This is a genomic window from Leptospira wolffii serovar Khorat str. Khorat-H2 (genome assembly GCF_000306115.2).
Taxonomy (GTDB): domain Bacteria; phylum Spirochaetota; class Leptospiria; order Leptospirales; family Leptospiraceae; genus Leptospira_B; species Leptospira_B wolffii.
Genome location: NZ_AKWX02000020.1, coordinates 633183 through 690853 on the forward strand (window position 1 = coordinate 633183; position 57671 = coordinate 690853).

55 protein-coding genes and 1 tRNA gene (1 of these 56 only partly in view) are annotated in these 57671 nt (G+C 45.0%); 26 read left to right on the forward strand and 30 right to left on the reverse strand.

Features of this window, described 5'->3' with window-relative positions:
• Positions 1-435: 435 nt before the first annotated feature.
• The 12 genes from LEP1GSC061_RS16220 to LEP1GSC061_RS16270 all read right to left on the reverse strand — a co-directional run bounded on the left by LEP1GSC061_RS16220 (position 436) and on the right by LEP1GSC061_RS16270 (position 11603).
• The gene (locus tag LEP1GSC061_RS16220; protein WP_016546177.1) at positions 436-2796 is read right to left on the reverse strand and encodes a PP2C family protein-serine/threonine phosphatase; all 2361 of its coding nucleotides are present in this window, start codon (positions 2794-2796) and stop codon (positions 436-438) included.
• Complete coding sequence (locus LEP1GSC061_RS16225) at positions 2793-4043, reverse strand: hypothetical protein (protein WP_052006570.1); 1251 nt, start codon at positions 4041-4043, stop codon at positions 2793-2795. The genes LEP1GSC061_RS16220 and LEP1GSC061_RS16225 overlap by 4 nt, the downstream gene beginning before the upstream one ends.
• 29 nt (positions 4044-4072) lie before the next feature.
• Positions 4073-5224, reverse strand: a complete 1152-nt coding sequence (gene argJ / locus LEP1GSC061_RS16230; RefSeq protein WP_016546437.1) for a bifunctional glutamate N-acetyltransferase/amino-acid acetyltransferase ArgJ — start codon at positions 5222-5224, stop codon at positions 4073-4075.
• 62 nt (positions 5225-5286) lie between these two features.
• The gene (locus LEP1GSC061_RS16235) at positions 5287-6678 is read right to left on the reverse strand and encodes a HAMP domain-containing sensor histidine kinase (protein WP_016546554.1); all 1392 of its coding nucleotides are present in this window, start codon (positions 6676-6678) and stop codon (positions 5287-5289) included.
• A complete protein-coding gene (locus tag LEP1GSC061_RS16240; protein ID WP_016546748.1) occupies positions 6668-7372 on the reverse strand; it encodes a response regulator in 705 nt (234 codons plus the stop codon). Before LEP1GSC061_RS16240 ends, LEP1GSC061_RS16235 begins: the two co-directional genes overlap by 11 nt.
• 245 nt (positions 7373-7617) lie before the next feature.
• Positions 7618-8028, reverse strand: coding sequence for a hypothetical protein (locus LEP1GSC061_RS16245; protein ID WP_016546313.1), 411 nt, complete (start codon positions 8026-8028; stop codon positions 7618-7620).
• A complete protein-coding gene (locus LEP1GSC061_RS16250; protein WP_016545988.1) occupies positions 8025-8393 on the reverse strand; it encodes a hypothetical protein in 369 nt (122 codons plus the stop codon). The genes LEP1GSC061_RS16245 and LEP1GSC061_RS16250 overlap by 4 nt, the downstream gene beginning before the upstream one ends.
• Entirely contained in the window at positions 8374-8961 is a 588-nt protein-coding gene (locus LEP1GSC061_RS16255; protein WP_016546281.1) for an RNA polymerase sigma factor, read from the reverse strand. The genes LEP1GSC061_RS16250 and LEP1GSC061_RS16255 overlap by 20 nt, the downstream gene beginning before the upstream one ends.
• A 47-nt stretch (positions 8962-9008) precedes the next feature.
• On the reverse strand, positions 9009-9410 hold the full coding sequence (locus LEP1GSC061_RS16260; RefSeq protein ID WP_016546117.1) for a hypothetical protein: 402 nt from the start codon (positions 9408-9410) through the stop codon (positions 9009-9011).
• Entirely contained in the window at positions 9407-9583 is a 177-nt protein-coding gene (locus LEP1GSC061_RS21730; protein ID WP_016546466.1) for an LIMLP_16695 family PerRB-regulated protein, read from the reverse strand. Before LEP1GSC061_RS21730 ends, LEP1GSC061_RS16260 begins: the two co-directional genes overlap by 4 nt.
• A gap of 216 nt (positions 9584-9799) precedes the next feature.
• A complete protein-coding gene (locus tag LEP1GSC061_RS16265) occupies positions 9800-10438 on the reverse strand; it encodes an NUDIX hydrolase (RefSeq protein ID WP_198014281.1) in 639 nt (212 codons plus the stop codon).
• Positions 10434-11603, reverse strand: a complete 1170-nt coding sequence (locus LEP1GSC061_RS16270; RefSeq protein WP_016546165.1) for a ribonuclease D — start codon at positions 11601-11603, stop codon at positions 10434-10436. The genes LEP1GSC061_RS16265 and LEP1GSC061_RS16270 overlap by 5 nt, the downstream gene beginning before the upstream one ends.
• A 40-nt stretch (positions 11604-11643) precedes the next feature.
• Here LEP1GSC061_RS16270 and purF point away from each other — a divergent pair, with 40 nt between their 5' ends.
• Positions 11644-13116, forward strand: a complete 1473-nt coding sequence (purF, locus tag LEP1GSC061_RS16275; RefSeq protein ID WP_016546032.1) for an amidophosphoribosyltransferase — start codon at positions 11644-11646, stop codon at positions 13114-13116.
• A gap of 21 nt (positions 13117-13137) precedes the next feature.
• Here the strand turns inward: purF and LEP1GSC061_RS16280 are convergent, their stop codons facing one another.
• Entirely contained in the window at positions 13138-14142 is a 1005-nt protein-coding gene (locus tag LEP1GSC061_RS16280) for a hypothetical protein (protein WP_016546372.1), read from the reverse strand.
• A 70-nt stretch (positions 14143-14212) separates the two neighbouring features.
• On the reverse strand, positions 14213-14683 hold the full coding sequence (locus tag LEP1GSC061_RS16285; RefSeq protein ID WP_016546231.1) for an LIC13259/LIC11441 family protein: 471 nt from the start codon (positions 14681-14683) through the stop codon (positions 14213-14215).
• 173 nt (positions 14684-14856) lie between these two features.
• Between LEP1GSC061_RS16285 and LEP1GSC061_RS16290 the strand changes: the two genes are divergently transcribed.
• From LEP1GSC061_RS16290 to LEP1GSC061_RS16340, 11 genes are all read left to right on the forward strand, one after another.
• The gene (locus LEP1GSC061_RS16290) at positions 14857-15177 is read left to right on the forward strand and encodes a (2Fe-2S) ferredoxin domain-containing protein (protein ID WP_016546581.1); all 321 of its coding nucleotides are present in this window, start codon (positions 14857-14859) and stop codon (positions 15175-15177) included.
• Positions 15178-15192: 15 nt separating this feature from the next.
• Positions 15193-16221: a zinc-binding dehydrogenase gene (locus LEP1GSC061_RS16295; RefSeq protein WP_016546702.1), complete on the forward strand. Its 1029-nt coding sequence runs from the start codon at positions 15193-15195 to the stop codon at positions 16219-16221.
• Positions 16222-16238: 17 nt separating this feature from the next.
• The gene (locus tag LEP1GSC061_RS16300) at positions 16239-16784 is read left to right on the forward strand and encodes an LEA/WHy family protein (RefSeq protein WP_016546060.1); all 546 of its coding nucleotides are present in this window, start codon (positions 16239-16241) and stop codon (positions 16782-16784) included.
• A gap of 44 nt (positions 16785-16828) precedes the next feature.
• The gene (locus LEP1GSC061_RS16305; RefSeq protein WP_198014282.1) at positions 16829-17083 is read left to right on the forward strand and encodes an LIC13255 family lipoprotein; all 255 of its coding nucleotides are present in this window, start codon (positions 16829-16831) and stop codon (positions 17081-17083) included.
• Complete coding sequence (locus LEP1GSC061_RS16310; protein ID WP_016546885.1) at positions 17084-17581, forward strand: hypothetical protein; 498 nt, start codon at positions 17084-17086, stop codon at positions 17579-17581.
• Between the two features lies 1 nt (position 17582).
• Positions 17583-17981, forward strand: a complete 399-nt coding sequence (locus tag LEP1GSC061_RS16315) for a DUF3293 domain-containing protein (protein ID WP_016546727.1) — start codon at positions 17583-17585, stop codon at positions 17979-17981.
• Between the two features lie 92 nt (positions 17982-18073).
• Positions 18074-19024 (forward strand): DUF1175 family protein, encoded by a 951-nt coding sequence (locus tag LEP1GSC061_RS16320; RefSeq protein WP_016546834.1) that lies wholly within the window; start codon positions 18074-18076, stop codon positions 19022-19024.
• Positions 19025-19033: 9 nt separating this feature from the next.
• On the forward strand, positions 19034-23647 hold the full coding sequence (locus LEP1GSC061_RS16325) for an alpha-2-macroglobulin family protein (RefSeq protein ID WP_040509314.1): 4614 nt from the start codon (positions 19034-19036) through the stop codon (positions 23645-23647).
• On the forward strand, positions 23628-24308 hold the full coding sequence (locus LEP1GSC061_RS16330) for a YfaP family protein (protein ID WP_040509019.1): 681 nt from the start codon (positions 23628-23630) through the stop codon (positions 24306-24308). Before LEP1GSC061_RS16325 ends, LEP1GSC061_RS16330 begins: the two co-directional genes overlap by 20 nt.
• 7 nt (positions 24309-24315) lie before the next feature.
• Entirely contained in the window at positions 24316-25389 is a 1074-nt protein-coding gene (locus tag LEP1GSC061_RS16335; RefSeq protein ID WP_016546022.1) for a penicillin-binding transpeptidase domain-containing protein, read from the forward strand.
• A gap of 18 nt (positions 25390-25407) precedes the next feature.
• Complete coding sequence (locus tag LEP1GSC061_RS16340) at positions 25408-27222, forward strand: hypothetical protein (RefSeq protein WP_016546502.1); 1815 nt, start codon at positions 25408-25410, stop codon at positions 27220-27222.
• Here the strand turns inward: LEP1GSC061_RS16340 and LEP1GSC061_RS16345 are convergent.
• From LEP1GSC061_RS16345 to murA, 4 genes are all read right to left on the reverse strand, one after another.
• Positions 27219-27953, reverse strand: a complete 735-nt coding sequence (locus LEP1GSC061_RS16345; RefSeq protein ID WP_016546419.1) for a hypothetical protein — start codon at positions 27951-27953, stop codon at positions 27219-27221. The two genes, LEP1GSC061_RS16340 and LEP1GSC061_RS16345, sit on opposite strands and share 4 nt — an antisense overlap.
• Positions 27950-29047 carry a SpoIID/LytB domain-containing protein gene (locus LEP1GSC061_RS16350; protein WP_232218494.1) on the reverse strand — a complete coding sequence of 366 codons (1098 nt, stop codon included), beginning with the start codon at positions 29045-29047 and terminating at the stop codon, positions 27950-27952. Before LEP1GSC061_RS16350 ends, LEP1GSC061_RS16345 begins: the two co-directional genes overlap by 4 nt.
• Before the next feature lie 80 nt (positions 29048-29127).
• A complete protein-coding gene (locus LEP1GSC061_RS16355) occupies positions 29128-29799 on the reverse strand; it encodes a 4Fe-4S dicluster domain-containing protein (protein ID WP_016546723.1) in 672 nt (223 codons plus the stop codon).
• Positions 29796-31094, reverse strand: coding sequence for a UDP-N-acetylglucosamine 1-carboxyvinyltransferase (murA, locus tag LEP1GSC061_RS16360; protein ID WP_040509316.1), 1299 nt, complete (start codon positions 31092-31094; stop codon positions 29796-29798). Before murA ends, LEP1GSC061_RS16355 begins: the two co-directional genes overlap by 4 nt.
• 190 nt (positions 31095-31284) lie before the next feature.
• Here murA and LEP1GSC061_RS16365 point away from each other — a divergent pair, with 190 nt between their 5' ends.
• On the forward strand, positions 31285-33063 hold the full coding sequence (locus tag LEP1GSC061_RS16365) for an apolipoprotein N-acyltransferase (protein WP_040509022.1): 1779 nt from the start codon (positions 31285-31287) through the stop codon (positions 33061-33063).
• A gap of 51 nt (positions 33064-33114) precedes the next feature.
• Here LEP1GSC061_RS16365 and LEP1GSC061_RS16370 read toward each other — a convergent pair whose 3' ends face one another.
• Together LEP1GSC061_RS16370 and LEP1GSC061_RS16375 are read right to left on the reverse strand one after the other, a co-directional pair.
• Complete coding sequence (locus tag LEP1GSC061_RS16370) at positions 33115-34263, reverse strand: hypothetical protein (RefSeq protein ID WP_016546550.1); 1149 nt, start codon at positions 34261-34263, stop codon at positions 33115-33117.
• A 132-nt stretch (positions 34264-34395) separates the two neighbouring features.
• On the reverse strand, positions 34396-34827 hold the full coding sequence (locus LEP1GSC061_RS16375) for an LIC_13246 family protein (RefSeq protein ID WP_016546519.1): 432 nt from the start codon (positions 34825-34827) through the stop codon (positions 34396-34398).
• A 282-nt stretch (positions 34828-35109) separates the two neighbouring features.
• On the opposite strand from LEP1GSC061_RS16375, the gene LEP1GSC061_RS16380 reads away from it, so the two are divergent.
• From LEP1GSC061_RS16380 to LEP1GSC061_RS16405, 6 genes are all read left to right on the forward strand, one after another.
• Positions 35110-35643, forward strand: coding sequence for an RNA polymerase sigma factor (locus LEP1GSC061_RS16380; protein WP_016546816.1), 534 nt, complete (start codon positions 35110-35112; stop codon positions 35641-35643).
• Between the two features lie 25 nt (positions 35644-35668).
• Positions 35669-35986: a hypothetical protein gene (locus LEP1GSC061_RS16385; protein ID WP_232218495.1), complete on the forward strand. Its 318-nt coding sequence runs from the start codon at positions 35669-35671 to the stop codon at positions 35984-35986.
• Positions 35987-35989: 3 nt separating this feature from the next.
• Positions 35990-36349: a VOC family protein gene (locus LEP1GSC061_RS16390; protein WP_016546098.1), complete on the forward strand. Its 360-nt coding sequence runs from the start codon at positions 35990-35992 to the stop codon at positions 36347-36349.
• Positions 36350-36470: 121 nt separating this feature from the next.
• Positions 36471-37046: a hypothetical protein gene (locus LEP1GSC061_RS16395; protein ID WP_040509025.1), complete on the forward strand. Its 576-nt coding sequence runs from the start codon at positions 36471-36473 to the stop codon at positions 37044-37046.
• Positions 37047-37112: 66 nt separating this feature from the next.
• Positions 37113-38312, forward strand: coding sequence for an NADP-dependent isocitrate dehydrogenase (locus LEP1GSC061_RS16400; RefSeq protein WP_016546815.1), 1200 nt, complete (start codon positions 37113-37115; stop codon positions 38310-38312).
• Positions 38313-38323: 11 nt separating this feature from the next.
• Positions 38324-38947, forward strand: coding sequence for a hypothetical protein (locus LEP1GSC061_RS16405; RefSeq protein WP_016545981.1), 624 nt, complete (start codon positions 38324-38326; stop codon positions 38945-38947).
• Between the two features lie 9 nt (positions 38948-38956).
• Here LEP1GSC061_RS16405 and LEP1GSC061_RS16410 read toward each other — a convergent pair whose 3' ends face one another.
• Both LEP1GSC061_RS16410 and mazG read right to left on the reverse strand, forming a co-directional pair.
• On the reverse strand, positions 38957-39781 hold the full coding sequence (locus tag LEP1GSC061_RS16410) for a response regulator (protein WP_016546386.1): 825 nt from the start codon (positions 39779-39781) through the stop codon (positions 38957-38959).
• A gap of 127 nt (positions 39782-39908) precedes the next feature.
• Entirely contained in the window at positions 39909-41111 is a 1203-nt protein-coding gene (mazG, locus tag LEP1GSC061_RS16415; protein ID WP_016546217.1) for a nucleoside triphosphate pyrophosphohydrolase, read from the reverse strand.
• A gap of 171 nt (positions 41112-41282) precedes the next feature.
• Here mazG and LEP1GSC061_RS16420 point away from each other — a divergent pair, with 171 nt between their 5' ends.
• Positions 41283-41801, forward strand: a complete 519-nt coding sequence (locus LEP1GSC061_RS16420) for a DUF6580 family putative transport protein (protein ID WP_040509319.1) — start codon at positions 41283-41285, stop codon at positions 41799-41801.
• Positions 41802-41848: 47 nt separating this feature from the next.
• On the opposite strand, the gene LEP1GSC061_RS16425 is transcribed toward LEP1GSC061_RS16420, so the two are convergent.
• Entirely contained in the window at positions 41849-43111 is a 1263-nt protein-coding gene (locus LEP1GSC061_RS16425) for an LA_2444/LA_4059 family outer membrane protein (protein ID WP_232218496.1), read from the reverse strand.
• A 183-nt stretch (positions 43112-43294) separates the two neighbouring features.
• On the opposite strand from LEP1GSC061_RS16425, the gene LEP1GSC061_RS16430 reads away from it, so the two are divergent.
• Together LEP1GSC061_RS16430 and LEP1GSC061_RS16435 are read left to right on the forward strand one after the other, a co-directional pair.
• On the forward strand, positions 43295-44218 hold the full coding sequence (locus LEP1GSC061_RS16430; protein WP_016546827.1) for a cation diffusion facilitator family transporter: 924 nt from the start codon (positions 43295-43297) through the stop codon (positions 44216-44218).
• A gap of 41 nt (positions 44219-44259) precedes the next feature.
• Positions 44260-44811, forward strand: a complete 552-nt coding sequence (locus LEP1GSC061_RS16435) for an LOG family protein (protein ID WP_016546041.1) — start codon at positions 44260-44262, stop codon at positions 44809-44811.
• A 1-nt stretch (position 44812) separates the two neighbouring features.
• On the opposite strand, the gene LEP1GSC061_RS16440 is transcribed toward LEP1GSC061_RS16435, so the two are convergent.
• The 5 genes from LEP1GSC061_RS16440 to LEP1GSC061_RS16460 all read right to left on the reverse strand — a co-directional run bounded on the left by LEP1GSC061_RS16440 (position 44813) and on the right by LEP1GSC061_RS16460 (position 48890).
• Positions 44813-45913, reverse strand: a complete 1101-nt coding sequence (locus LEP1GSC061_RS16440) for an ankyrin repeat domain-containing protein (RefSeq protein ID WP_016546515.1) — start codon at positions 45911-45913, stop codon at positions 44813-44815.
• Positions 45883-46890 carry an AEC family transporter gene (locus LEP1GSC061_RS16445; RefSeq protein ID WP_016546606.1) on the reverse strand — a complete coding sequence of 336 codons (1008 nt, stop codon included), beginning with the start codon at positions 46888-46890 and terminating at the stop codon, positions 45883-45885. The genes LEP1GSC061_RS16440 and LEP1GSC061_RS16445 overlap by 31 nt, the downstream gene beginning before the upstream one ends.
• A 34-nt stretch (positions 46891-46924) precedes the next feature.
• Complete coding sequence (locus LEP1GSC061_RS16450) at positions 46925-48112, reverse strand: M23 family metallopeptidase (protein ID WP_016546091.1); 1188 nt, start codon at positions 48110-48112, stop codon at positions 46925-46927.
• Positions 48113-48151: 39 nt separating this feature from the next.
• Positions 48152-48223: transfer RNA gene (locus LEP1GSC061_RS16455), tRNA-Thr, on the reverse strand.
• Between the two features lie 25 nt (positions 48224-48248).
• Positions 48249-48890, reverse strand: a complete 642-nt coding sequence (locus LEP1GSC061_RS16460) for a DUF2889 domain-containing protein (protein ID WP_016546202.1) — start codon at positions 48888-48890, stop codon at positions 48249-48251.
• 117 nt (positions 48891-49007) lie between these two features.
• Here LEP1GSC061_RS16460 and LEP1GSC061_RS16465 point away from each other — a divergent pair, with 117 nt between their 5' ends.
• Positions 49008-49805 carry an SDR family NAD(P)-dependent oxidoreductase gene (locus LEP1GSC061_RS16465; protein ID WP_016546101.1) on the forward strand — a complete coding sequence of 266 codons (798 nt, stop codon included), beginning with the start codon at positions 49008-49010 and terminating at the stop codon, positions 49803-49805.
• Positions 49806-49807: 2 nt separating this feature from the next.
• On the opposite strand, the gene LEP1GSC061_RS16470 is transcribed toward LEP1GSC061_RS16465, so the two are convergent.
• Together LEP1GSC061_RS16470 and LEP1GSC061_RS16475 are read right to left on the reverse strand one after the other, a co-directional pair.
• Positions 49808-51121, reverse strand: a complete 1314-nt coding sequence (locus LEP1GSC061_RS16470; RefSeq protein WP_016546140.1) for a formylglycine-generating enzyme family protein — start codon at positions 51119-51121, stop codon at positions 49808-49810.
• 59 nt (positions 51122-51180) lie between these two features.
• On the reverse strand, positions 51181-53760 hold the full coding sequence (locus LEP1GSC061_RS16475; RefSeq protein WP_040509326.1) for a response regulator: 2580 nt from the start codon (positions 53758-53760) through the stop codon (positions 51181-51183).
• A 235-nt stretch (positions 53761-53995) separates the two neighbouring features.
• On the opposite strand from LEP1GSC061_RS16475, the gene LEP1GSC061_RS16485 reads away from it, so the two are divergent.
• From LEP1GSC061_RS16485 to pheT, 3 genes are all read left to right on the forward strand, one after another.
• Entirely contained in the window at positions 53996-54703 is a 708-nt protein-coding gene (locus LEP1GSC061_RS16485) for a 7-carboxy-7-deazaguanine synthase QueE (RefSeq protein WP_040509032.1), read from the forward strand.
• A 2-nt stretch (positions 54704-54705) separates the two neighbouring features.
• Positions 54706-57543, forward strand: coding sequence for an SNF2-related protein (locus tag LEP1GSC061_RS16490; RefSeq protein WP_016546396.1), 2838 nt, complete (start codon positions 54706-54708; stop codon positions 57541-57543).
• A 93-nt stretch (positions 57544-57636) separates the two neighbouring features.
• A protein-coding gene (gene pheT, locus LEP1GSC061_RS16495) for a phenylalanine--tRNA ligase subunit beta (RefSeq protein ID WP_040509328.1) crosses the window boundary here: on the forward strand, positions 57637-57671 show its 5' portion. 2365 nt of this gene lie beyond the right edge of the window; only the first 35 of its 2400 coding nucleotides appear in the window; its start codon is at positions 57637-57639; the stop codon falls past the right edge of the window.

Below are 57671 nucleotides of genomic sequence, written 5' to 3' on the forward strand. Positions count from 1 at the left end.
TTTCTTTTAAAGAGTAACTTTAAGCTATGAAGTGTTGTTTTTTTACAACAGTGAGGCGTTCAAATAAGGGAAATTAAGAATTCAAAGGCTTAAAAATGAAAAAACCCGCTTCCAGGAAGCGGGTTTTAAGCTTCATTTCCTCTATATTGACTATAGAAGAGATGTTTGTTGAAGTTTGTTATTTCTTTTTCGCAACTTTCTTCTTAGCAGCTTTCTTCTTAGCTACTTTTTTCTTAGCTGCTTTCTTGACTGCTTTCTTTTTTGCAACCATTGACGTCCTCCATTGATTTGAACTTTAATGCCCTTCGTATAATACGAGAGATCAAGAAAGCTCTTGGATAGTGACATAATTAAGCAATTAACTTTTCATTGTAAAGTATTTTAATTAATTTTAGGAAAAAAATTTAAATAGGTTGATGCGAAGTGCTTTGATACTCAATCGGCAACTTCTAAACACACGAAAGAGATATCATCGCTAGGTTCTTTGTAATTTCTAAACTCTTCTAAGGTCTTTCTAACTATATCAGCCAATTCTTGGGCACCTTTATCGTGATTTATGGACAAAAGTCGGAGAAGATTTTCTTCTCCGAAGATTTCTTCCTTCTCATCGAAGGTCTCTGTGACTCCATCCGTAAATAAAATCAACTTATCTCCGGGATTCAAATGTATCGTTAAGAGTCTGTAATCCGTAGGAAGAACTCCTAAAACTCTCTGAGTTTCGTTTCGAACTTCGATTTTTCCTCCCTTTCGAATGCAAATAGGGGGCGTATGACCTGCATTTACGAAAGAAAAAGCTCCATCGCTAGCGTTATATACTCCTGCGATCGAAGTCATGAACTCGCTTCCTCTATATCTTTCGATTAGAAATAGATTAATCGCTCTAAATATATCTGGAAGATAAGGAGAATTGCCCAATTGATGGCGGATAATTCCTCTCACTGCGGATACTAGATAACCGGATCCTAAACCGTGACCGGAGACATCACCTAAGAATAATAACTGCTTTTGAGGAGAAATTCTAAGAATATCCAGATAGTCTCCGGAGATTCCCACGGCTGGAAGGGTGAAATATCCGACCGTAGTGCCTTTAACCGTCTCTAATTCAGGTAAATGTAGGGTTTTATCCAAGATAGAGGCCATATTTAGATCTCTAACGATCCTTTTTTTCTCCACCTCGTCCACGAGTAAGCTATAGTTTCTAAGTAATAGGGAAGCAAGACGAGTGCACTCCTTCAAGAATCTCAATTCTCCCAAAGTGAAATTCTTTCTATTCGTCTTTTCGCCCACTAAGAAGACGGCTATCACTTCCTTTCCTTTCTCAAAGTCGAATAAAGGATAAGCGAGCTGCACTCCCATCTGATTTAGAAATTTGAACAAAGATTCACGGATTCCTAAACCGTAGGCTAAATGAGAAGTCACCGTAACTTCCGTATGATTTTCGAAATAGTTCCAGATTTCGGAGCCGTCGGGTATTCTTACGAAATTTATATTTCGAAGATCCGTTCTGGGAAATTTATCCGCAGGAATAAGGATCTGCAATCGATTCACTTCTAGCGCATCCACCAATCTACGGATCAAACTATTGATCGTCGCCCTCATGGAGATCGGTGCGCCGATCAGTACGGATAATTCTTCCAATGCGGTATGGAGCTTCGGGTTATTTCGGAAACTCCAATAATCGATCCATTTGTACAATTTATTGTTCAGACTACTTAGGAAATACGCGGATATCACTACATAGAATAGATTCCATTCTCTTTGGTATTTTCCTAAGAATGAGGGATTCCAGCGCACGAAGAATTCCAGTCCAAACAGATAGCCGAAAGTCAAGAGTAGAATGGAATACACCGACGTTAACGAGGAACTGAAAGCGATCTGAACGGGAACCAAGGAGTATGTGTAAGTTCCGTAAACCAATAGAGCCGGAAAAACGAAGAAGGCCGCTATCAGATACGGGCGAATAAAGAGGTAGGTCTTTTGCGAACCTATCTCGGATAATAAATAAGGAAGGATCGTGATAAGGAAGAAAGCGAGTACGATGCTTAATTTCTTGGATACTTCCTGGATCGTACTAGGATTTCGAAAAGTGTGGAATACCAACTGTAATATGCAGAGCGCCGAGGCAAATACGTTGAAATAGATCCCGTTCGTCGCGAGAATCTGGAATAGATCGGGATTTCCTTTTTGGGATACACCTACAAAGCCGGCGACTAAGGAAAATATCACCTGAGGAGCGAACCATCGGGAAGGAATCTCCTTACCTCTCAGTCGAAAAGAAATATCGAATATTAGAAATCCGGTAAAGTATAGAAAGAAGAAGAACGGAAAAAGGAAATCGTGAAACGCCAGTAGAAAGAAATTGAATAAGAATAGGGAGGATAAGGACCCGAATAGTAGAAATATATAAAGATCCCTGGTATAGAAAAAGAACCATATCGCCACTAGGAAATATAAGAGCGAGACGGTTATATCCGGAAGAAAATCCTTTAGAACTTCGAATGAGGAGCGAATTACGAAGGAAAGTCCTTTTGCTATGCTTCCGTCTTTGCCGAAAAAATGAAATTGATATCCGGAAAGTCCGTAATCCTGTCCGACCTTTTTCACGATTTCATATTCGATCAGATCTATCTTCATTCCGGTTAGATCCGCGTAGTTTCCGTTGGAAACGGCGATCATTCCATTCGGATAAAAATAAAACGGAAGTCTCGCTTCCTTGGAGTAGGAATTGAGTAATCCCGAAAATAGGATGAGACTGAAAAGTATGACGGAAAGAAATACGAGAAGAATATTTCTCATGATGGCTTCCTCAGATGTTGGAAGGATAGAATATTGCGATCGTTCCAAGATAGAAACATAGGGTTGTTTCCGGGGGTTTCTATATTTTCCCAACCTAAAGAAGCGAGATTTCTATCCGGACGATCCGATTCGTACATCTTGAAATTTTTGCCGGCAACTCTTAGCGAGATTCTTCCTTCGATTTTGTCAACCCTGCCGACCGCAAGATCGTATCTTTCCGTCCAGGAAATCTCTTTTAGATTTTCTTCGACCAAGGATTTGATTTGGAGAAGATTTCTGAATTCCTCGTCCAGCCTGGAAGCGTAAAGCGCTCCGAGTATATAACATAAAGCTAAAACGGAGACGGCGTTCGTCACGCTAAGTCGTAAGAATACGAAATAAAAATCTCCATTAGGAGTTTGGAAGAACTCCAATAATTCGCCCGGTTCTCTTGAGAGGAATTCGATTTTGATATCGCCCACGAGCGGAGGCTCCGCGGATTCCAGGAATTTTCTGATCTTACCCGCATTTTCGAACTCTTTTCTATATTTCTTATTCTCCGCGATTTGGGAGGATAGAATATGATTGTGAACCGCTAACGCGCATTTACCCGCTAAGAATCCAAGTTCATGTCTGACATTGTCTTTGGGAATATTCGAAACCGCCAAGAATCCGAATAGTTTTTCGCGGAAGACGAAGGGGAGGATAAAGTTCGCTCTGAGACTTACGAAGTCCTCGTTGATCGTCTTGTTTTGATCCGGTTCTCCTATCATGGCTCCGGATCTTTTGTTCAGGATATAAGTTAAAAGAGCGGCGCGAGGATTGATCCCCTCTAAAGTGTTTACCTTTCTTTGTTTTTTATGCGCATACGTATATAAGTCGTAATGAGTTAAGTCATTTTTAAGAATCGCAAGTTTGCCGAAATTGCTATTAGTCAAACGGACCAACTCTGGGAATACGTTCTTAATCAGTCCTTCCGAATCGAATCGTCGGTGGGCGATTCGAGAGGAGCCCGGATCGTCGCTGAGATATTCGGAAACGAAAACGGATTTTAAAAACCCGGAAATCTTTTCTTCCACCGGCAAAATGGCGAAGACTCCGAAAACCAAACAGATTAGTACCGCGATTTCGCTTACGAATTCTATCTCTTTAGGAAGAATTAAAACTGTGAATTCGTAAATGCCTAGGACGGTAAAGACCCCCAATAATCTCACTACCAGAGTGATTATGGAGGCGATGAATCGTAAGTCGGAGAATAAAGTCTTCACTTTCGCGCGATCGAATTTCGGCAGAGGAATCACGTTGTATAGTATGCGTTTTCCTTGACGTAACCTTCCGTAAGGTCACAACCCCAAAATATCATTTCATGGGATCCGGTATGGAGTATCACATCAATTTCGATCTCGGAATTCTTTTTTAGATAGTCGGATAATTTTTTGAGTGTTTCGGAATCCGCACCTTTGACAGGTAGGCCTCCGAAATAAATTTCCAAAGAGTCGAAGGGGATGGGTTCATCGAAAACCTTTCCAACCGCCATGACTAGTCTACCCCAATTTGGGTCTCCGCCATAAATTGCGGTTTTGATAAGCGGGGAATTCAGGATGGATTTTCCGATCTTTCTCGCCTGAGCCTCGTCCCTAGCTTTTTTTACCCTGGTTTCGATCAGTTTGGTGGCGCCTTCTCCGTCCTTCGCGATTTCCTTAGCTAAATCGATACATATTTCGCGTAACGCGGTTTTGAATTCTACCACGTTTACGGATCCGGCCAATCCGTTGCAAAGTAGGGCGACAGTGTCCGATGTGGAAGTATCGGAATCTATCGTCAAACAGTTGAAACTTACGTCAGCCGCTTCCTTAAGGATCGAATATAGATCCTCTTGCAATTCCGCATCGGTAAGAATGTAAGAGAGCATGGTCGCCATATTCGGCTCTATCATGCCGGCTCCTTTGGCCATACCGAAGATGGTCGCCTCTCCGTTGGAGGATTTGATTTTGCGTACGGATATTTTTCTTTTGGTGTCCGTGGTCATGATCGCTTCTGCGACTTCTTCCAGATTGCCCGGCTTTAATAATTCCTTGGCTTTCGCACAAGCGGGAAGAATGACCTGCATCGGTAATGGAACTCCGATGACCCCGGTGGATGAGGGTAGCACGTATGTTTCGGGAATGCCGAAGGACTTTCCGATCTCGGTACAGATCTGTCTTGAATTCGCGACTCCTTGTTCTCCCGTTGCGACGTTGGAATTTTTGGAGTTGATCACGACTGCTTGCAGGATTCCGCCGCGAATATGTTCCCTACCTACGATTACGGGAGATCCGGGAAAATTATTTTTGGTGAAAACGGCCGTCGCTTTGCACGGCTTTTCGGAGAATATGACTCCGAAGTCCTTAGTTTGGTCCTTGATCCCTATATTCGTGCCGAACGAAAAAAAACCCTTGGGGTATTCCATAAATTTCTATTTTTAGGTCCCCGGGTATTTGGGAAAGCGTAATCCGAGTGATTACTCGGATTTCAAACTTCGAGATCTTCGCTATAAACTTGAGGAATGGTAACCGAGAATATGGTTCCGCCTTCTGGGTTGTCGAAGACCTTTACCGATCCGTGATGCAGGCGAACAATATGCTTAACGATGGAGAGTCCGAGTCCGGTTCCTCCTTCTTTTCTTGAACGATTTTTATCCACTCTGAAGAATCTTTCGAAAATCCTCTCTTTGTCCTCGTCCTTGATGCCAATTCCTTGGTCCATTACCTGAAAGTTGACTGAGTCGGGCGCAACCTTAGTGATTCTTAGAGTTATCGTTTTTCCGTCGGGAGAATAGGAAGAAGCGTTCGAAATCAAATTCAAAAGCATATGCTCCAAAAGTACCCAATCCGCGGAAACGGTAAGAGGTTCCGGCATATCCACTACCAATTTTTGTTCCTTGGGAGAGATCACTCCATCCACGGTGAAGGATAAATTCTCCACGAGGGACTTAATCGTAAACTCTTCCGGTTGAGCGATGGCAGTCTGATTTTCTATTCGAGTGATGGTGAGCATATCCTCTACGATACGCACCATTCTATCCGTGTTCCGTGAGATTGCGTCCAGGAACTTCTTCTCATGACTGTCTTCCAGAAGCTTTAAACGACCTAGAAGAGTTTCCGTGTAACCTTTGATGGAAGTAATGGGAGTTTTTAATTCGTGGGAAGCGTTCTGAACGAATTGTTCCCGAATGATATAGGATTGTTTCTCTTCGGTGATATTGCGAATCACGCCTACGAACATGAGAATATTTCCGTTCGTGCGTAACGGATACATTTTGATTGCGTAGAAATTTTGACTTAGATCGAGTTCGGTTTTAGGCTCGCCTTTGCCGGATAGATTCTTCTTTATGAATTCAAGAAGTCTCGGATCCTTTACCGCATCTTCCACTTTGCGGGATCCTGAATTCGGTTCTATGAAAGTGGAAGGAATACTCTTGTTTTGGAATACGATGGAGCCTTCCAGATCCACCGAGAAAACTCCTTCCTTTAAGTTTTGGAGAACAGAGTCGAACTTTTCCTTTTCGATGGTGAGATCCACGAATTGGTGCTTTAATCGTCCAGACATCAGATTGATGGAAACGGCCAAATCGGCGAGTTCCTGGATTTCGGGAAGGCTCAGCTCGGATCCGAAGTCGCCGGCATTGATTTCTCCGGTCTTCATTTCGATCTGATTCAGCGTTTGAGTGACGCTTCTTGCGATCGAAAAGGACATATAGAATGTACCGAACATCGCAAGTAATATGTATGCGGAGAAAAGTAAAATCTTCAGGTCGGGGTTGATCCTATCCTCCAGGAAGAGGACGATACCCGCGACCGCCATTAGGAAAACGAGTAGGAGCCAGTTACTTAAGAGAAGTTTAGAAAATAAACTACGCCTCATTGAATCTGTAGCCGATCCCGCGGATGGTTTCCAACCTCTCCTTTTCCTCTCCTAATTTGTCGCGGAGTCTTTTGATATTCACATCCACGGCTCTGTCCGTAACATAGATATCCTTTCCCCAGACCTTATCTAAAAGTTTATCTCTGGTGAAGGCAACTCCGGTATTAGTCATGAACAGGTATAATATCTTATATTCGATCAATGTCAGTTCTATTTCGGTATTATTAATGAATACCTTATGAGCTTTGGGGTTCAAAAATATCTTACCGACGCTGATATTTCCCTCGAACTCCTGCTCTTCTTCGGCTTCGCCGGATCTTCTCAATACGGAACGAACTCTAGCGATGAGTTCTCTGGTGGAAAACGGTTTTCTAACATAATCGTCGGCACCGAGTTCCAGACCTAGAACCGCATCCGTTTCTCCGGATTTTGCGGTAACCATAATGATAGGAAGGGCGTATTTTTCTTTAATACGCTTGCAGAGGTCCATTCCGCCGATCCCGGGAAGCATAAGGTCCAAAACGACCAGGTCCGGAAGATTTTTCTCGATTCTAGGTAGGACTTCCAATCCATTTTGGCAGGTGTCCACTTGATACCCGTTTTCCTCTAAATGGAATTTGATTAGATCGGCGATATCCTCTTCGTCGTCCACGACTAGGATCTTTTGACCTGGGGTTCCAGAAGCATTTTTCATAAATTCGCTGAAGCTCTTTCTCCTGCGCCTTGGTGGATTTTTATCGTTGGCCGTAGGGGAGGAGGATCCTTGTATTTGGATAGGTTCCATTCCCCCAGAATGTCAGAAAACCGTTACAAAAGGTTTACACAGACGTTACAATACCCGGAAAAAGAATAATTCCCGGGAACCCTTATGACAACCAGTAAACAAAACGGCTTTAGGGAGTAAAACAACTCACGGAAAATTAGGAAAGAAAGGAACTCTTAACGATCTTTTAGCAATTCATTAAGCTCTCGTATCAATTTGCGTTGGCGGAATAAGACATAAAGAACGAAGCCTCCGAATAGAGCCAATCCGAGAAGATAAACCCAGAGTAGGCCTTTGAGTCGATTCTGCTCCTCTTCGATAGCTTTGATCGTAGCGAGATGATCCACTAAAAAGAAATAGTTGTCCGACTGTGCCCAGGATTTTCTCGCCTCTTCGCGGATTTGGGTGAGAAGAACATCCGCTTCCTGCTTTTTCATATTCTGGATAAGAGGAAAGACCGCATCCAGTTTCATTTCCAGGAATTCTTTAGCCGTGATTTTAACGGGCGTTTCCTTTTCCTCGGCCAGGACGGATGAACCGCTTAAAAGTAATAGGATGAATGCGATTCCGAAGTTTCTAATATTCATTCGTCGAACCCTAATTTATTCTTCCATTCCTTAGTATAGGGACTTCGATTTTGCACAAGATAAATCCCGATCAAAACGGTGAAAAGGAGAAATAGAAAACCGCTAGTAGCGAGTATCGCGTGCAATAGTCCCGATTGGAACAGGAAATTCCAATCAGTAAAAAGTAGGACGGAAAGGGGAGAGAACGCCAGAATTAGGATGGCGATCAAAAGGATCCTGATATGTTTCAGATGGATCAGGTGTAACATTACTTTTTTCTTAAGTAATGGAGGCACTTTTTCCTGGATCTGACCTTGAGGGGGCTCCACAAAGAAATCCAATTTTTCCTTCAGGTCCTCTGGAAGATTATTTTTTTCCGTGCTCATCTTCTTTCTTTAGCCATTCGCGTAGGATTTCTTTCCCTCGAAAAATATAACTCTTTAGAGTGTTCATTTTCAAGTTCAAATTTTCGGAAATATCCTTATAGGACATATTCTCAAAATAATGCAGGGAAATAGGCTTGCGGTATAGTTCCGGAAGCTTTTCCACCAGAGACCGGATTTTATCGGTAGTTTCCCGCTCCAATACTTCGGATTCCTGGGAAGAAGATCCTGTGGATGCGACATCCGAGGAGATACTGTCTATCGGCATATCTATCTCTGGGTGATCTTTACGATATTTGCGGATGATTTCGTTTCTCGCGATCGAGAAAACCCATGTGGAGAATTTGGATCTTCCCTTGAAGGTGGAAAGTCCTTCGAACGCTTTTAAGAATATATCCTGAGTGAAGTCCTCCGCTTCGCTTTCGTTGCGAAAGGCCTTTTTGGCTTGGGAATAAACCATGGACTCGTAGCGAAGTACCAGCTGTTCGAAAGATTCGAAATCTCCCGCGAGTACTTTCTGGATGGCAGCCCAGTCCTCAGGATCGCATAGGATGGGCTCTTCGTTCTGCATGGATTATGCCTTGTTCAGGACATTGTTAAGACCGGAACGGAAGACGATCACTTTTTAGGGGACCATTTATAATAGCATAGTAGGCCGAGTCCGGATGCGAGAGGAATCAAGCCGCCTAACATTGCCAAGGATTTGCCTAATACTAAAATGAAGGTAACCGAAAGAGCAATTCCTACGAAGGTTAAGATTAGACCTAAGAAGAAGGAATACAATCTGAGATCGAACTTTTCTCTTTGATAAAGACCGGCTTTGATGATGGCCATTCTCTGGCGGTACCACCAGAAGAAGAGAAAGAACAGCAGCAGCCATCCGAATATGATTCCTACTATAGGAATGCTGTATAGAATGGCCTTGTATTCTCCGCCGGGAGGATTCGATTGCAGCAGGGTTAATAGCTGCTCGATCCGATTAAGGCTTTGGAGAAATGCTTCTTTCTCTTCGGGGGTCATCTTGCCAGAACCGCTACTTTAGAGGAAACGGATTCGTTTTTCTTAAAATAGGGGATCTTGGTTTCGATGCCGGGGCGTTCGGCTAGGGATTCGTACCAATCTTCTTCCTTCCAGCTTTCCTTCAGGTAGCTGGTGCGGATATTGGAATTGAATAAGTCCTTGAATTTGCTCATGTGATTCTCCGATAAAAAAGACTGTTTAAAACTATACAATGGGATGATTCCGAGTTTTTCGTTATGTCGTATTGTATTTCGGTCCCTTCTTTCGTTTCCTAAAGAGGAAAAACCGTGTTCGGAACTACATTTTTTAGAGACGTAATGGTTAGAAGAAAAAATGTCCTAGGCCGAAAAAAATCTTACGTTCCCCATAATTTCTCGCGGGGCATTTACTTACGGTTTTTTGACGTCTAGAAAGGGAGGGCCACCTAGATTAGGAGTCCTCAGAATCGGTTCCTTATGAAAGGATCCATGCTCTCTTAGAAAATCCACAATGATTCTAGCTGTGGCTCCCCAGAGGAGACCTTCTTCTATGTCGAAGTAAAACACTTCCAAGAGAGGACCGTCCGGGCTCCTTTTCCCCTTTATGGAATAAAAGGGAGCCTCCCAGAGTCTGTCCAATTCTAGTCGAATGACTCGATCCACTTCTTCCGGATTATAATCGAATTTGAAATCTCCCGAATATTTGGCCAAGAAGGGAGTGATATGATATCCTGTGTGAGTAAGTTGGCCCTTGTAATTTCCGATGACTTCCAGATCTCGAGCGGAAGCGCCCATTTCTTCGGTCCATTCGCGTAAGGCGGTATCTAATAGTGTGGAATCTTCCGGATCCTTGACTCCTCCCGGAAAGGCGATTTGGCCGGGATGAGCGATCAAATTCGGATTTCGTTTTTGTAATAGGAAACCGTCCTGGCCGGTCGTTTCATACACGGGTATGATGACGGAAGAATGCGCCACGTCTACGGGCAGATTCGGATCTCCCTCCGGCTTCAGAGGGAGTTCTTGCTTCAGTCGATTTAGGTCGAGTCTAATCAAATTTTTTCTTAATCGGTATTAATCCCGATAAAGTGGTCTCATAAGGTTTGGACTGCAAAGCCGATAGCATGGATGGCCCGTAATTTTCGATCTTCCAATCGGAGAAGATTCCCATCCCTTTCAGTTCGTCTATCGTCTTAGGATTCCGTTTCGCTATTTCCGCGATATTCTTATTAGACGGCATGAGATTGTGTCCCATCCTACGAATCGACATGACTGTCTCTCTCCATTGTCTGAGACGCTTGAAACGATCGGCTTCCTCTCCGGTTAGATCCTCAGCCGTTCTTTTGAATAGATCGTTTTTCTGGATCGGAGGACCGCTAGGATTCTTGTATACTTCGGTGAGTCCGTCCGCATCCTTTTTGCCTACGATTTCTACGAGTTTGGAAAGCTCTCCTCTGGCCTTTACCAATTCTAGGACCTTGTCGTTATTCCAGACGCGGAAGGGAGCCTTATTCAGTTTTTTGGCCTTTTCGTCCCGGAAAGCGAGAGTATCGTACAGCGCCCTTCTTTCGTCGGAACCTAGATCCAAGACGTTAGGGAATTTTTCCAGATTGATGGAGAATCCTTCGAAGGGCTCGGGCTCCTCTTCCGCCATTTTTACGAATTCGGAAAGGGCTTCGTCTAACAATTTCCGTTTAGCGAGTTCCTCCCTCATTTTTTCCCAAATGGATTCCAGATATACGGTATCCAGGGCGGCGTACTGAAGCTGACTTTTTTCCAAGGGACGCTTTTCCCAGTTGGACTTTTGCTCCTTCTTGGAAAGTTTGACCTTGTGGTAATGTTCCACCAGATACAACAAAGAGTTCTGTTCCAAGTCTAATAAACGAGAACTAAACATCGTATCCGCGATGTTCAGGAACTTAAAGCCGAAATCCCTTTTTAAAGCCTTAATGTCGTCCGAAGCGGAATGGAAAATTTTTAGTATAGCCGGATTTTCGAACAACGGCCGGAGCCCGGAGACGTCGTCCAAACGAATCGGGTCAAAAATGTAATTTTTGCCCTTAGAGGATATTTGGATCAGACAGACTTTGGAATAGTAGGTGTAATACCCGCTCGATTCCGTATCGATGGAGATACAATCCGATTGAGAGAGAGTAATTAATGCCAATTGCAGGCTACGAACATTGTCGACTACGATATAATCGGATTGTATTTGCATCTAAAGGGCGACCTGGGAGACTAGCGTCGGAAGGGGGACCATGAGTTCGATTCCCAATACGTCCAATCTACGGACCCTAGTCCGAGATGACAAACCAAAAGAAGAATGTGCCATTTTCGGGATTTTCAATTCCCAGGAGGCCGCTAACTTCACCTACCTCGGGCTATATTCGATGCAGCATCGAGGCCAGGAATCCAGCGGGATCGTTTCCTCGGACGGAGAACATTTGTATCGTTACGCCGGAATGGGCTTGGTTGCGAACATTTTCACCGAGGGAAAAATCCGGGAACTCACGGGAAGTTCGGCCATTGGGCATAACCGGTATTCTACGACCGGTGCCAGCTTCCTTAGAAACGCCCAACCCCTCCGAGTGGAATCACATCTCGGGCCTATCGCTCTCGCCCATAACGGAAACCTAGTCAATTCCTGGGAAGTTCGCTCCCAACTGGAAAAAGAAGGTTCCATCTTCCAAACCACAATAGATTCAGAAGTCATCGTCCACCTGATGGCTAGATCCGGAGAAACGGATCTTCTCTCCGCACTTTCCTCCGCTCTTAAAAAAGTAAGAGGCGCTTATTCTTTGGTGGTTCTCACTAAAAGCCAATTGATCGCCGTGCGGGACCCGAACGGATTCCGTCCTCTTGTTATGGGGAGAAGGGAAGACGGTTCCGTCGTTTTTGCTTCGGAAACTTGCGCTTTCGATATCACGGATACCACTTACGAAAGAGATGTTGAGCCGGGAGAAATGATCGTAGTGGATCGGACAGGAATTCGTTCCTTCTATCCTTTCCCTCAGGCGAGACCGGCTCTTTGTATTTTCGAATACATTTATTTTGCAAGACCGGACTCCAATATTTTCGGAGAATCCGTTTACAAGGTTCGTAAGGCCTTGGGAAACCAATTGGCCCAGGAATTGCCGGTCGAAGCGGACGTGGTCATTCCTGTTCCGGATTCGGCCAATATAGCCGCGCTAGGTTATTCCGAGGCATCCGGAATTCCTTTCCAATCCGGGCTGATCCGTTCCCACTATGTGGGAAGAACTTTCATCGAACCCGATCAGAAGATCCGGGACTTCGGAGCGAAGATCAAATACAACGTGGTTAAGAACGTAGTAGAAGGTAAGCGTGTGGTCATAGTGGACGATTCCATCATGAGAGGGACCACGAGTCGTAAGATCATCAAGATGATTCGAAACGCAGGCGCTACCGAGATCCATCTGCGCGTCTCCGCTCCTCCTACGATTTCCCCTTGCTATTACGGGATCGATATTCCGACTCATAAGGAATTGATCGCGGCCACGCATACGATCGAAGAGATTCGGAAATATCTGAGAGTGGATTCCATCGCTTACCTTTCCTTGGATTCCATGCATAGGGCAGTGAGGGAACACCAGGGTGGCGGTTTCTGCAACGCTTGCTTTACCTCGGATTATCCCGTGGATTTCCAAAGCGATATGGGAAATCAAAAGAGCCTCTTTAAAGAATACGAGGTCGAGGAAAGAGTTCAAAGATAAGAAGGGCTTTTTTCCTTTTTGCTATTTGACTCTGTAGATCGGCCTGCGATTGAAATGGAGTAGGAAGTCGCCTTCTTCTCCTTTGATATAAGAAGAGAGCAGATCTTTTTCCGACGCTCCTATATGGTCCTTTTCCTCTAACATGGATAGGATTTCCAAAGCCGCGTCCTGATCCAACGTATTCAAATAATCCAATACAGCCTGATGGGTATTCTTCTTATCCGTTTCCGAAATAAGGGCCAACACTTTCTCTCTTGCTTTGACCAAAAATTCCTTTCTTTCCACGAGGCCTGCCATGGTGGAAAGAATGATATATATCTCAGGATCTTCGGCGAATATCTCCAAGAGATGCGGATAGAGAGCGGTAAACTGGATCGGAAATTCGTAAAGTGATTCTTCGAGTCCCTTATAGAGTTCCCTTTCCTCTTCTATGGTTAGACCGATGGAGCTTGCGAGTGTAAGCAGAGCCTCGGAATCCATTAGGGAAAGAAAGCGGGAAGCGAATGTGCAATCGCTTTTTTCCCGGATGCAATAAAGCATAAATTTGGAGATACGCTCCGAAGGTAGGCTATTCCAGAATTGGGCGGCCTTGGAATCCAGAAAATTGGCTTCCGTTCCGAATACCTTCTTCTCCCTTCTTAATTTCTGGAAAATCTTATAGTCTTCCTTTACGATTCTATAAAGTAGAGAATCGTCCATTTCCAGAATCGTGGACTTGACTTGTTCGGGAGAGGATATGGATAAAAAGTATCGGATCAGATCGAAGCCGATTTCAGATTGGGAGGAGAAATTTTCCAGAATATCGGCGGACGCCTGCTGGAATGCGGTGGCGCCTACGCTGAACGAGTTCGTGCCTTCCAAAAACTTTTCCAGCTTATCGAAGGCGAGACAGCCGTGATTGGACGCCTCTTCCCAGCTAGCCTCGCGTAGGAACTCCCTACAATTGCTCGGGCAAGGACTGAATTCGGAGACTCCTATCTTGCAATGTCTTTCGTTGCTTTTCGATATGAAACTGTTTTCGTTCACTGAACGGATACGACCTTCTTTCCTAAAGAACGATCCATCATAAATTTAAGATGGATCATTCTTATAGCGCTTAAGGTATCAAATCTCCACATTCTCTCATATCGGGAGCGTAGGGATTTTGGATCTTCTGTCCCGCCAATACCCATGTCTTTTTGACCATGGGGCAATAGAATCGGTTTCTTCCGGATTGTAAGCCTCTTTCTTTCATGACGATAGCCAGCGACTCGCTGAACTTAGAATAGGCTTTGAATGCGGTTTCCGCATCCGAGTTTTCGGTAGCAGCCAGATCTCTTTTCATTTGGATTGCCGCTTCTTCCAAGCCGCCTTTTGCGGACTCGAGTGCGGTCAGGGCCGCGGACAATGCCTTAATATCCGGAGCGACTTCTTCCGTTGTTAAGAGACTTTTTACTATCTTATCGTTCTCGGCGAGTACCGATTCGAATAGTGCTTTTTCATTCTCCAATAGCGGTTTATTCTCTTTTTTACCGCAGGAAACGAAAACTAGAATTAAACCCGCGGATAAGATGCGAAAGAGTTTCATTCGGATTCTCCCTGAAATGCCATTGTCCCCGAAATCGGGAAGCTAAGACCATAAAAAAAGTCGAAATATTATCTGGCAACCGTTAGAGCCTCAAACTAATCCTCAAAAAAATGGGTTCAAACCTTTTCCAGATCCGCAAAAGCTGGAAGAATGGGCCGTCGGCCCTTATGATTATGTATTTCGATAAACACGTATTCGTCTGCGAGAATGTAAGAGCCGAAGGAGAGCGTCCTTCCTGCGGCCCCAAGGGATCTCCCCAGATCCTAGCCTATATGAAGAAAAGATTACAAGAGCTCGGGTACAAGGATAAGATTAGAATCCAAAGAGCGGGATGTTTGGACAGATGCGAATTGGGACCGGTGCAAGTCTGTTATCCGGCGGGTGTATGGTTTTCCTTGAAGACCAAAGAGGACGCGGAAGAATTTATTCAAAAATTTATAATTAAAGAAGAACATGCTTCTATCCAACACCTTATGTTGGGCGAAGAGGAATAAGGAAGGAAGAGTAAGATGGGCGGCAAAACGGAAATACCGAAATCGTATTTGGCTTACGAGCTAAAGGAATATTCGGACAAACCCGGCAGGGCAAAGATCGTAGAGAAGGAAACTAAACCTTTGAAAAAAGGAGAAGTATTGATCCGGATGCATTCCGGTTCCATCAACCCTTCCGACCTGATGTTCATGCGGGGATTGTATGGAATTAAGAAAAAACTTCCTGTGGTTCCCGGCTTCGAAGGAAGCGGAGTCGTGGTCGCTAGCGGAGGCGGTTGGAGAGCGAATTCTTTGGTGGGAAAAGCCGTAGCTTGCACCGCTCCCGGAAAGGGAGACGGAACATACGCAGAATATATGGTGACCGACGGATTCTCCTGTATTCCCTTAAACAAGGATACTAGTTTGGAGCAAGGGGCCTGTCTATTTGTGAATCCGATCACCGCTTGGGCCTTGCTAGACCAAGTCATTCGCGAAAAACATAAGGCTTATATACAAACCGCCGCAGCTTCCGCTTTGGGAAGAATGTTACTGAGACTTTCCGCTAAGAAAAAAATTCCGGGCATTCACATCGTAAGAAGACAGGAACAAGTGGATCTCTTGAAGTCCTTGGGAGCCGAGCATGTTTTGGATTCCAATTCTCCCAACTTCGAAAGGGAACTCAGAGTCCTTTCCAATAAATTGGGAGCCACGATTCTACTGGATGCGGTTGCAGGAGAATTGACGGGACGCGCTTTAGGAGCTATGCCTTACGGCGGAAAATGCGTAGTATACGGAGCGCTTTCGGAAGAGACGATTCCATTTCACGCAGGACTTGGAATCTTTCAGAACAAGAAGATAGAAGGTTTCTGGTTATCCAGTTGGATTCCTTCTCAAAGTCCTTTCCGACTCTGGAAAGTGACCTCGGAAGTTCGTTCTCTTCTAAGCAAAGAATTTCAAACCGATATTGCGGCTAAAATTCCACTACAGGAAGCGGATCGTGCCATCGAAGAATACGCTAAGAATATGACTCGAGGCAAAGTGCTGATCACGACAGGATGGAATCCCTAAGGGTTTTCGGAATATCGATGTCTAAACGATTCCTTGTTATCGGCGTTCTGTCCGTATTCACTTTCACATTCTCCTGCTTCGAGTTAAGGGAGAATGTGAAAAAACTACAGGCCTGCAAATACAGGATATTGGAAACTAAAACGGAAAGGATAGAGATCCTATCCTTTCCTCCGGTTCCGAAAATCCTGATGAGTTCGATTTTAGAGATAGAGAATCCGAATGATACTGAGGTAAAAGTTTATAAATTCGATCTGGCCTTATTTGCGGACAATCCGAACGGACAACAGGCCGAATTGGCTAAAGTGATCTCTACTGAGGAGACTACGGTTCCCGCTTTTTCCAAAAGTTCTATACCTTTGCGGATCGAGACTTCCTTTGAAAATCGGAACCGCCAGGAAAATTTACTACTTGCGATTCTTATAGCGCGCTCCTTACTCGCAGGAAAGGATCCGAATTTGAGAATCAAGGGCGTGGTAAAATACCAATCGATCCTGGGCGAGGTGGATTTACCGGTAGATGAAAAGCTATCCGTATCACCTAAGCGTTCGGAGCAGAGTATTTGAATTTCAAAAAATCGTTTCTTGTCCTTCTATTTCCTGTCATACTCATGAATTGTTCCGACCAGGATGAGGACTTCTATTCTTTCGAGGAATCCGCGACGAGACTACTCGTAGCCTATTCTGCAAAGGATGCGGAATGCGGTTCCAATCGACAGATCACCTCTTTCGTTCCGGGTAGAACCAGAAAAAAGGACGTGGATAATTGCGTACTATCGATTGCGGTCGAAAGCTGTAGCTTTTGGACCCAAGCAGGGGATCCGGTTCCCTTCGCCTGTAAGGCGATCGAATATAGATTGAAGTAAATGGGATGGATCGCTAGACACTTCGAGCTAATCATTCTGGCCGCTCTTACGATGTCCGGTCTCTCCTATCTGTACATTCTTCTCACTCGAAATCGCAGATCCAAAACCGACACCAAATCTTTCGTTCAATATAATATCTCCGTCGAGGATTCTTCCGGTATAGATCCGAATCGCATTCCCAAAAAAAAGGAACCTAAGGTCAACGTACTCGAGGTCTTCGATTATAACGGGATCAAAATCATGCATGAGAACGGTCTTTATACGGTCAATCATGCGGGAGAAATTCAGGTCTATGCTTCCTGGCAGGCGCTTCCCCCGAGATACCAAGCTATGGTAAAGGAGATGGATAAGTCCTCCATCGGCCAAAAGAAGAAGGGAAACTATTATATGGAAGTCTTGAATGGAATCTATTACGTGGTATTTCCGGACGGTAAAAGACAGAAGTATCCTAAATTCGAAGATATTCCCGAAAAGATCCGTAAAGCTTTAGGATATTAATTTGGATTCGGATTCTCTCCGGCAAGCGTATCTGCGTACGGAATATATTACTTATAAACCTTCTTTTTCGATCCGTGTGGGTCGGACTCATCCCGACTTGGACGAATTTCTTTCTGGCAAAGGAGTCTATAGCTGGGCATTTCTCACCGCTTGGAATCCAGGTAGTATTCTTCTCACCTTGGAAGAGAATAAAATCAGAAACTCGGATTTGATCCGGGAACTAGGAAGTTTAGAATCGATAGAAGGAGAAGGCAAAGCGGAAGACTGGAAGGAAGAAAGCTTTCTAGTATTGGGGATCGATTTGCGGAATGCTTTGGAGCTATCGAAGAAATTCGGTCAGAATGCGATCGTTTTCGGAACATACGCAAAACCGGCCGAGTTAGTGTTCGTTTCTAAATAACGTTTTGCGCTTAGCCTAAGGGCCCGATATCAGCGGTCGATGGCAAAAAATTCTTTCCACTTTTATGGAATGTCTTAAAAAGAATTCCTCCGATGTTCTTTCGTTCTGGATTTCTTCGATTTTTTTCCCTATTGATTTGTTGGAACTGCGTGCGGACATTCTCCCCTAGTTTGGAGCCGAAAGAGATACGTATTCCGGCCGACGGAAAAACGGTCGTAGTTTTAAAAATTCTGAATCCTATTTTCGGGTCCAAGGATTCTTTTCTATTGGACGCCGGATCGGAATGGCCTGTCGAAATCGTTTCCTCCGAGAAAACCGATCGGGAAGAAATCTTGCGACTCAAGGCAGGGACCAAACCGGGTAAACTTCGTATAACGACTGCTAACGGAAATTTTTCCGATCTGGAATTATTGGACCGCTCCGGCGATTGGGACGGAGATGGATTTCCCGATTCTGCCGAATTGAGTACGGAATCCGATCGCCAGGCGTTTCGGGATTGGTTTGTACGTATTTCCTTGTCCCAGTATCTAAAGGAAAATTCCTCTTGGAACCGACAAGAGCGGGATTGTAGCGGATTGGTAAGATTCTCTTACAAAGAGGCTTTGAAGGAACACGATTTAGTCTGGCAACAAAAGACGGGAATCATATTGGACAAAAATCTTCCCGATGTCCGGGAATTCAAGTATCCGGATATACCCGTTATAGGAATCAATATATTTCGCGTCGGAGAGGCCGAATTCGGTCAATTTGCGGATGCGGAGAATTTGGAGAAATACCAAACCTCTTTCGTATCCAAACATATCGAATCAGGTCTTCCGGGAGATATATTATTCTTTCGTTTGGACCGGGGCGATGGAACAAATTATCATTCTATGATATTAGTGGAAGAAGACGGAGAAAATCCTCTGCTACTGTATCATACTGGTTCGGAGCGAGGGATCAAACTGATTCGAGCTAAGGAATTGAGTAAGAGCGATACCTTTTCCCCGGAGGAAAAGAATCGCTCTTTTCTAGGAGTCTATCGATTCCGGATTTTAGAATAGGTGGGAAGAATGGCAAAATTACGTTTTCATAAGAAATTACTAGTTCCTGCAATCGCTTGTTTTCTGTTCGGAGTCGGTCTCATAGGATTCCGATCTTCCATTTTCGGGACCGCATCTTTCTATTTGGGAACGGATAGAAGTTTCGGGGTGGGGGAAAAAGCTTACGTAAATCTGGAAGGAAACGGAAGGTTCGATTACGAATTTCGAATATATAAAATCAAGGATCCGCAGACTTTTCTAACCAAGAAGGTCCAGGAAAGATTAGTGCAGGAAAATAACGAAGGTGCTTTCGGGAATCCGTTGGCATTATTCAATCGTACGTTTACGAAATTCCAAGGAGACTTTAGAAAAGTCGCTCGCAAGGAATTCAACTCCAAGACCCGTTCTTCGCTCAAGGAAACCATGGGTGTGAATTTCGAAAAGGGATCCCGTTCTTCCAATATAGCGGTTCATGCGATTCTTAAAGACCAGGACCTTGTTTCCATCTTTTCCGTTCCTACAGTAAGTTCTAATTGGGCCTATCGTAGGATTCCGGTTCCCGTCGTGGACGCAGGAGTGTATTTGGTTGAAGGAATTTCCGGATCTCAAATGGCATATACGGTTCTTATCAAATCCGGTTTAAATTTTCTAGTGAAACAATCGGATTCCGAAACTTTCGTTTATATAGGAAGAAAGGACAGCGGGGAGCCGATCGGTAGCGCAAATCTGACTCTTCTGGATTTGGATACTGCCCAAGCCTTTCAAACGGGGAAAACGGAAGGGGACGGTACTTATTATTATAAAGGAAAGACTCCTGTCCGAAGTTTGGTCATAGCGGAGAAGGGAGGAGAATTCGCTGTCTCGGATCCTGAATTTTATTCTAGTTCTTATTTCGGAGAAGGAGGCCCTCGGGCCTATATCTATACGGACAGGCCGGTGTATCGTCCGGGAGATAATGTTTCCTTTAAAGGGATCGTTAGAAATTTCGCTCAGGACGAATACAAGTTGATTTCCGGAACCGGAACCGTTTCGATCCTGACCGAGCAAGGAGCGGTTGCCAAAGGGGATATTCCTGTGGCGATTTCCGGGGATAACGGCAGCTTCAACGGAGAATTCCAACTTCCGGATTCGGAATCGACTACTCTCGGAAATTATTCTCTTATTTTAAATTTTCGTGATAAAACTTATAGGACCGAATTCTCCGTGGAGGCTTATAAAAAGCCGACCTTCCTCGTATCCGTTTCGGTTCCCAAATCCAATTATCTCCAAAAAGAGGAAGTAAACGCGGTCGTTAAGGCCCGTTATTATTACGGCCAACCCTTGGGAAATAAGGAAGTATCCTACCAGGTATTTCGTCGTCCCAAATACGATTATTCTCCCGTAGGAACTCTTCACTTCGCTGCATCTGCGGATTATTTGGAGCAGGCAGGACAGAACGATCGCCAGGAACCGGTTTTGAACGGAAAAGGAAAATTGGATTCCAAAGGGCAATACACGATCAGCTTCAAGCCTAGCAAAACGGATTCAGATTCCGTTTATACGGTCATCGCTTCCGTCCAGTCTGAGGATATGACCTTGGATGGAGCCGCTTCCTTCTCCGTAAATCGAAGCGCATTCTTCCTACGTATTAATAAGGATAATTCGGTTTATGAGCCCGGTAAGAATGCGAGACTCTCCGTAAGTCTGATTCCCTACGATAAGACCTTAAGTGAGGAAGATAAGCGAAGGTTGGTCGGTAATCGAAATGTGGATTTGACTCTTTTCAATCGAGAGATCCAATATGTGGCCGAGGCGGGTCGTTCCAAACTATCCAAATTATCCGTAATGACATCCGCCGCCGGTACCGCCGAAGCGGACTTCACGATTCCTAAGAGAGGCCAATTCGTTCTTGTAGGAGAAACCAAGGATCCGAATGGAAACGAAACCAAGGCCGAAACATTCTTCTGGGCGTCTTCCGCTTCCGATTCGATCGAGATTCCCTTCAAGGATATCACTTTAAAACCGGGAAAGGATTTTTATTCGGTAGGGGACTCTGCGGAGATCCTGGTTTTGAGTCCCGTATCCGACGGTCATATCGTATTAACCGTGGAAGGAAATCGGATTTTCAAGAAAGAAGTCCTTCGGATGAAGGGTAACGCTCTCAAATACCAGGTTAAGATATCTCCCGAGATGAGTCCGAATTTTACCCTCTCGGCGGTTCAGTTTTCGGGAAACGACGTTTATAAAAGCCAAGTTAAGGTAGTCGCTCCTCCGGAGCAGAAGTTTCTAAAAGTGGACTTGTCTCCGGATAGAAAAACCTACCGTCCAGGAGAGAAGGCGGAGATTAAAATTAAAACCACAGGAATCGGAGGCAAAGGGATTTCTTCGGAAGTTTCTCTCGCTGTGGTCGACGAAGCGATATACCAAATTCGAGAAGATAGGATTCCGAATATAGGCACCTTCTTCTATCATCCTAGAAGAAATAATGTTCAGACGTCGCTCGCTTCTTCTTACAAGTTCTTCGGATATTCCAAGGATCAGCGACTTAAATTGACCTTGGGCAAGAAGGGAGAATCCTCCTACACTTCCCTAAAAAACGAAGAACAGGCCAGGGATCGTTTTAAGGATACCGGTTATTGGAACGCTAAGATAAAAACCTCGGGAGACGGAACCGCCACCGTAAGTTTCATTCTTCCCGATAACATAACGTCTTGGAGGGTGGTTGCGATAGCCGTCACTCCGGATACAAAAGTAGGTCGAGGGCAGTCGAGTTTCGTGACCAAGAAAGAACTCATGCTCTTGGGAGGAATGCCTAGATACATTCTCAAGGGAGAAAGTCAGAAAGTATCCGCCACCGTTTCCAATCAGACTTCCGCAAAATTGCCTGTTAAAGTTTCTCTCCGTACGGAAGGGGCAAAAATTATAGGAGCCTCCGAGACTTCCGTCACTTTGGAACCGGGGCAGAATCAGTCGGTGCAATTCAATATCCAAGCATTAGCGGATCCTAAAATTAGATCGGCTAAATTGATTCTCTCGGCCGTAGGAGGAGAATATAAGGATTCCGTCCGATCGGAGATATCGTTAAAGACCTGGGGACTTCCACGCACAGTTTCGGAATCCTTAGGAATGAAAGAAGGTGAAAATACCGCCCTTCTGAAATTATCCGCTCCCAAAGAATTGGCCGATCCTAGACTCGACATTCGATTAAGCCCTGCCACTTTACCCGCTCTGAAGCAAGCATTGGAATATCTGGCCGATTATCCTTACGGCTGCGTAGAGCAAACTATGAGCAGATTCTATCCTCTCTTGTCCCTGCAAAAAGCGGGGTTTATTAACGAGAGATTTAAGGTGGAATTTCCTAAGATGATCGACGCAGGCTTGAAGAGAACTACCGAACTGCAAAGGTCGGACGGCGGATTCGGTTGGTTCGAAGGGGAAAGCGAGAGCGACGCTCTCATGTCCGCCTATGTATACCGTGGATTGGCCTTGAGCCAAAAATACGGAGCGAAGGTATCTCCTTCCGTATTGAGTAGAGCTCGTGCTTATCTATATTCCATATTGGATCAAGGGAATCTTTCCACTAATTCCAAAGCTTATGTGATCTTCGCCTTGAGCGAGGGCGGCGGCGTGGAAAATAATATTACGGAAGGTCTATTGAAGTCTTCTTCCAAATTGAATCCGTACGGCAAGGCATTACTCTCTTTGGTTCTTTCTAATAAAGGACAAAAGAAGGAGGCTTCGACTTGGTTCAAGAAAGCCGTCGGCGAAAGCGGTTTCGGAAACCAAGCCTTCGTGAAGTTGGCTTCTTACGGAAAAAACCCTAGTTGGGAAGAGGATCGTATCGAGATGATTTCCACTATTCTCACCGCCGGGATAAGGCTTGGAGAAGATACTAACCTTCTCGCCAATTTGGCTTCCGTTCTTCTTACGAATCGGAACGGGATCGCTTGGAATAATTCCAGAGATACATCGACGGCCGTTTTGGCCTTATCGGAATTCTTGGCCTCCGTTCGAGATACGGATACACCTGCGAATGTGGAAGTGGTTTTAAACGGGACCAGTCTCAAAACCTTGACTCTTTCTCCCAAATCGGAAGCCGGTGAATTGTTTAAAATTACGGTTCCCCATGATTCCATTCTTTCCGGAGAAAATAGAATCGAGATACGTAAAAAGGACGGGCCGGTGCTTTACGTGTCGGCTTCCATTTCCTTTACGGATAGAAGCAAGAAGATATCCTCCTACTCCAACGGAATTCGAGTCAAAAGAACGTATTATAAAATGTCGATAGACGGAGCCGATATCGACCTGAAAGAATCCAAATCCTTTAAGCAAGGAGATTTAGTCTTGGTGGAATTGTCGGTGGAAAAGGAAGACCGAAGCGATTCCTATTTTCTAGTGGAAGACGTTTTGTTGCCCGGATTTTCCTTTGTTCAGAGAGACTCTGAGTATTTTTCCGGAGATCGTAAAATCGAATACCAGGGCCGCCAAATTTTCGACGATCGTGCGGAATTCTTCGTGAGCGGTCCTGCGGAGAAATTTACGATCCGTTACCTTCTACGCGCGGAAGTGGGAGGAAAGTATAAAGCTATTCCGGGTCGCGCGTCCTTAATGTATTATCCGGAAGTTACCGGTGCGAGTTCAGACGATGAAATCACGATTGAGTAAATTATTCTTTATTATCTGTATTTGGATCTACGGAGGGAGCTTATTCTCTCAAACGGTGACTATACAATCTCCGAGCGGAGGATTCACCACCGAAAGAATCCAGACGATTTCCGGAACGGTAACCGGTGGAGGAAATCCGGACCGAGCTACTATCGTGATTAACGGGATTCCGCAAACGATCCGTCTACTCGGGGGCAAATTCAGTTTGAATACCGTCGTTGCTCCCGGGACCAATCTGGTGGAAGTGAAGGCGGGTAAGGGAAGCGATAAGGTCTCATTCTTCGCAGCAGTTCCTCCTAGAGATATCAAAGTGGTCCTGACTTGGGATTCTCCTACGGATGTGGATCTTTGGGTTTTGGATCCTACGGGAGAAAAATGTTTTTTCGCTCATAGGGAAACTAAGTCCGGCGGAAATCTGGATGTGGACGTCATCGACGGTTATGGCCCGGAGACTTTTACGATGGCCAAAGCGCTTCCCGGAAATTACTCGATACAAGTTCAATACTACGGTTCCTACGACCAACCCGTTACGAGGGTGAACGTATATGTGGTTCTGAACGAAGGCAAATCGAACGAAAAAAGAAAACAATTCCAGTTCGTGATGACTCGCTCCCAGCAAGTCTATCATATCGCAAATTTCGAGATAGAACCGGAACCTTGATCCTAAGATGAATTGGACGTTAATCCATTATACAATTCTTATCGGATGTACGTATTTTCTGTCCGAGAATTTGGAGGCGGCTCCGAAATCCTCCTATTCGTATTTGGACAAATCCGTCCGTGAATTCGAAAAAGAACATTCAAACGCATCGGTTTTAATCCTAGAATCCAAAACCGGAAAAATAGAATACGCATATCGTCCGGAAATCGCGATTTCCAAAAGATTGCCTCCCGGATCCTTGATCAAGACTCTGTCCGCACTCGTATTTCTGAAATACAAGGATCGATTTCGGTTTTCTCCCGAGAAGAAGGTTCGCTGCGACGGAAAATTTCTATTAAGCGAGGACTTAGCTCCTACAAGGGCGGATTTGTCCGTTCTTCATATTCCTAAAGATGAGAACGGAAAGGAGTACCTACGCTGCTCCCTCGCCCAAGGACATGGGGAGACGGATCTTCAATCGGCTCTGGTCCAATCTTGTAACGTGTACTTTCTGAAAACCGCCTCCGCCAATCCCGGATTATTTTATGAAAAACTGATGGAAGAATGGGCTCTGGGAAAATCCACGAGGGCCAGGCTCGCGCCCTATGTCGAGCCCGCCGATATCCGCCCTTACGCGGATTCCCTAGTTCGAAAAACTGTTTCTTCCATCGGAGAAGGCGGACTTCTTCTCACCCCTTTAAAGGTGGCTCAAATATACGCTTCCATTTGGAATACAGGTCCTATCCTTTCCCCTTATTGGATCCGAGGAGAAGGACCCGTTCTAGTCGGAGAGAATCGATTCTCCGATCCGGACCTGAGGCGAATCATTTATTTTCTTTCTCAAGTTCCGGAAAGCGGAACCTTAAAGGGACTAAAGTCATACCAAGGCGATCCGGAAATTCTAGGCGGCAAGACCGGGACCGGGACAAAAGACGGGCATAAATTCGAGACACAGGCTTGGACCGTGCTTTCCTTTCGTCATGGACAAAACCAAAAGGTGATGACGGTTTTTGTGGAGAAAGGCTCTGGCGGAAAGGAAGCCAAGTCTCTGGCATCGAAAATTTTATATAAAATATCCGAAGCGAACGAATCTGAAAGGTAGACCCTGGAAAATAAGACCATGAAAGAATACTTATCGAACTTAACCCGAAAATTCTTGGAAACTACGAAGGAAATATTTTCGAAAAAAACATTAGAGAAATTGAATTCTATATTTCGGGAAAGAATTTTGAAAGATCCTCAGGTAGGAATTCCTACCGCTTTCGGGATCGTATTTCTTTCTTTAGGTTTCTATTTTCTCTTCAAAGGGTATTCCATCGATCTTTCCATACAGGATCCGGCGCTTTTGATTCCGAAAAAGGCGAATCTTCTAATCGAGGTATATAGGCCGGAAGAATTTTTAGAAGACGTGGAAAAAACAGGTTTAGGCAAACAGTTATCCGAGAATGGGGTCTTTCGGAAATTATTCACCTTGCCCGAGCTTAAAAAAGTAAGTTCCGTCCTGTATCTACTGGAAGCCAAGGCGGGGGTGATGACGGAACCTTCCCGTCTGGCAGCGCTTTTCGATGGACCGGTGTCTGTAGCGCTATTTCCGGAATCCAAATGGATTCTTGTAGGAAAGGCTAGTCCGAGCTCGAAATTGGGTGTGAGTCTTATAACCGCCATCAAGGGAGAAAAGGTCGTCGTTCAACCGACACCCAAGGAGGAAAAAAAGCCGACCCAATCGAGCGGAGAAGAAGGGGAATATCAGTACGGAACGCCGACGGGCTCCCAGAAAACCCATTCCGCCGACGATTTTACCGATCAATTCGCTGCGAGTTCCGAAAAATTCGGAAATTTGCAGGCATTTAAATATGCGTTCTCGGAAGAAGAAGTTTATATTATCGTAATAGGAGATTTTCTAATACTTTCGAATTCGAAAGATATTTTGGAATCCTCCTTGAACCTTGCCTCCAACTCGGATAACGATTCTTTGGGAAATCAGAAAGGCTTCGCCACATTAAGAAAAGCGGCGGCTCGGAAAGAAAATAAGATTCTTCTCTATGCCGGATCGGAATCTTTCTTTGCTCCTCTTTTGCGTCCATTCTTCGGAAATTCGGGTGCGGGACTTCTACTCGGATGGAAAGATGGGAGTAATTTGGAAGGTACGATATTCCGAATCGGAGGAGAAGCGGCTCAGGTAATAAGCTCGGAACCTTCCTTATCCAAGGCGGTTTCCAGAGACGCAAATCTTGTCTTTCATTCCGAAGAATTGAGACCTTCGGATTTTTGGAAAACGTGGGAATCATTCGGAGAGGACTGGGAAAGTTTTAGTAGGAACTTTACTTCCTTCGGAAAGGATTCGGGGATTCACGACCAATATTTCGGGTCCGGAAAAGGCATGGCATTGGTATACCACGGATTGGATTCCAAGCCGGGAATGGTATACCCTAGATTCGGAATCGCCCTCCCAAGTTCGGTTCCCGACGACAAGTTGCTCAAAGCGATATTCAAAGTGGGAACTCCCACTAAACAGCAGTTTCAAAACGTTTTCATGGACACGTATTCTTCAGGCAAAGGTGGATATTATTCTCCCACGTCCGTCAAGATTTCCGGATGGAAATACTTGTCCTCGGATCGTAAAAGCGCCGAGGAGAATATTTCCGCGGGAAACGGGAATCGCCCCAGCCTAGCGGATTTGTTTTCCGGAAACGAATTTAAGGAATTTGCATACTATCCCCATCACATTTCGATTAGAGTTCCGGGGATTTTGGAGGATCTACGAACGTTCTATTTATACGGAGCGGAAGGTTCCTTCGAATATACTTCTAAGACCATCGACAGGGATATCCAACCCTTGCTGGATTTGTTCCGACCTTTCGAACGTCTCTTGATTTCCTTCGGATCGGGCAAAGAAGGAGAAGAATGGGGAAGATTAAAAGTCTCTTCGAACTAATTCCTTTTTTTATCCGAAAGATCCTTTAGGAAATTTGCATACAATTGTGGGATTTCTTCGGATCCGTTTTCGATTAGATTCCGGATCCAAATTTCTCCTTTATAAGAAAGTAACCAGGATCCGAAGGTTCGCATACGGGAATAAGCGGCGAATTGTATCTCCTTGTTACGGGAAGAATAATCCTTCGTCATGTTCCGATCGAAGGTATCCCAATCGGTTGGAAAATTCGATACAGAAGCCGTTTTGGCGAGCGGATCGGAAGGATGGATGGATTCGCAATACGCCTCTTCGATCCAAGGAGATTTCGGAACCGTACTTTTAGGTACAAGAAAGTGGCAGATTTCATGTAAGACAACTCTGTTCAAAATTCCTTTCCGGGAGAGTAATTTCGGATTTTGGAAAAAGAAACGATTGGATTGGTGAGAATAAGCCCCCGCATTGTGTCCGGATTTTCCCGAGTATGTACGGAAAGTCGCCGAGTCCGGCGTAATAAAAATACGTGCGTCTCTCGGCATTTTGAGAGAAAGCCTTTGCGATTCCTTTTCCAGTTCGGATAAAAATCGATCCGAGAAATCGTTTAGAGCCGATTCGGAAATCGAATTCTTTTTATCATCCTGCAACGCGTAGAATTCGAAACCTTCTATAACTCTCAGTAACGGTTCCGCCGAAATGCCGATTATACCGAAAAAGAATAAGGTTAGGAACCCTGTCCGGAATAGGAAATTTTTCAAGGCAGAACCTCGATTCTTGCGCCTGGAAAATAGAAATTTAAGATTTCATTATATGTTGCGCCTCGGAAAGCCATTTCCCTCGCTCCATACTGGCAAAGCCCGATTCCGTGTCCGAAACCCCGGCCTTTAAAGTGGTAACCGTTCGTTCCCGATTCTATCGTAAAATCGTTACTTTTGGTCTTGTTCCATCCAAGTCTTTTTCCTACGGAAGATAGGAATTCCGAAATGTTCGCGATATGTTTTCCTTCCGAGTCGGAATACAGGATTTGAGTGACCCTTCCTTCTTCCGATATGGGGGAAAGAGAGGATATCCGCTTCGCTTTCAGTATATTCTCCATATCTTCTTTTTCGATGAAAGTTTCCCATTCGAAATGAGGAGAGTTCCTACACAGAATTTCTTCTCCTTTCCAACGATCCGGTCCGGAACGAAAGAGTTTAGAATTCTCGCCGAATTTTCTCCATAAGACCTTCGGGGAACTCAAATGTCCGCCGCAGCTTGCATGAAAGAAAGTTTCCAAGGGTTTATTCTTTCCATCTAGAACGATTAGGTTCGGAGCGGAAGTCGGCTCGTTCGCATTTCTTTTTGGGAGGCCTGAGAATTGCAAACAATGAGTCAAATCGCAGACGTCATGGCCTTCCTTAGAATGCCGACCTATATTCGCTAATGCGTAAGAACGAACCGAAGCTCGACCGGAGATTTCGAACTCACGCTTCCAATTCTTGGCGGCGCCGGATGCGACTTTGGTTGCCATTAATTCTCCGAATTCGGAAATGAACGCTGTGTCTACGTACGATTCTCTCGATACCGTAAGTATGAATTTTAAGATTCCCTCTTTTGAGCGGATTTCCAAGTCCCCCGCATACTTCCTGGGAGATTCGGACCCCGGAAGAAAGACGTCGTATTCTCCGCCTGAAAAAAGGATCTGATCCGATTTGCGCCGGGAATTTTCCCAAATAAAGGATAATCGTTCGCCTTCTCCTCGAATTAAAAAATCGGAATCTCCTCTAAAAATCGTTTCAGTTCCGGAAATGACTCTGGATCTCTTTACGAGGATTCGGATTTTGCTCGGAGAGAATTTACTTAGTATTCCCACGCGAATTTTTGTAGGAACTTCCGCCCGGAGAGAATCGGAAAGTATTGCCGATATAAGGACTAATATCGAGAGCCCTCGATTCATTTTACCAAGATGGCTTTAGGAAAAGTCGGACAAGCGGACACGCATTGTCCACAACCCACGCATTCGGACGAGAATGTGGGTTTGTTCCCACGGAACTGGACTACGTTCGGAATGGGGCAGGTAATCTGGCAGGTCTCACAGGTTTTCTCTTCCGTTCTGGAGTTGATGCAATGTTGGAAGAGACCCTGCGCTTTTCCGAATTTAGGCCTTTCTTCTTTTTTAAGTTTTTTTAATGCTCCTGTTTGGCAGGACGAAATACAAGGATAATCCTCGCAGAGCATGCATGCGTTCAGGTTCACGTCCATTCTAGGAAAGTGCTTACCGGTCTCGTCGTCGGGAACGGGAAACAAAACGGAATAAGGACAGGCGTAGATGCAATCTCCGCAACCTGTGCATTTGGAGAAGAATCGTTTGCCGGTCTTATCCGCTCCCGGAGGAAATTGGAGATTGCGGAAGCCTTTGAATTTTTTACTTTTAGGGACGGGCGGTAGAGCCTTCGCTTCCTCTTCTGGGCTTAGGCCTTTTTGGGAAATTTCGGAAGAGACCGAAGAGGATTTTTCTTTGGGGTCTACGGCTCCTCTCCAGGTTTCGGTAATTTCATCCGCGGTTTCTTCTACCAAGGAAAAGGCCCTGGCTAGACCTTTTCGGAAGAAGTCCCTACGGTTCATCCCTCTCCGACCCTCTCGATATGAGCTCCTAAGGAACGAAGTCTCGTATCGATATCCTGAAAACCTCGATCTATCTGAACTATATTATGAATGGAACTTGTTCCTTCCGCACAAAGCGCAGCGACAATCATGGCCATCCCGGCGCGAATATCGGGACTAGCCACTTTTTGACCGTAAAGTCGGTTGGGTCCGATGACTATGGCCCTATGTGGATCGCATAATATGATCTGGGCTCCCATCGAGATAATATTATCTACGAAGAATAGTCTGGACTCGAACATTTTTTCGTGAATGAGAACCGTTCCTTTGCATTGGGTAGCGGTGACTAACGCTACGGAGGTCATGTCCGCGGGAAATCCCGGCCAGGGGGAATCGTCTATTTTGGGAGTTGCACCGTGATAATCGGGTATGATTTCTAATTTTTGATCGGAAGGAACGAGAACGCCTCCGTCTTGAGGACGAACTTCTATGCCGAGGCGAGAATAAACCATCCGGATCATTCGAATGTCTTCCAGATCGACGTCTCGGATAAAGATCTCACCTCCGGTGACAGCGGCAAGACTGATAAAACTTCCGACTTCCAGATAATCGGATCCGATCCGATGAGATTCCTTAGGAGTGTGTAAAGAGCTGACTCCTTCGATGGTTAGGATATTGGATCCGATCCCGGAGATTTTCGCTCCTGCAGAAACCAAAAATTTACAGAGCCTTTGCACATGCGGCTCGCTTGCAGCATGACGTAGTACGGTCGTTCCTTCGGCTAAGACCGCAGCCATGACCGCATTTTCCGTTCCCGTTACGGAGGCCTCATCCATCAGGATATCGGTTCCCCTTAAACGATCGGATTTAATTTCGTATCCATCCGGAAAAACTTCTATATGGGCTCCCAAGGCTTGTAAGGCAAGAAGATGAGTGTCCATTCTTCTGCGGCCTATTTTGTCTCCTCCCGGTCTAGGCAAGAAGACCCGGCCCGTCTTGGCGAGAATAGGACCTGCAAGCGTAACGGCTCCGCGGATTTTAGAGCATAATTCGAAAGGAAGATCGGACTTCAGATTTCCGCTATTCCTAAAAAGAAAAGTACCTTCCCCTTTATCCTCCACCTCCATTCCTAAGAGACGTAGGACGTCCAACAACATGAGTACGTCCGAAATTAGAGGGATATTCTCTATGATCACTTCCCCAGGGACGAGACAAACGGCTCCCAGGATTGGCAATGCTTCATTCTTATTGCCTTGGGGAGTAACGGTGCCGTGAAGAGGGTTTTTACCAATAATCTTAAAATAAGGGGAGCTCATGATCCTACCGGTTAAGGGTATCCTCTTGCCGGGGTCGGATACTGCAAGCATTTCAGGAACCGGAAAGCCGGGAGAAGAATTTATCCCAAAATGAATCGAATCTGTAACTTGAATCGGGAACCGATGGGTCGACTTAGGGATCGAAATCGATTGACTCAAAACTATTTTTTTCCGATCAAAGTTGGTATCCATGAATTCATTTCTCCACAAATTCAAAGAGTTCCAGAAAACGACCCTATTCGACTGGTTCTGCTTTCTCTGGACGGCGGTCCTTTCTTTTTTGGCCTTCGCGCCCTTCTATCTGAGTCATTTGGTTTGGATCGCCCCTTTCGGACTTTTCTGGATCACCCATAAATACTCCGGTAAGTATAAGAGGCTGTTCTATTATGGATTTCTATTCGGAATCGCGTTTTATGTGATCGCATTCCACTGGATTTTCCATATGTCGATTACTTTCGGTAATTTCCATTGGTCCATCGCTTCTCTTATTCTAATCCTATCCGGAATCCTGTTCGGTTCGAAATTTCCGATCTTTCTGGTCTCCTATTCCTTCCTATCTCGCAGGATAGGTAAACATAGCGTTTGGGTAGCCGGCTTCTGCGGAATGGCCGCGGATATGATCGCCTACCAGTTATTTCCGTGGTACTGGGGCAATCTCGCCGCGGGAAATATCATTCTCGCACAAACCGTGGAGATCACCGGGGTTTACGGACTTTCCTTTCTAGTATTCGTAGTTTCTTATACACTTTTCGAAACCAATCCATTGCATCTGGTCGAGATATTGAAGTCCAAGGAAAAGAGAAACCAGTTCGCAAAATTCTGGGCTCTACCTTTCGCGCTTCTTGCTATCTTCGTAATTGTAGGAACTTCTCTTTATATCAAATGGAAGAATGTCACTCCGACAAAAACATTGGAAGTTCTGATCGTTCAACCTGACGCACCGATGAGTATCCGAGACGAGAGAGGTAGATCTCCTCGCCAAGTCATAGAAGAACATATGGCTCACATGGATAAGATGGTAGAAGAGGCGGTACAAAAGGCCGGTAAGAATCCGGATTTTATCGTTCTACCCGAGGCGGGGATTCCTTATTACTCAGCTAATAAAGCCCCGTTAATGCAGGCGATAGGAATGTACTGGCCGAGATTCGAATCATTGATGATCTCTTTCGCAAACAGATACAAGGCTACCGTATTCTTCAACGAAATAGATGCGGCTTATAAGAAGAAGAGTTCCGGAAAGGAATACTTAAGATATTTCAATAATAACGTAGTATACGATCCGAACGGCGATAGAAGGGAAGCCTATCAGAAGCAATATCTCGTCATGTTCGGCGAGACTATGCCTTTCGAATTCATGTACGATCTAAGCCCTCAAACGGGTAGATTCGATCCGGGAGAATCCTTTGCATTATTGCATTATTTCTCCGCGACGGATCGATCCAAGGCCCAGCCGGCTCCCGTTACCTGGGAAAAGACTGACGGTCTGGATGCGGATTTCGTCAGAAATTATTATTCTCCAGTGAAATCGGAACTGAAGGACGAAGGAGCATTTCTTCCTTTGATCTGCTACGAGGTGATCATTCCCGAGTTCGTGAGAAAGTTCAAGGATTCGGGTAATCCTCAGTTCATTGCAAATTTGACGAACGATAAATGGTACGGAACCACCACGGAAAGCGATCAGCATTTCGAGCTGGGAAGGCTTCGTTCCATCGAGTGGCGAAGATGGATGGTGCGATCTACCAATTCGGGGATATCGGGTTTCGTGGACCATCTGGGGCGTTTCATTCCGGGTAAGTCCACTTCTTTGATGAAAGCGGAAACCAGTTGGGAACAGATACAGGTGATCGATTCTCCTCCCGGATTCTACGTATTGTACGGAAATCTGATTCCTTGGATTCTCATCGGGTTGACCGCGATTTATTACGCGAACCTTCTCGTTCAGCAGAGAAAGAATACCAAAAAATCCTAATGTATTCAAACGGCGATTCCGAAATCGGAATCGCCGCCTTTTCCGATTGACCTAAGGGTTGATCAAATAGTAGGAAAAGATTCCTCGGAAGGATTTGTCCTTAGGCAAGGTGCCTGTCCCATTCGGAGGAACTTTGCAATCCAAATTCGCTTCCGAAATATAATAGAGCTGGTAGGGTTTACTGAAGAATAAGCGAACGAAGAAACGAAGCACCGCGGAAACGTTGGATAGAACGTTGATTTGCCCGATAGTATGCTTTCTGCTTAGGATTAGATTGCATTCGTTTTGGGGATCCAAATAGAATTTTTCCTTAACAGGCAATTCGTAATTAGAGAAGGGTTCTTTCTCGGATTCCAATACTTCGGATTTGAATACCTTACTCGAAAAGAGTAACTTTCCGGAATCGTCCATTACGCTCACTGTACGAATTTCTCCTCCCGGAAAGTTTTCGTTTCCGATAAATCCTCCCGTAAAGAGTCTGTCTCCCGCCGAATTACGGGAACGATACAATTCCCAACGTTTACTGTATTTGTAGACCTCGTAGTTGGTGAGAAGATGTTCCATCCCTCCCTTACCGTTCAATTCTATCTTATTGTCTTCGATTATCAGATATCCTTGTACGGGAACTACGGAAAAAGCTATATCGGCCTGCACGAATCTATCTTTTTGAGGAAGATGGATCTTTCCTCCTGAAAGAGAAACCGCCTTATTCCATCCGGTTTGATAGTTGAGAAAAAGCTCTGCGGGACCCGCATCGATTTTGATTTCGGGGCCGTTCCCTCCCTTGGTTACGGAACTATTATAAATATGTAATTCGACACTTCCATTTTCCGTTTTTAGCTCGTCCTGTGAGAATTCCTTGGTATAAAACCTCGTTCCATTCTGCTTATCATATATGACCAGACTAACCCCGCAGTTTCGAGTGCCGGGACCTAAGTTACTTATGATGAACGTCGCGAAGATCCAAATCTGCTCGTCAGTAAAGGAATAATTCCAGGCCTGGAAATAGCCTTCTTGCGGATATGGATGAAAACCGATTTCCCTTTGCGAGGATTTTCTGGCTTGGATATTTCCCTCTTCGGCGTTCAATTCGGAACGATAATGAGGAATAAGAATGCCGCAGATCAGAAGGAACCCTAAAATAAACTTAGAAAAAAACCGAGCGTTAGAAAAAAGAGAGGATCGTAAGGAAAAATGCATGGGCATCAATTCCTAAACCCGGTTCCGGATTCCTGCAAGCAATTCTCGAGACATTCTATTTACTTTTTCCAAAAATACCCGAACGAGAATCGGAATTCTCGAACGGGTTTGGCTTTAGTTAATAATTTTTCCTCATGCTTCGGACTCGATCCATTCCTTCTCCGCTTCGGAAACGGGAATGCAGGAGCTCTCGTAAAGATCCTGTACGCATTGGATTCTAAATGCGGGATGTTTCTTGGAACCCTTGCCTCGTATCTCGTCTCTCTCCATTGCGATTCCGTCGATATGGATCCAGGAATCGGATTCACTTTTGTCTTTGGATTCGATTTTCGCAAAGATCAGGTATTCGTAATCTCCGAATCTTTGGAAATAAATTTCGGTCCGATCGGGATCCGATTTAACTAGTCGCCTACGAAAAGAACGAGGATCCTTATCCTCCGATCCTCGAAGGGACTCGTAATATCGATTCAGTGCGTTTACGATTTCAAAGAAGCTTTGCTTGCTACTTTCCAATTTCATCCATTCGGTAGTTTTCTTATATGGTTTGGTTTTCTTTACTTTCATGCTTTCCTCCGAAACTCACGGGTCCTGTAGGCGGTGGTTCGCGCGGAAAAAATCTCCGAATCGGAGAAAAAAAGGATCTTTAGGAGGAAATTCCTTTCTTAGTAGGGACTTTCTTATTCTACACGAGGAATCATTATGCTGGTATTCTCCGTATCAGAACAAACGCCCTTTTATCTATCGCCATTCTGGATTATTTTTTTTCCGTTCCGAGCGGTTTAGCCGAAAAAAAATCCAAGGAAATTCCTTCGGCTACGACTACTTCTCCGAGGAAAGAGTAAAGATTTGGGATCCTTGGACGGCATATACAGAAAGGAGAGGGATAAGATTCTCGCCTGGGTTCGCTCTAAAGTGGCGGATCCGGAGGAAGCGGAAGACCTTCTTCAGGAATCCTTTTTGGCCGCAGTCACCGAGCTGGACTCGGCGGGCACGATCGAATACTTGCTCGCTTACGTATATTCCGTTCTTCGCAATAAGGTAGGAGACTGGTATAGGAGTAAAAAGGCGAGTCGGTATTCTTTCTCGGATATCGAGAAGGAATTCAGCATGGAAGAAGTTCTGCCGGACCAGAGTGCAGGTCCGGAAAGGGAGTTCTATCAGAATCTTTTAATGGAAGAACTCTCCATTGCCTTGGAGGAACTTCCTTCGGAACAAAGGTCCGCCTTCGTAAGCAACGTTTTCGAGGGAAAGTCCTTCCGTGAAATTTCGGAAGCGACTGGAGTTCCCGAAGGAACACTGTCCGCAAGAAAATCCTACGCTAAGGATTTTTTGGCGAAACGGATGAAGGATCTTAAGACTCTCTTTCTGGAAGAATTTTAGTTTAGGGGGAATATATATGAGAGATATGAACGAAGTAAAATTCAGAATAGGAAAAGTATTTCTGATCCTGTTCGTGATTCCGGCATTCTTTTTAGGATTGTCTTATGCGGTTTGGCAGTTATGGAACTGGCTATTGCCCGAAATTTTCGGAATCAAGCAGATAAATTACTGGCAGGCGGTCGGATTGCTCGCGCTTTCTCATCTGCTTTTTAAGGGAGGACATTGGTTCGGAGGAGGTCACCATCGTCATCGCGGAAGACATTGGAAACGTCATATGAAGGAGAGAATGCGAGCGAAGTTGCAGGAAAAACTCGATCAGTTGGATCGGGAACTTAAGGAGTAGTTCATGTTTTTAGAGGTGAATCATATCGGAATTACTTCCCGCGATCCGGAGGTAAGTGCGAATTTCTATAAAGATATATTCGAGCTTTCCGGATCGGAAGAAGGGGAACGTGCGTTAAAAATTTTGGGAATCGGAAACTCTAACATCGCTATCTATGGAGAGAAGAAGGATTCTAAGATATCGTCCTTTTCCTCCGGTTGCGATTTCGCGTTCCGAGTGGACACTGACCGTTTCTATTCCGTGGAGAAGAAACTTTTGGAACAAAAAATGGAATACGAAGCGAGAAAAGAGGGAAAGATTCTCTACTTAATATTCGAAGATCCGGACGGCTATTTGATCGAATTGATTTGCGAGGACCGTTAACGAAACGAAAAGCGATCTTTCAAGGGTCCCTTAACGGATCGTCTTTCTATATCTGTCCGTTTTCAATCCAAAGATAGAGATTGCCAAAAAAAGGAACGGAAAAAATGTACACTTTACTCACATGGAAACGGAATTACTGGGCTTGTTCTGGACCGAAAAGATCAAGCTCAGCCAATATACGATACAAACCGTAAAGGATCTGAGTGATGCCCAATTGGATCATACCGATGCATTGGGAGAAACAGTCAGAAGATACCTCAATTCCATCGTAGCCTCCGATTTTCTTTTCCGTTTATCCCTGCCGGTTTCCGTAGGAATCAGCGCGATTTTACCCATTCCACGCCAAACCGAAGCCGATGTAGAAAAGGATCTGGTAAAGGTCCGGGATTTGTTCGGTTCTCCCCCTCTTCCCAGCCATTTAAAGGACGTAGTGGTCAGCTCCGCAGAGGGTATTTACTTCGAAGGTTGCAATCCTAGTATTCTTCCCACTCTACAAAGGTGGAAAAAGATCCTACTCCGTTTGGAAAAATCGATCCATGGTTTGAGCCAGAAGGACTCCTTGAAATACAGGTATTTTTCCGTCCTGGGAATCGTTTCCCTTCCCGTTGCCATCAATTATTTCTCCACCCAAAACCTATACTATCTCAGAAACGGAATCCTGAAAATTAAGGAGAATCCTTCTTTCCCGAAGTCCTAAGTTCCCGGAGAATGGAAAAACCTAAGGTTTAACCTGCAATTCATCCGAAACTCTAAGGAGCATCCAATGGCTAAGATTAAGGTGAAAACTCCCCTCGTCGAACTCGACGGGGACGAGATGACACGCATTATTTGGAAAGAAATCAAGGATCGTTTCATCCATCCTTATCTCGATATCGAATTAGATTATTATGATCTAGGCGTCGAGTATCGGGACAAAACCGACGACAAAGTGACCGTCGATTCCGCAAACGCGATTTTAAAATACGGAGTAGGGGTCAAGTGCGCTACCATAACTCCGAACCAAGACCGCGTGGTGGAATACAAACTCAAAAAAGAGTGGAAGTCTCCGAACGGAACCATTCGTTCCATCCTGGACGGAACCGTTTTCCGTAAGCCCATCATCGTAAATAATATTCCCTCCGGAGTTAGATCCTGGGAAAAACCGATCGTAGTTGGACGTCACGCTTTCGGCGACTTATACAAAGACACCGAATTATACATTCCGGAAGCCGGAAAAGTAGAGATCGTATTTACTACAAAAGACGGAAAAGAAAAAGAAAGAGTCACTATCAACGATTTCGACGGACCCGGAGTAGTCATGGGTCAGTTCAATGTGGACAAATCCATCTACAGCTTTGCGGAAGCTTGCTTCAATTACGCGATTTCCGAAAAAATCAATGTATGGTTTGCGACTAAAGATACCATTTCTAAAAAATACCACGCTCGCTTCCGTGCGATCTTCGAAGAAGTTTCCACAAAAAGAGCCGCAGAATTGAAAGCCGCCGGTATCGAATATTGGTATTATTTGATCGACGACGCGGTCGCTCAGATCGTTAAGAATCCGGGCGGAATGCTTTGGGCATTAATGAACTACGACGGAGATGTGATGTCGGATATGGTCGCATCCGGTTTCGGATCTTTAGGTCTTATGACTTCCGTTCTGGTTTCGCCGGATGGAAAATTCGAATACGAAGCGGCTCATGGAACCGTGACTCGTCACTATCGTAAATACCAAAAAGGGGAAACCACTTCCACCAACTCGGTAGCTTCTATCTTCGCATGGACGGGAGCATTGGCCAAGAGGGGAGAATTGGACGGAACTCCCGATGTGGTTGCGTTCGCTCAAAAATTAGAGAAGGCCGTAATCGATACGATCCAAGCCGGAGAGATGACCAAGGATTTGGTCTTACTAACCACAACCAAAGGCCCGAAAGAATTGGATACCTTCCAATTCATGGAGGCGATCCAAAAGCGTTTAGGCTGATTTTTTCGTTTATGAAGCCTAATCGAAAAATAGGGAGGAGCCGGATCTGGCTCCTTCTTTTTTTATTCTCCTTCGGATCGATATTCGGTCAGAAGGTGCCTTTACCTAAGGAGCCTAGTCTTCCCCAGGAACCTGGCCTGGACGCAAGGGGAGACGCCCAAACAGGCAATTCTTCAAGCAAGCCGGAAGGCGTAAAAATCAAAGCCTATTTTTGCGACGGTAGAACGATCCAGGGTGTTTGGAGATCCGCTCCCAAGGAATTCTCCTTCAAGCACAAAAGAGACAATATTCAATATTCTAAAACTTTAAAGTTTGAGGATGTATCCAAGATACTGATCAAGACTTGGAAATTACAGCAGGGCAAACCGAATCCCCAAGGCACTCCGTTCAAGGCAGAACCCTGGGAAGTGCATTATAAGACCAAAACCAACGAGACCTTCGAAAGATTCGGAGATATCCGAAAGGATTTTTCGGAAATCAAGATAGAGAACGAGTTGGGAGAAGCAAATCTATACTTTTATTGGATGGACCTTCAATACGAGGATAAAACCTGGTATTCCAAATTACCTAAGATGGAAGGCGATATCAGAAAGGAATGCCATCCGGACGTATTGGTCGGTATAGAATTTCTCTGATAAAGACGGTTAGAATTCCGTAAGGAACGAAACGATTTCTTCGATCTTATATGGCTTAGAAAAGATACGAACTCCTTCCGGGAACGGATCGGACAAAGAGGATTCGTCTGCGGCGGTGGTGATCCCTAATTTCATCCCGAAAAATTCGGTCTTACTTTGGATGATTCTGCAGAGTTCATCACCGTTCATATTAGGCATGTATAGATCCGAAAAGATTGCGGAGACCTTATGCGGATTCTCTTCCAGAATCCGTAAGGCGTGCTCTGCGGAGACTGCGGTTTGTATTTCCGCACCTTGCAATTCCAATAATCTACGGAATAATACTAGATTGAGTTCCGAGTCGTCTACGATGAGAATCTTTCGATTCGTTAAGGGTCGGTTCTTTTGCCTAAATTCCATTTTGTAACTATTCTCCTGTAGAAGATCCTGGAGAATAGCGGCAATAGACGCCTTGAAAAAGGCCAGGTCGACGGACTTCTCGATAAATCCGTCCGCGCCCGAATCATGGGCGTGAATCCTATTTCTCTCGGTAAAATCTGAAGTAACGAACAGGATTCTGGCGGAAGAAGACGCGTATTTCCTGGAGTCTTTTTCGAATCCTCTGATTCTTCTGCATAAATCGAATCCCGTCCCGCCTTCCAGATGGATCCCTAAGGTGATCAGATCGAATTCTTCTTTCATAGCCAATCGACCGGCTTCTTCCACGTTGGCCAATTCCTTTACTTCGAATTGAGAAGAGGGGAACTCGGAGGCGATGATATTACGGGTAACTTTACCGCTATCTACGATCAGTATCTTTAATCTTTTTGAATGAGAAGAAGGAGCGGTATCCATGATTGACGCCTTAATAATACGCTCCCGGTTAGCTTCCATATTATTGAGAGACGGAGAGAAAGAGAAAAGCTCCCCTTTAAATCGATATCAAAAATAAGGAATTTTGCAACCAACCTGTGTCTTAATTCTATCCCTTGGACTTCAAAATTCCTTTTTGATAGATATCAATAGATGTAAGAATTGCGTCGTAAATGGAGTCGGCTTTGCCGTATTCCGATCCGTCCAAATCGGTCCAAGTTCCTCGATTCGATTCGGTTAGGTTCAAATAGAATATGGGCTGTCCTTTTCTTCCCCAAGGGTCGGAATCGGGGATCAGAGTCATGGATCCGAATACGGAAAATACGAGTTTATATTCTTTGGATTTATGTGAGAAGAGGAAAGACTTCGGCCAATCCGATTCTGAAATTTCTTTCCATATGAAGTAAGAGGATAATCCTCTTATCAGGTCCGAGACCGCATATTGTTTTTCTTGGATCGAATCCGCCGATCCCTTTCCTAAGGAAGTTTTAGCGCGGTTCCATAATATTTCCAATTCTGAGAGAGGTGTCTCCGAGAATTCCTTTTCGGATTTAGAAAGTTCGGATTCGATATATTCTATTCTTCTTTTGAATTTCGTATTCGTTCTAGTGAGGGCCGATTCCGAGGAGATTCCTAATTTTCTAGCCAGATTCACGATCGTAAAGAGAAGGTCTCCCAATTCTTCTTCGATCCGAACCTGATTTGCCGAAGGATCCTCGACCGCACGAACTTCTTCTAAGAATTCGTTCAACTCTTCGATGAGCTTTTCTTCGACCCCTTTTACGTTCTCCCAATCGAAGCCCGATTTAGCGGCTTTCTTTTGGTATTTCTCCGCTTTTAGAAGGGAAGGAAACGTTTCCGGTACTCCTGCTAAGATGGATTTCTTAGAGTCCGTTTTTTTATTTCTTAGTTGTTTTTCTTTTTCTTTGAATGAATCCCAGTTGGCGACCACCTCGTCGGCGGAACCTATCTTTCCGGTTTCCGGATCGAATACATGAGGGTGACGTAGGACTAATTTTTCGGCAACGTCCTTGGCGACATCTTCCAAATCGAACGCTCTTCTTTCCGAAGCTATCTGGGCGTGCAGTACTACCTGAAAAAGGAGATCTCCTAATTCTTCCTTGCTATGCTCGTCGTCCCCTTTCAAAAGAGCCTCTACGGTCTCTTGGGATTCCTCGATCAGATAAGGTATGAGAGTGAGATGGGTCTGTTCCTTATCCCAAGGACAGCCTTCCGGACTTCTAAGTTTAGCGGTTATGTCTTGGAGATAGGAAAGATAACCGGGATAATCGTTCGGATTCGGTGCCTTCATTTAGTACTAGGCTTGTTCCGTCTGTGGGAATTCCCACTCTTTTTCCCGTAAATGAAGATTGACGATAGGATTTCCGGGTCGAATCTATCCGAAAATCCGGATTTCAATTCGTTCTCTTGCGATTCTTTGAGATCCGTGTTAAAATCCGGTTTAAAGGATCCAAGAACTATCATGGCTCTATCAAGAAATTTAGTAGCATTCGTATTACTCTCGGTTGCCGTTATCAGCCGCTTCCTTCCCCATTTACCGAACTTTACTCCGGTATTAGCGATCTCCTTATTCGCAGGAGTATATTTCTCCAATCGTTGGCTCGCTTTAGGATTGCCTATGGGTATCATGTTCTTAAGCGACTTATGGATCGGTCTACATGACTTAATGCCTGTCGTTTACGGATTGTTCCTGCTCTTTGCAGTTGTGGGAATGTATCTGAAGGAGAGATTGAATCCGATCTCTCTCGGACTCGCAGGTTTCTTGGGTTCGGTAACCTTCTTTATCGTTACGAATTTCTTCGTGTGGCTGACTTCCGGAATGTACACCTTGGATGGAAACGGTTTTGTCGCTTGTTATGTTGCAGCTCTGCCTTTCTTTAAATACGCTCTATTGGGCGACGCGGTTTATATTCCCGCATTATTCGGAACCTTCTATCTTTTGGAAAGATCGGGATTCGTTACTTCCCCTCAAGCAGCTTAATCTTTTTCCTCCGCTCTCGGAATCACGGGAGCGGATTTTCCTTCTTACTACAGAATCAAAGAAACGCTTAGATAAAATCCGTAGAATTTATCATGTACTTCTTTTTGGAGGGCGGAGCCGGTCGCGAATTGATCTAACGGCTTAGAGAATTGGTTTAGAAATAAAACGTCTCCCGGTGCTCCCGGAAATACGGTCGGATTATAATTGTACCCGGATACTTTCGAAATCAATTCCGTGAATTGGAATCCCAAAGTGTACTTTAACCAGCGTGTACGTAATAAGGAGATACCTGTATCGATTTCGTATCCCGTTCTGCTGATTACGTTTTCCTTTAAGCCACCAAGTGGAGAAGTGTTTAAGATATACGGTCCGTTGATTCCGTTTAAAACACCTTCCGTCGTTCGATCGTAATGCCCTAGGGTTCGGAAATAGTCCGCTCTAAAATGACCGACTAAATTGGCGCTGAAATTCTTAAAGATGCGAAGACCGATTTGCGGACCCAATCCACCGGCTTTTTCCGAAGAACGACCGTATCCGTAATTCCCGGGAATATTTCCGTATTCTTTGGAGCTGATATCCAGATTCCGGGCTCCTACCGCTAGTCCGATTCTTCCCGTTGCGGTTGCCATGTACCAGGCGAAATTAAGAGAATAGTCCTGCCTTCTGTATTCCTGAGAATGATACTGCACCGGAGCCAAAGCGGATAGATTGGGAACCACGTCCGCACTCGTATAAGAAGGGCGCATCTTCAAATCCAAATAATTCAATTCTATACCGAAGGACTTGGATTGATTCAAATATGTGACTCGAACCGGAAATGCGGTCTTCGTGTTTCCTTGAGGATTGGAATATAAGGTAAGATTATCGTTTAATAGATTCGGATTCAGTCCCGAACCGCTAGCAGAAGCGGCGGCATTTTGATAGGTTCCGTTATAATTTAGGAAGGCATTGTAAGAATTCAATCCTACGTTTTTGCTTCTTGCCAAAGCCTCCGATTCCCAAGTGGAATGTAGCGCTCCGAATTGGAATTCGAAAGTGGGCTTGTCGTAAGGCTTCTGCAATTCCCGATCGTGCATTTCGTTTCGGGTATCTACCGCCAATTTTCTTTTTTCCGCGGCTTGCAGTGCTAGCCTTCTTCTTTCCGCCTGGTTTTGGGATTTCCCTGCCTGGTATTCCAGTTCGTCCGCTTCCTTTTCTAGAAGATCCGGATCCGGAAGTTTTGCGTTCGACTGTGCCGTTAGGGAAGAGGCGAAAAGTAGAATCGCTAAAATTAAGACTAAGAAAGTGGGGGACCCTGGAATCGTTTTCAAAATCAACCTCGCTTGAATCGATCGGAGAATATTCGCATGACGATAAAGATGAGAATGCGAATCGCATTCCCGATTTATCGTAATCGAAAAGACTAAGTATCTTGGACGCAAGACTCCAATTCTTTTTTATACGAAAAAAGAAAAAAGGGAGGAAGTCTCCGAGGAAAAAACGACTCTTGGGGTATGATTTCCGGCTTCTCCCATTCGAAGGTACTTGCGGGAGGAGTTTCCGTATTTGTGGCCTTCTTCTTGGCCGGCTTGAAATTATCTTTCGGATTTTCTTTGGGCTCCGTGGCTCTTCTCGCCTCCGGACTCGATTCCGCTCTGGATTTCTTAAGTTCTTCCGTAAACCTATATGTTTTATATATTTCGAGTCGCCCTGCGGATTCGAATCATCGTTATGGCCACGGGAAAGCGGAGGCTTTAGGAGGGCTCTTTCAGTCAGTTGCTATTTTAGGTTCCGTTCTCTGGCTGTTATATAAGACAATCGTTTCTACTGCGAATCGAGAGTCTTTCCTGCCCGAAGCTACCAGTATGATCATCATGTCCGTTTCTTTGATCGTTACGGGCGCTCTCGTTTTATTCCAAAGAACAGTGATTCGCAAGACTCACTCCTTACTGATAGAGGCGGACAGTCTCCATTATCTTTCGGACCTTTTGGGAAATCTTATGATTCTGGTTTCTTTCGGTTTGGCGTATTTTACCGGATGGACTTGGTTGGATCCTCTTGCAGGAGTCTTCGTGTGCGCTTACCTGGCGATCGGATGTATCCGTATTTTTAAAGGTAGTCTGGATGTGCTGATGGACCGGGATTTTTCGGACGATTACAGAGACGTTCTTCTGCAAATCTTGGAAAAAAGATCCGCCGAAATTATAGGTTATCATAATCTAAGAGCGAGGTCCGCCGGAGAAAGAAAATTTTTGGAAGTCCATTTGGAACTTCCTAAGAGTTATACTTTGGAACAGACTCATTTCATTCTCGAAGAAGTCATGGATGAATTAAAACAGGAATTTCCTTATACGGAAGTTCTGATCCATCCCGATCCGGTGGATAACGAAGGGGATCGAAATATTCTTCTGGATAAAGAAAGCCCGCAATTCTATTAATCGGGTTGCCAGCCCAAAATGAGACCCCATTCTGACGCAGAATGAAACCAGCTATTTGCGTCTTCTGCGGTTCCCGTCCGGGAAAAGACCCGCGTTATTTGCAGGCGGCCGAATACCTCGGTCATCTTTTAGCCTCGGAAGGAATCGGGTTGGTTTACGGTGGAGCCACTTCCGGACTGATGGGTGCCATAGCGGATTCCGTCTTGGAAAAGAGCGGCACGGTGATAGGAGTGCTACCGGAGTTTCTCTCTCATAAGGAGATCGCTCACAAAAAGATTACCGAGTTGATCTTAGTTCCCACAATGCACGAAAGAAAGCTTCTCATGTATGAAAAATCTTTCGCATTTATCGCCTTGCCGGGAGGCATAGGAACTCTGGAAGAATTGGTGGAGGTGACTTCTTGGAACCAATTGGGAGTTCTTTCCAAACCTATAGGTTTATTGAATGTGAACGGTTTCTTCGATTCTCATCTGGCCCAAATGGACCATATGGTGGACCAAGGATTCTTGGACTCCCAGACCAGAGATTGGATCGACGTCAGCGGCGATCCTGACGAACTTCTGGAACGTATCCTAAAAAGAACTAGACTCTAACCTAAGATTTACCTTCCTGGGAGTCCAGAAAGGGCTTGAAGATCTGATGTATCGTAGGGCTTTCCGATACTTCCGCTAAGGCTAAAGGAGAATTTCCTTCCTTGTCCGTGGAATAAGGAGAAGCTCCATTCTTCACAAGTAGTTCTACTAGTTCCGCCTTTCCCGATTTAACGGCCAGTAAAAGAGGAGTGCGTCCGAGCATATCTCTTACTTCCGCATCGTAACCGTTGCTTAGAATTTTTTCCACTATATCCAAATTTCCTTCCGAAGAGGCACGGAAGAGCAATGTGATCGTAGCCTTGTCTATGATTTTTAGGGTATGGTGGAACTTCATTCGGTCGGCTTCTTCTTTTGCGGTTTTTCCGCTTAGATTCTTTGCCAAGGGATCCGCACCCAGATTGATGAGCCTTTCCAAACATTCCACGCTATCGTAAAGAGCGGACAGAAGTAGGGGAGTATTACCATCCTGGTCCCGATCTTCCAACAAGGATCTCACTTCTTTGTTTTCCGAGAATAGATCCAAGATCTCGTAATCGTTATGCAGAGCGGTTAAGTGAAGAATGCTTCTGCCTTCCGAATTTTTTTTCTTAGGATCCGCTCCTTTTGCGACCAAATATTCCGCGATTTCGTAATGTCCTAGGTCGACCGCGAGAAGAAGGGGAGAATATCCTTCTCCGTTTCGGGACTCTATATCCGGAACATGACTGGGAAGATCGAATAGGATTTCGACCACTTCCAATTTTCCGGAGCTGACTCCGCGGGTTAAAGGAGTATTGCCGTCCATATCCCGGAGTTCGGGGTCAGAGCCGTAATCTAAAAGAATTTTTGCGAGTTCTTCGTTCTCCGATTCTAACGCGAGAAGAAGAGCAGTCTCTCCTCGGGAACTGGTTTCATTGGGATCGGATCCGTATTCTAAGAGAAGTGTGGTAGCTTCTCGGTTGCCTTCTTTGATCGCCCAGTAGAGCAATCCGCAACCGTATGAATCTCTTAGCTCGGGAAATTCTTCCGCAAATCCGTCTCTGGTTGCGGCCTCGGCTAAAAGAGCGCGAAGAGTTCCGTTGTTTCCCGTTTTTACTGCCCGAAAAAGATCGTTCCAGTCCAAGCCCAATTCTCCAGGAGGCAATACAATCCCATAGTCGTCAGAAAAGAAAGCGGTATTCCTATTCCGAGTAAGGAAATCGCCAACCTAGGGGAAAGTCCCCATTCTGCCGCAAGTAGACTACCCGTAATCATCGGCGCCATTCCGGCTTCCATGATGAGTATCTTAAAATCTCTCAGAAGATTTCCGGACTCTGAGTGTATCGTTTGTCCGAAATGCCGGAAGAAAATTCCATAACCTAGCCAAACCAAAATCGGCCCTAAGAGTAACTTGAACGCAAGAGCGAACCAAAGTGGAGCCCGAAAATCTTCTTTGGAATTTTCGGCATTTGCCTTGTCGGAATTGACGTTAATGGTACCGGGAAGTTGGTATCCGACGGAAAAAAGGGCAAGAGGAATTAGTGTATCCCCGATTCGAGATATGGCATTCTCCACTTCTAAAGGAACCGGAATCGGACGGCTCGCGATAGAAAAGAGCAGTGCTAGAAATGGAGGAAAACTAAAAAGCGCCCGCCATAGAGAGATGCGTTTTTCTCCCCTTAGATGCATGATACGAGTTCCTAGATAGGTTCCGGGAATGGCGAGTACCAGAAATGTGCCGAGTTGATCTATGATGAGCACGCTGGAGAGTCCCTCTTTCGAGTAGTAGGATTCTATTAGAGGAATTCCCAAAAAGGAGGTATTACCCAGACCCGCACAGAGACAAAGGCATACGATCGTAGAAGTCTCCCAACGGAAAATTCTACCCAAACCGAAAAAGAATAATAGCCCTACTCCGAAAAGCAGCCATGGCATGGACGCTAAGACCAGAAATTGTCCTTCTAAAGATGCATGACGCAATGGAGAAAATTCCATGCAGGGAAGGGAAACGTAGATGATGAAGGTATTGATGACCTTATGAGAATCGGCGGGAAATTTTCCCTTCCATCGGAATAATATTCCGAGAAGGAAACAGATACCGATCACGACGAAATTAGACATGGATCGATCCTTTTTGATCGGAGAGAGAAGCAGGTCAAGGAAGGATTTGAAAATCCCGTTCTCCGATTTCCTTTTCTTCTAATTGGAATCGGATCTTGTATTTTCCGCTTTTGGATTGGGGAGGAATTCTCCAAACGATGGATGTGATTCCCGCGGGGATTTTGTCCTTCAAGGTTAGGATCGGTTTTCCTCCTGCCGGTCCTATAAAGTCGGCTTGGAAAACATACGGCCCGGATTTATAAATAGGTAAAGTCAAGTAGAAGGGCCGCTTAGTTCTGATCTTAGGGACGCATACGGAAGTTCGATCTTCCTTGGGTTCGTTGCTTCCTATACAGATTCCGTTCACATTCGTGATCGGAAATCCGGGAAATCTTTCCTGTTCAGGAGACCAGTAAGCATTCTCTTCGGTTAAAAATTCGCTTTCTCCCGCCTCGGTCAGAAACGGCGTCGCAAAGGAAGTCTTTCTCCGATTCTCTTCGGGACGATAGACTTCGAAATGCAAATGCGGTCCCGAACTATATCCGGTATTTCCGGAGAAACCGATTCTTTGTCCTGCGATTACCTTATCTCCTCGTTTTACGAGAACTCCTTGGGGCTTTAGATGTCCGTAAATGGCGACGGTTCCATCCGGATGTTCTATGACGATTCGATTCGCTTTATCGATGAGACTGGGATCTTTTTCTCCCAGAGTGTATTTGTCCTCTGTCTCCACAACCGTTCCGTTTCTAGCGGCAAGTAAGGGAGTTCCTTCCGCCAAAGTGAAATCTAAGGAATACGCGGCGTCTCCTCTGTGATCGTTACCGCTATTATATCCTGTGGAGATCCAGGATTTTCCTTCGTACGGTAATGTATAAGTATAGGTAGAATCGTGTTCGGCCTTCAGTTTTCCGAAATAGGAAACGGTTAGAATTCGGATCGATCCGGAAGGGTCGGCACCTTCTTTCCTTCGGAGGACCAAAAGTTTTCGGATCTCCGGGCCTTCTAAGACGACAGAAAATGGAGTAGGAGGAATCGTTTCCGCTTCCGAGCCTTCCACACTCGTATGAACGGTCATATGAGTTCCTTCCGGCAAGGATTTGGCCTGGATAAAAACCGCATTCTCGTTTTCCGTCGTCTCGATCCATGTGCATACGTTTTTAGGATCACAGCTTGAAGGCGCTTGCGAGCGGATGGGCAGGCTAACGCAGAAAAGGATCGGAATTAGAAGAATGCGAACTAGCATGGGAATTCGATTTAGAATTAGACGAAAAGAGAAGAAGGAAGCCCGCTGCCGGAATTGAACCGGCGACCTTTTCATTACGAGGGAAATGCTCTACCCCTGAGCTAAGCGGGCGTGTGAGGATCGGATTTTCGGGATTTTAGGACTCCGTTTTGTCTGTCCGAGCGCTTCGAAATTCTTTTACCATCAGTGTAGTAATACTGTCAAGAGGTTTCACTTGTTGTTTGATTTCCTGGGTCTCGTGTCGGTCGGAAAAGCTATAGCAGGAATTTCTGACTCCTTTGTCTTTCATCCACCAATGGCGTCCGATTTCCCGGCGGGATTTTGCGTCCATATTTCCCTGATACATTCTGTATTCGTCCCACTCGGGCGGAAAATTTCTCTCTTTCAAAAAGAAGGCATAGGCGGAGGAGAAACTTTGGGCGGCATTTTGTAGAAGCTCGTTGATATGAAGACAACCTATAGTCTTGTCTTCGGGAAACTTTCGCATTATCTTATTATAAGAGATATCTTCTCCGATCAGATACGAATACGATTTGATTGCATGAGGACAAGTTTCGTAAGGAACCCGATCTTCTTCCACGTCTATGTCGATGATTTTCATCGTAGCAAGATTTACGAGCATGTATAGAGTCATGTCGTGGTAGGGATCCCTTTGACTGACTTCTATCAAGCAGGTGGGAGGGCTCTCTTCCGGAAACCAATAATACCGACTCTCGTATCTGCGCTGGAAACCGCAGTCCTTGTAACGGATCTTTTGTTTGAGTTGGGATAGCGCCATAGGATCTCCTCTTTCCTTTTTTTATCCGGGAGGATTCGCCGAAAGGATTTTACGGTGTTTTCGTTTGCTTTTTTGGAATTCTCTCTTATTCTTCTTCCTACTTTTTCGGGCCCGTACATGAATTCATTTTTCCAAGATAAGGTCTTTTTAGTCACCGGTGCCAGTTCGGGGATAGGCAGGGCGCTTTCTTCCGAATTGGAAAAAAAAGGAGCTATTGTCGGAGTGATCGCAAGAAGAAAGGAAGCTCTCAAGGAGTTAAAATCGAAAGCGATTCGTCCGGAAAATATTCTCGTATTTCCTACGGATATCAGTTCGGAATCCGAACTAAAAAAGAGCGTGGAGGAATTTCGCAAAAAGGTGAAACGACTCGACGGAGTCATTCATAGCGCCGGGGTTTCGATGAGAGCACTTGCGGGAGAGGCGGAGTTGAAAGTATTTCGTGCGCTTATGGATACGAATTATTTTCCTCTGGTCCTTCTTTATAAATTATTGGAAGCGGATCTTTGCCAATGCGACGGACATTTCGTGGCGATTTCCTCCGTCCAGGGAAAGTTTGCGACTCAGTTCCGTTCCGGATATGCGGCAAGTAAACATGCGATCCAAGCTTTTATGGACAGCGTAAGATTGGAGAATGCCAAGACAGGCCTGCATATTATGACGGTCTCTCCCGGATTCGTGAAAACCGAGATCTCGGTCAAAGCGTTGTCGGGAGATGGGACACCTCATGGAATTATGGACGAGGGACAACGAAACGGGATTCTTCCCGAAAAAGTCGCCAAGATGATTCTAAAAGGAATGGAAAATCGGAAAAGAGAATTGGTCCCTTCTCGTTTAAAGGAGAAGTTCGCTTTGTTTCTGAACAGATTTTTTCCGAGGACTTTGGATAAGATTTTACTAAAGACTCGAGTGACCTGAGATCAATTTTTGGCTTCTATAATAAGCCTGAAACCGGCCTTACGATCGTTTTGCAAATTCGGAATTCCTCCGAAGTCCCTGGCGTAAGCCTTGGCTTCTTCTCGACTCAAGGAATAGGAGCCGCCTCGGATGACTTTCAGGTGTTTTCCGTATCTACCGGTAAGGGGTCTATGTCCCGGATAAGGAACGTAAGGAGAGCTCGTCCACTCCGCCACATTACCACACATTCCGATCGCACCGTAAGGACTTTGGCCCTTGCTCGGAAGATCGTAAATGGAAAGCGTTCCTTTTCTACCGCTTTCCCGAGTATTGCATAGCTCCGGGTCGAACTCGTTTCCGAAAGGATAATCGATCGGCTGGGAGACGAACTCGTAGCTTTCGTTTTTCAGCAGTCTCCACACGAGTCCCGTTCCTCGGGCCGCTTTTTCCCATTGCCATTCCGAAGGCAGTTTTTTACCGGCCCAGTTTGCATAAGACTCGGCTTCTCTATACGTCAGGTTCGTGACAGGATGGTATTCCTTGCCCTTGGGAAAAATCCCGTTTTCCCAGTGAGGCGGGGCAGGTGTGCCGGTTTCCTTTAAGAATTTATTATATTCTTTATTGGTGACTTCGTATTTATCTATATAGAAGGAGGGTAATTCCTCTAAGTTGCTTCTTTCCGGATTTCCGAAATAGGGATTATAACTGTCTTCGGAGGAATCGTTTCCCTGTCCGTAAAGGAAATATCCCATGTGTTCATAGAGTATTTTTCCGCCGGAATCGTATCCGGAGTGGACTAACACCATTTCTTTTCCGTCTTTTGCATGAAGAATGGTTTTCGGTAGTCGGTTCCGAACATTGTCGGTGGCGTCGAAACTAGTAGGCTCTCTATAGAAAGTTTCCTGTCCGTACGCTCCGATTAAAAGACCGGCGCTAATCAATCGCTCCGGATTGCCTTCCGCAAGGGAGAATTTGCCTCTAAGTTCTATCGAGATCGGTCTAGTCTTACGACCTACGGTTCCGAATTCTATTTCGATATTCTCTATTTCGAAGAATCCTATTTCTTCTAACTTAGGTTTTCTTAATAAAGGGAGGGAGGCCTTTTCGCTCAGGATAGCTCGGATTTCTTCTTCGCTGCGTTCCGCAAAGTAGGAATTACGATCTATACGTATCTTAGCTTTGCCTTTATTTCTATAAACGGAAAGAATCTGCCCCGTCCAGAGAACGGTCTTTCTGGTATCCGAGGATTCGGTTTCTTTTTCCTGGCTTTCTCTCGCCCCGGAGGAGAATAATACGAATAATAAAACCAAGATGGTCGCGATTTTTCCCCGGAACATGAAAAATAGGAACTCCTTGTTTAAAGATCGGCAATCTTACCGAAGAAGTCCGGGATTTTTTAGGCCTTAGAGCCGGGAAATAAGGTCTGGCCCGCCTTTCGCATCACATGGACCAGTTCTTCGAATACGATCGGTTTGGATATATAATCGTTCATTCCCGCCCTTAAACACAAATCCCTGTCGCCCTGCATGGCCGCGGCGGTCATCGCAATGATATAAGGTTGCTCTTCTATGGGCCAAGTGCTTCGGACCAATTGTGTGGCCTGCAATCCGTCCATCTCCGGCATATGTACATCCATGAAGATTAGATCGATCTTCTGCTCTCTGAGTCGAGTCAGCACCTCTTTGCCGTTAGGAACGATCGTGGGTTCATATCCTAATTTCTGGATGATTCTCTTGGCGAGAGTCTGATTGATTTCGTTATCTTCCGCGATAAGAATATGAAAAGGAAATTGCCCGCTAAGCTGATTCTTTTGGCTTGCCAGATAAGAATTGAACGTATTCGCTTTAGTCTTACTCGCTTCTTGGGCAAGAATCTCGGTTACGATTCTCTCTATTTCCTTTTTCTTTACTGGTTTACTGATCTCTCCTGCAAAAAGACCGGATGAGGTTTCCTTTTCTTCCGGATCCAAAAAAGAGGAGGAGAGAAGCACGATAGGAAAATGAAAATGTCCCTTGCGGATCGCCTTGGCGATCTCGATTCCCGAACTATCCGGAATATTATAATCCAGAATCCCCATATCCGGAATCATTCCCAAATCCAAAAGACTCATGGCATCCGCCTTGGATTTTGCGGAGAGAGTGATGAGCCCCAACGTCTGTAATTGATGGGAAAGAATTCTGAGATTGGTCGGATTATCGTCTACGATTAGGATCTTTTTGTTTTCCAAAGCGGGATTGATTTCCGGTTCGTTCGAGATCGCTTTCTGAGAACCTTCCACTTTGATGAGGAAGGAGAATGTCGTACCTTTTCTTGGTTCGCTTTCCATCCAAATTCTTCCCCCCATCATTTGGATCAATCGGGAAGAGATGGAAAGGCCTAGGCCCGTTCCGCCGTATTTTCTAGTCGAGGAATTGTCCGCCTGGTAAAACGGCTGGAATAGTTCGCTTTGTTTTTCCTTAGGAATTCCTATGCCGGTGTCTCTTATGGAAAAGAGTATGGTGTAATTGGAGTCGTCTTTTTCCCAAACTTCCGCAGAAAGAAAGATCTCTCCTTCTTCGGTGAATTTGATGGAATTTCCGATCAGATTGATCAATATCTGCTTTAATCTCAGATTGTCGCAGAAAATCGTCTCGGGAACGTTGGGGTCCAGATAATGGACCAGGTCGATCTTTTTCTGTGCGGCCTTGGAGCGAAACATATCCAAAGTCTCTTCGATGATTTCCAGCACGGAAAATTCTTTTATCTCCAAGCTCAATGTTCCGGATTCGATTTTAGAATAGTCCAAAATATCGTTGATGATGCTTAGAAGTCCTTCTCCGCTTTTCTGTATGATTTCCGCGTATTCCTTTTGTTCACCGGAAAGATTGGAGTCTATCAGAAGTTCCGTCATTCCGATAACTCCGTTCATTGGCGTACGGATCTCATGGCTCATCATAGCAAGAAAGTCCGACTTGGCGCGGTTGGCTCTCTCGGCTTCTTCCTTTGCTTTTTTCAGATCTTGCTCGTAGTTTTTGCGAACGGAAATATCCGTAAAAAGACCGCAAATAGCATAAATCTGTCCTTCCAAATCTTGGAGGGGAACTAATACGCATAGGTAAGTCCTTTCCTCTCCTCCGGAGGAGAGATCCAATTCGAAGTCGTAAGTACCTTCCTTGAAAAGGGATCTCGCGAGCATGCTCGATAGAAAGGAGCCTTTTTCCTCTCCGAAGACCGAGGCTAGATACATATTGGACTTTGAGGCGATATCGGAGAGGAACTTGATCGCAAAGACGCGATTGTGTAATAATACTTTACCGTCTATGTCCAACATTGCAAATGCGGAAGGCAGATTGTCCAAAATGGAGAAAAGCCGGGATTCGCTTTCGACCAATTTATCCGTGATTCTTTTCTTTTCCTCTATGTCCTTTTTCAATCTCTGAGTTGCGAAACCTACGATGATAAAGCACAGGACGACTAGAGCAAATAGAGAATAAGCGGTCCGAATCCCCTTTGCTGAGTTGGAAGAATTACGTTGCTTCAACAGTCGCAACTCTTCTTCTTCCATTTTGCCAAGTATCTCGGACAACTCGTCCATTTTATTCTTAGTATGAAAAGAGCGGGGATTCTTTTTAGCTTCCTGGACCAGAGAAATCAGTAATATTCCTCTTAAGGATTGTATTTGGTTGTCCTGAACCAATCCGGATAGACGTATGACCTCTCTTTCCAGGGTTTGCCAAGTGCTATCGGGCGCTTGGGTTTGTTTAAAATTATCGGTAGCTTCGATTTCACGAGTTAGATTCTTGCAATCGTCTATGCTTGCTATCACTTCGAAAGTATGTTCTACCCAGGTTCCGGATTGATTGAGAACGATAATCCAATAACCGCTTATGATACTAGCGATGACTAAGAGCAATGTAAGGGAAGAGAATCCCAATAACAATCTCCATTGCAGGAAACGAGTTTGATTTCTTAGTTTATCTAAAAAGGAAAGCTTCATGAGGTTGGATATTTCTTTCGAGTTGCGATAAATCGAAGATAGGGAATTCAGGAAATTCCCACCGAAATATTTACCTGGTTCCAAGAAGGGACACAACCTTTTTTCGGTAATTTCGAACCCGTCTCTTGACTTCGTCGGCGATAAAATGATTTTGGTAATCTAAGAATTCGTTTTTTCTGGAATCTTCCACGACCTTTCGGTAAAAATCTTGTACCAAGGAGACCTTCTTCCTATTATGAAAACCGTAGTTCACGAGATTTATCTTTCCGTTTCAGGGGAAGGGATTTCCACCGGGCTTCCCACGGTTTTTGTTCGGTTCGCGGGATGTTCCTTAAGATGCGGAATGGATGGAACTCGAAAGCTTTGGTGCGATACCCCCTATGCCTTATCCCATAAGGCGGGAACGGAAATGAGTTTGGAAGAGGTTTTGGCCCAGGTAGAAAGGCTCTCCTTAGCTCCTACTCAGGTATTGCTTACCGGTGGAGAGCCTTTGGAAAAATCTAATAGAGATTTTTCTCAAGCCTTGGCTACCGAACTATTCGAAAGAAGAAAGAAAATCGGGAAATTTACTAGAGTGAGAGTGGAGACGAACGGAGCCGAACCCATCCGAGGTTTGGAGCATATGATTTTTACTTTGGATTATAAGCTTCCCGGTTCCGGTATGGAATCCAAAATGATTTCGGAAAATTTGAACGATCTACGAGAGAAGGGCGATGATTTGGACGAGGTAAAGTTCGTGATTCGGGACAAAAATGATTTCGATCGTACCTTGGAAGTAGTGGATGCATTCTCTTTGAGCGGCGCGAATCTTCTAGTGTCTCCCGTATTCGGCGAGCTTTCTCCGGAAACCCTTGTGGATTGGATGAAGGAATCTTCCAGAATGGACCTTCGTCTCTCTCTTCAGACCCACAAATATGTGTGGGGAGAAAAACGCGGAGTTTGAGTTTGGAATCAACGCTACAGCTTAGTCTAGATTTCGATTCGAATCGATCCTCCGGATATCGGGGAGATTCCTGCTATCTTCGCAACGAACCCGAATTAGGAATCGGAAGAATAGAAAGTTCCGAAGGCGAGAAACTTACCGTATTATTTCCCAAATCCGGAACCAAACGTACCGTCTCCGAAAATTCCAATCAGCTCAAAGTCATAGGGCCTTATCCTACCGCATTCTCCCACCCTTCGGGAGATCCGGAACTCTTGGATCTAAGTCTCCAGGCTTTCGAGCTGAAGTTGACCCACGCTTACGACAAACTTTCTGCCTTATCCAATTCTAGAACGAGGCTTCTGCCTCACCAGATCGAGTCTACCTTTGTGGTAGTCAATTCCCTGCGACCTAGATTCATCCTGGCCGACGAGGTGGGACTCGGAAAGACCATCGAAGCCGCACTCGTTATGAAGGAGCTGATTTTCAGAAGAGGATACAAGAAGGTGTTGGTAGTCGCGCCTTCTCCCTTGCTTGTCCAATGGCAGCAGGAATTGAAGAATAAGTTCAACGAAGACTTCGAAATCGTAAAGAGAAGAAACTTCATCGCTTCCGGAGAAAAGAACTGGAAGAATTATAAACACGTCATCACCTCCGTGGATTTTATCAAGAATCCGAAATATGCGGAGGAAATTCTCAAGACGAAATGGGATATCGTAGTATTTGACGAGGCGCATAGATTGCGTAGGGATTATCATAAGGTGACCCGCGCCTATCTTTTCGCGGAAAAAATCGCGAAGAAGTGCGAATGTCTTCTTTTGCTTACCGCGACTCCGTTTCGCGGAAAATTGGAAGAGCTCTATTATCTGGTGCATTTAGTCGACCCAAATCTTCTCGGACCGTATCATACTTTCGTAAACGATTACGTTCTTGCCAATAAAAGCGATTTAAAGGAGAAGATCTCGAAGGTGCTCCTTCGTAGAAGGAAGGTCGAGGTCGGAGGATTTACAAAGAGATTCGCAAAAACCGTTAAGATAGAATTGTCTCCCGTAGAGAGGCAATTTTACGACGAAACCACGGAGTATGTTCGGAGAGAATACAATCTTGCGATGCGGACCCAAAACCGTGCCATCGGTTTCGTGATGATCGTATTCCAGAAGCTTTTGGATTCTTCCGTGTTTGCGTTACTCTCCGCTCTTTCCAAACGCAAGTTCATGTTGGAGAATAGGTTGCACCGTCTACAGTCCGTTGTGGGCAAGCTGGACGAATGGGATCTGGATGAAACGGAAGGAGTGGAGGACTTTCTATCCGATCTGGACGAATCCGCTCCCTCCGACTTGGCCAACCTGCGAAGGGAACTACTTTCCTTGAATCGGCTTATTCTTCTCGGAAAGAAAATCAAGGAAGATAGAAAGAGCCAAAAACTTAAGGACACGATTGCCAAGCTCAAGAAGGAAGGACATCCTAAATTCATTATCTTCACCCAATTCAGGAGTACTCAGGATTTTCTGGCATCCACTCTAAAGGATTATAAAGTCACTCTGTTCCACGGCTCCTTAAGTGCGGACGCTAAAGAGGATGCGATCGCAGAATTCCGAAATTCTTCCGAGATTCTTATTTGCACGGAAGCGGGGGGAGAAGGAAGAAACCTTCAATTCGCAAACGTTCTTTTCAATTACGATCTTCCTTGGAGCCCTTTGAAAATAGAGCAAAGAATCGGAAGGATCCATCGTTTCGGTCAGAAGGACAACGTATTCATTTTCAATTTCGCGTCCAAGGAGACGGTCGCGGAGAGAATCTTGGAAGTATTGACGAACAAGATCCGACTCTTCGAAGAATCAATAGGAAATTCGGACGAATTACTGGGAGCCATCGAGGACGAACTGGATTTCCATTCCAGCTTCATGCGTTTCGTTACTGGGAACAAGAAACTCAAGGAAGTGGAGGAGGAGATCGATCAGAGGATAAAGATCGCCAAAAAAGGATTTGAGAAACTGGGTTCTTTGGTCACCCCTAAGTTATTGGATTTTAATTTAGAAGATTATTATAAAACCACTCTGCAAGAGAGATCGTATACCAATCTGCATTTGGAAGAATTCTTCGTACGCTACACTCGAAAATGTAGGGACAGATTGGATTTCCGAATCAAATCCTTAAAACCCCAGGTCTACGAATTGGACGGAGGCAGATACAAGGGTAGGAAAGCCACCTTCGACTCGGAGAGGGCATTGGCCGACGATAGCATGGAATTTCTGGCGTTCGGACATCCCCTGATCGAAGAAGCAGTGCATTCTTTTTTAAAGGATCGTTCCGGATGGAGGATGGGCTTCTATGAATCCTCGGGCCATTCTATTTATTTCGTATTCTTGGTGGAGTTCAAATTCTCCTTGGATCGAAAGGAAATCTTCGTAGTGGAAGTGAATCGTAGAAGCGGTAACGCAAAAGTCCTGGATATGATTCCGGAAGGAGTCAGGGAAAATCTATCCTATTCTTCCGAGGAACAGATGCCAGACAATACCGAGAAATTTTTCGTGCTCGCCTGCGAAGCTTTAGAGTCCGTGGTAGAGGGTCGTAAAAAGGAACTTTACGAACAGACCAAGGATCTTTTTCAGAAGGAAGAATACAAGATTCGAAACAGCAATCAGAATACTCTTCGCCAATTGGAGGAGAAACTGATGCGACAAGAGGCGGCCTATAAATGGGAAGGCAAGCCTGAGAAAAAATCCGCCATGAATAGAACCAGAAACGAAATCCAGAAAGTCAAAGAAGACTTCGAGGTGGAGTTGAGAAAGGTGAAACTCGGAAAAGAGATCCACCATCGCTTCGAGTTGTTCCAGGCCTATTTTCCCGGAACCGCTTGAGATCCCAGTCCGTTTCCTGCTGGACACCCTCCCCCTTTCCAAGCTTTTGTTAAACTACTTCCGCCGAAACCTTCGGCGTTGGGAGAAGTTCTCGTGAAATTATCCTTGGATTGGATGAACGATTTCGT

Excerpts from the sequence above, each read along its gene's own strand:
- LEP1GSC061_RS16255 (WP_016546281.1), bottom strand. The coding sequence starts at position 8,961 with ATGCAGAACGAAGAGCCCATCCTATGCGATCCTGAGGACTGGGCTGCC.
- LEP1GSC061_RS16420 (WP_040509319.1), top strand. The coding sequence starts at position 41,283 with ATGGCTCTATCAAGAAATTTAGTAGCATTCGTATTACTCTCGGTTGCC.
- LEP1GSC061_RS16485 (WP_040509032.1), top strand. The coding sequence starts at position 53,996 with ATGAAAACCGTAGTTCACGAGATTTATCTTTCCGTTTCAGGGGAAGGG.
- purF (WP_016546032.1), top strand. The coding sequence starts at position 11,644 with ATGAGTTCGATTCCCAATACGTCCAATCTACGGACCCTAGTCCGAGAT.
- argJ (WP_016546437.1), bottom strand. The coding sequence starts at position 5,224 with ATGGAATACCCCAAGGGTTTTTTTTCGTTCGGCACGAATATAGGGATC.
- LEP1GSC061_RS16250 (WP_016545988.1), bottom strand. The coding sequence starts at position 8,393 with ATGAGCACGGAAAAAAATAATCTTCCAGAGGACCTGAAGGAAAAATTG.
- murA (WP_040509316.1), bottom strand. The coding sequence starts at position 31,094 with ATGAGCTCCCCTTATTTTAAGATTATTGGTAAAAACCCTCTTCACGGC.
- LEP1GSC061_RS16305 (WP_198014282.1), top strand. The coding sequence starts at position 16,829 with ATGAATTGTTCCGACCAGGATGAGGACTTCTATTCTTTCGAGGAATCC.
- LEP1GSC061_RS16375 (WP_016546519.1), bottom strand. The coding sequence starts at position 34,827 with ATGAAAGTAAAGAAAACCAAACCATATAAGAAAACTACCGAATGGATG.
- LEP1GSC061_RS16310 (WP_016546885.1), top strand. The coding sequence starts at position 17,084 with ATGGGATGGATCGCTAGACACTTCGAGCTAATCATTCTGGCCGCTCTT.
- LEP1GSC061_RS16410 (WP_016546386.1), bottom strand. The coding sequence starts at position 39,781 with ATGGATACCGCTCCTTCTTCTCATTCAAAAAGATTAAAGATACTGATC.
- LEP1GSC061_RS16400 (WP_016546815.1), top strand. The coding sequence starts at position 37,113 with ATGGCTAAGATTAAGGTGAAAACTCCCCTCGTCGAACTCGACGGGGAC.
- LEP1GSC061_RS16405 (WP_016545981.1), top strand. The coding sequence starts at position 38,324 with ATGAAGCCTAATCGAAAAATAGGGAGGAGCCGGATCTGGCTCCTTCTT.
- LEP1GSC061_RS16460 (WP_016546202.1), bottom strand. The coding sequence starts at position 48,890 with ATGGCGCTATCCCAACTCAAACAAAAGATCCGTTACAAGGACTGCGGT.
- LEP1GSC061_RS16450 (WP_016546091.1), bottom strand. The coding sequence starts at position 48,112 with ATGCTAGTTCGCATTCTTCTAATTCCGATCCTTTTCTGCGTTAGCCTG.
- LEP1GSC061_RS16385 (WP_232218495.1), top strand. The coding sequence starts at position 35,669 with ATGAACGAAGTAAAATTCAGAATAGGAAAAGTATTTCTGATCCTGTTC.
- LEP1GSC061_RS16445 (WP_016546606.1), bottom strand. The coding sequence starts at position 46,890 with ATGTCTAATTTCGTCGTGATCGGTATCTGTTTCCTTCTCGGAATATTA.
- LEP1GSC061_RS21730 (WP_016546466.1), bottom strand. The coding sequence starts at position 9,583 with ATGAGCAAATTCAAGGACTTATTCAATTCCAATATCCGCACCAGCTAC.
- LEP1GSC061_RS16355 (WP_016546723.1), bottom strand. The coding sequence starts at position 29,799 with ATGAACCGTAGGGACTTCTTCCGAAAAGGTCTAGCCAGGGCCTTTTCC.
- mazG (WP_016546217.1), bottom strand. The coding sequence starts at position 41,111 with ATGAAGGCACCGAATCCGAACGATTATCCCGGTTATCTTTCCTATCTC.
- LEP1GSC061_RS16370 (WP_016546550.1), bottom strand. The coding sequence starts at position 34,263 with ATGCATTTTTCCTTACGATCCTCTCTTTTTTCTAACGCTCGGTTTTTT.
- LEP1GSC061_RS16390 (WP_016546098.1), top strand. The coding sequence starts at position 35,990 with ATGTTTTTAGAGGTGAATCATATCGGAATTACTTCCCGCGATCCGGAG.
- LEP1GSC061_RS16320 (WP_016546834.1), top strand. The coding sequence starts at position 18,074 with ATGTTCTTTCGTTCTGGATTTCTTCGATTTTTTTCCCTATTGATTTGT.
- LEP1GSC061_RS16220 (WP_016546177.1), bottom strand. The coding sequence starts at position 2,796 with ATGAGAAATATTCTTCTCGTATTTCTTTCCGTCATACTTTTCAGTCTC.
- LEP1GSC061_RS16270 (WP_016546165.1), bottom strand. The coding sequence starts at position 11,603 with ATGCAAATACAATCCGATTATATCGTAGTCGACAATGTTCGTAGCCTG.
- LEP1GSC061_RS16330 (WP_040509019.1), top strand. The coding sequence starts at position 23,628 with ATGAAATCACGATTGAGTAAATTATTCTTTATTATCTGTATTTGGATC.
- LEP1GSC061_RS16240 (WP_016546748.1), bottom strand. The coding sequence starts at position 7,372 with ATGAAAAATGCTTCTGGAACCCCAGGTCAAAAGATCCTAGTCGTGGAC.
- LEP1GSC061_RS16395 (WP_040509025.1), top strand. The coding sequence starts at position 36,471 with ATGGAAACGGAATTACTGGGCTTGTTCTGGACCGAAAAGATCAAGCTC.
- LEP1GSC061_RS16235 (WP_016546554.1), bottom strand. The coding sequence starts at position 6,678 with ATGAGGCGTAGTTTATTTTCTAAACTTCTCTTAAGTAACTGGCTCCTA.
- LEP1GSC061_RS16435 (WP_016546041.1), top strand. The coding sequence starts at position 44,260 with ATGAAACCAGCTATTTGCGTCTTCTGCGGTTCCCGTCCGGGAAAAGAC.
- LEP1GSC061_RS16285 (WP_016546231.1), bottom strand. The coding sequence starts at position 14,683 with ATGAAACTCTTTCGCATCTTATCCGCGGGTTTAATTCTAGTTTTCGTT.
- LEP1GSC061_RS16430 (WP_016546827.1), top strand. The coding sequence starts at position 43,295 with ATGATTTCCGGCTTCTCCCATTCGAAGGTACTTGCGGGAGGAGTTTCC.
- LEP1GSC061_RS16365 (WP_040509022.1), top strand. The coding sequence starts at position 31,285 with ATGAATTCATTTCTCCACAAATTCAAAGAGTTCCAGAAAACGACCCTA.
- LEP1GSC061_RS16325 (WP_040509314.1), top strand. The coding sequence starts at position 19,034 with ATGGCAAAATTACGTTTTCATAAGAAATTACTAGTTCCTGCAATCGCT.
- LEP1GSC061_RS16475 (WP_040509326.1), bottom strand. The coding sequence starts at position 53,760 with ATGAAGCTTTCCTTTTTAGATAAACTAAGAAATCAAACTCGTTTCCTG.
- LEP1GSC061_RS16335 (WP_016546022.1), top strand. The coding sequence starts at position 24,316 with ATGAATTGGACGTTAATCCATTATACAATTCTTATCGGATGTACGTAT.
- LEP1GSC061_RS16290 (WP_016546581.1), top strand. The coding sequence starts at position 14,857 with ATGTATTTCGATAAACACGTATTCGTCTGCGAGAATGTAAGAGCCGAA.
- LEP1GSC061_RS16295 (WP_016546702.1), top strand. The coding sequence starts at position 15,193 with ATGGGCGGCAAAACGGAAATACCGAAATCGTATTTGGCTTACGAGCTA.
- LEP1GSC061_RS16340 (WP_016546502.1), top strand. The coding sequence starts at position 25,408 with ATGAAAGAATACTTATCGAACTTAACCCGAAAATTCTTGGAAACTACG.
- LEP1GSC061_RS16245 (WP_016546313.1), bottom strand. The coding sequence starts at position 8,028 with ATGAATATTAGAAACTTCGGAATCGCATTCATCCTATTACTTTTAAGC.
- LEP1GSC061_RS16470 (WP_016546140.1), bottom strand. The coding sequence starts at position 51,121 with ATGTTCCGGGGAAAAATCGCGACCATCTTGGTTTTATTATTCGTATTA.
- LEP1GSC061_RS16300 (WP_016546060.1), top strand. The coding sequence starts at position 16,239 with ATGTCTAAACGATTCCTTGTTATCGGCGTTCTGTCCGTATTCACTTTC.
- LEP1GSC061_RS16260 (WP_016546117.1), bottom strand. The coding sequence starts at position 9,410 with ATGACCCCCGAAGAGAAAGAAGCATTTCTCCAAAGCCTTAATCGGATC.
- LEP1GSC061_RS16465 (WP_016546101.1), top strand. The coding sequence starts at position 49,008 with ATGAATTCATTTTTCCAAGATAAGGTCTTTTTAGTCACCGGTGCCAGT.